54 protein-coding genes and 1 pseudogene (1 of these 55 running past the window's edge) are annotated in these 56,330 nt (G+C 64.7%); 28 read left to right on the plus strand and 27 right to left on the minus strand.

The window, feature by feature from the left end; all coding sequences use genetic code 11:
* Positions 1–188 precede the first annotated feature (188 nt).
* The 3 genes from M3I54_RS28235 (at position 189) to M3I54_RS28245 (ending at position 3,677) form a co-directional block, all read left to right on the plus strand.
* Positions 189–1,346, plus strand: a complete 1,158-nt coding sequence (locus tag M3I54_RS28235) for an HPP family protein (RefSeq protein WP_254341958.1) — start codon at positions 189–191, stop codon at positions 1,344–1,346.
* Between the two features lie 109 nt (positions 1,347–1,455).
* Positions 1,456–1,869 carry a MarR family winged helix-turn-helix transcriptional regulator gene (locus tag M3I54_RS28240; protein WP_254341959.1) on the plus strand — a complete coding sequence of 138 codons (414 nt, stop codon included), beginning with the start codon at positions 1,456–1,458 and terminating at the stop codon, positions 1,867–1,869.
* Positions 1,870–1,874: 5 nt separating this feature from the next.
* Positions 1,875–3,677, plus strand: a complete 1,803-nt coding sequence (locus tag M3I54_RS28245) for a chloride channel protein (RefSeq protein WP_254341960.1) — start codon at positions 1,875–1,877, stop codon at positions 3,675–3,677.
* Positions 3,678–3,699: 22 nt separating this feature from the next.
* On the opposite strand, the gene M3I54_RS28250 is transcribed toward M3I54_RS28245, so the two are convergent.
* From M3I54_RS28250 to M3I54_RS28265, 4 genes are all read right to left on the minus strand, one after another.
* Entirely contained in the window at positions 3,700–4,107 is a 408-nt protein-coding gene (locus M3I54_RS28250) for a DUF2000 domain-containing protein (protein WP_254341961.1), read from the minus strand.
* 94 nt (positions 4,108–4,201) lie between these two features.
* Positions 4,202–5,059, minus strand: a complete 858-nt coding sequence (locus M3I54_RS28255; protein WP_254341962.1) for a sigma-70 family RNA polymerase sigma factor — start codon at positions 5,057–5,059, stop codon at positions 4,202–4,204.
* Entirely contained in the window at positions 5,056–5,532 is a 477-nt protein-coding gene (locus M3I54_RS28260) for a carboxymuconolactone decarboxylase family protein (RefSeq protein WP_254341963.1), read from the minus strand. The genes M3I54_RS28255 and M3I54_RS28260 overlap by 4 nt, the downstream gene beginning before the upstream one ends.
* 141 nt (positions 5,533–5,673) lie before the next feature.
* Entirely contained in the window at positions 5,674–6,444 is a 771-nt protein-coding gene (locus M3I54_RS28265) for an alpha/beta hydrolase (RefSeq protein WP_254341964.1), read from the minus strand.
* Positions 6,445–6,612: 168 nt separating this feature from the next.
* Here M3I54_RS28265 and M3I54_RS28270 point away from each other — a divergent pair, with 168 nt between their 5' ends.
* Entirely contained in the window at positions 6,613–7,224 is a 612-nt protein-coding gene (locus tag M3I54_RS28270) for a TetR/AcrR family transcriptional regulator (RefSeq protein WP_254341965.1), read from the plus strand.
* Here M3I54_RS28270 and M3I54_RS28275 read toward each other — a convergent pair.
* Positions 7,209–7,985: an SDR family NAD(P)-dependent oxidoreductase gene (locus M3I54_RS28275; RefSeq protein WP_254341966.1), complete on the minus strand. Its 777-nt coding sequence runs from the start codon at positions 7,983–7,985 to the stop codon at positions 7,209–7,211. The genes M3I54_RS28270 and M3I54_RS28275 overlap by 16 nt on opposite strands.
* A 189-nt stretch (positions 7,986–8,174) precedes the next feature.
* On the opposite strand from M3I54_RS28275, the gene M3I54_RS28280 reads away from it, so the two are divergent.
* Positions 8,175–9,074 (plus strand): LysR family transcriptional regulator, encoded by a 900-nt coding sequence (locus M3I54_RS28280; protein WP_254341967.1) that lies wholly within the window; start codon positions 8,175–8,177, stop codon positions 9,072–9,074.
* Positions 9,075–9,134: 60 nt separating this feature from the next.
* Here the strand turns inward: M3I54_RS28280 and M3I54_RS28285 are convergent, their stop codons facing one another.
* The 5 genes from M3I54_RS28285 to M3I54_RS28305 form a co-directional block, all read right to left on the minus strand.
* Entirely contained in the window at positions 9,135–9,767 is a 633-nt protein-coding gene (locus tag M3I54_RS28285) for a LysE family translocator (RefSeq protein WP_254341968.1), read from the minus strand.
* Positions 9,768–9,795: 28 nt separating this feature from the next.
* The gene (locus tag M3I54_RS28290) at positions 9,796–10,197 is read right to left on the minus strand and encodes an MBL fold metallo-hydrolase (protein ID WP_254341969.1); all 402 of its coding nucleotides are present in this window, start codon (positions 10,195–10,197) and stop codon (positions 9,796–9,798) included.
* Entirely contained in the window at positions 10,194–10,763 is a 570-nt protein-coding gene (locus tag M3I54_RS28295; protein ID WP_254341970.1) for an MBL fold metallo-hydrolase, read from the minus strand. Before M3I54_RS28295 ends, M3I54_RS28290 begins: the two co-directional genes overlap by 4 nt.
* A gap of 21 nt (positions 10,764–10,784) precedes the next feature.
* Entirely contained in the window at positions 10,785–11,045 is a 261-nt protein-coding gene (locus M3I54_RS28300) for a glutathione binding-like protein (protein ID WP_254341971.1), read from the minus strand.
* A 93-nt stretch (positions 11,046–11,138) separates the two neighbouring features.
* Entirely contained in the window at positions 11,139–11,540 is a 402-nt protein-coding gene (locus M3I54_RS28305) for a hypothetical protein (protein ID WP_254341972.1), read from the minus strand.
* Between the two features lie 108 nt (positions 11,541–11,648).
* Between M3I54_RS28305 and M3I54_RS28310 the strand changes: the two genes are divergently transcribed.
* Positions 11,649–12,617, plus strand: coding sequence for a LysR family transcriptional regulator (locus M3I54_RS28310; protein WP_254341973.1), 969 nt, complete (start codon positions 11,649–11,651; stop codon positions 12,615–12,617).
* A 146-nt stretch (positions 12,618–12,763) separates the two neighbouring features.
* Positions 12,764–13,783 carry an alcohol dehydrogenase gene (locus tag M3I54_RS28315; RefSeq protein WP_254341974.1) on the plus strand — a complete coding sequence of 340 codons (1,020 nt, stop codon included), beginning with the start codon at positions 12,764–12,766 and terminating at the stop codon, positions 13,781–13,783.
* 54 nt (positions 13,784–13,837) lie between these two features.
* On the opposite strand, the gene M3I54_RS28320 is transcribed toward M3I54_RS28315, so the two are convergent.
* The gene (locus M3I54_RS28320) at positions 13,838–15,604 is read right to left on the minus strand and encodes a SulP family inorganic anion transporter (RefSeq protein ID WP_254341975.1); all 1,767 of its coding nucleotides are present in this window, start codon (positions 15,602–15,604) and stop codon (positions 13,838–13,840) included.
* A 408-nt stretch (positions 15,605–16,012) separates the two neighbouring features.
* Between M3I54_RS28320 and M3I54_RS28325 the strand changes: the two genes are divergently transcribed.
* Positions 16,013–16,597, plus strand: a complete 585-nt coding sequence (locus M3I54_RS28325) for an ANTAR domain-containing response regulator (protein ID WP_254341976.1) — start codon at positions 16,013–16,015, stop codon at positions 16,595–16,597.
* Positions 16,594–17,739, plus strand: coding sequence for a CmpA/NrtA family ABC transporter substrate-binding protein (locus M3I54_RS28330; protein ID WP_254341977.1), 1,146 nt, complete (start codon positions 16,594–16,596; stop codon positions 17,737–17,739). Before M3I54_RS28325 ends, M3I54_RS28330 begins: the two co-directional genes overlap by 4 nt.
* 24 nt (positions 17,740–17,763) lie before the next feature.
* Here the strand turns inward: M3I54_RS28330 and M3I54_RS28335 are convergent, their stop codons facing one another.
* From M3I54_RS28335 to M3I54_RS28355, 5 genes are all read right to left on the minus strand, one after another.
* On the minus strand, positions 17,764–18,057 hold the full coding sequence (locus tag M3I54_RS28335) for an antibiotic biosynthesis monooxygenase (protein ID WP_254341978.1): 294 nt from the start codon (positions 18,055–18,057) through the stop codon (positions 17,764–17,766).
* Positions 18,058–18,096: 39 nt separating this feature from the next.
* Positions 18,097–19,206, minus strand: coding sequence for an NAD(P)/FAD-dependent oxidoreductase (locus M3I54_RS28340; RefSeq protein ID WP_254341979.1), 1,110 nt, complete (start codon positions 19,204–19,206; stop codon positions 18,097–18,099).
* Positions 19,207–19,367: 161 nt separating this feature from the next.
* Positions 19,368–20,483: a porin gene (locus M3I54_RS28345; RefSeq protein ID WP_375542221.1), complete on the minus strand. Its 1,116-nt coding sequence runs from the start codon at positions 20,481–20,483 to the stop codon at positions 19,368–19,370.
* 193 nt (positions 20,484–20,676) lie between these two features.
* Positions 20,677–21,036 (minus strand): protocatechuate 3,4-dioxygenase, encoded by a 360-nt coding sequence (locus M3I54_RS28350; protein WP_254341980.1) that lies wholly within the window; start codon positions 21,034–21,036, stop codon positions 20,677–20,679.
* Positions 21,033–21,878, minus strand: a complete 846-nt coding sequence (locus M3I54_RS28355) for a gallate dioxygenase (RefSeq protein WP_254341981.1) — start codon at positions 21,876–21,878, stop codon at positions 21,033–21,035. Before M3I54_RS28355 ends, M3I54_RS28350 begins: the two co-directional genes overlap by 4 nt.
* Positions 21,879–22,251: 373 nt before the next feature.
* Here M3I54_RS28355 and M3I54_RS28360 point away from each other — a divergent pair, with 373 nt between their 5' ends.
* The gene (locus M3I54_RS28360) at positions 22,252–22,992 is read left to right on the plus strand and encodes a GntR family transcriptional regulator (RefSeq protein WP_254341982.1); all 741 of its coding nucleotides are present in this window, start codon (positions 22,252–22,254) and stop codon (positions 22,990–22,992) included.
* A gap of 40 nt (positions 22,993–23,032) precedes the next feature.
* Complete coding sequence (locus M3I54_RS28365) at positions 23,033–24,292, plus strand: LysR family transcriptional regulator (RefSeq protein ID WP_254341983.1); 1,260 nt, start codon at positions 23,033–23,035, stop codon at positions 24,290–24,292.
* 838 nt (positions 24,293–25,130) lie between these two features.
* Here the strand turns inward: M3I54_RS28365 and M3I54_RS28370 are convergent.
* Positions 25,131–25,724, minus strand: a complete 594-nt coding sequence (locus M3I54_RS28370; RefSeq protein ID WP_254341984.1) for an NADPH-dependent F420 reductase — start codon at positions 25,722–25,724, stop codon at positions 25,131–25,133.
* A gap of 65 nt (positions 25,725–25,789) precedes the next feature.
* Positions 25,790–26,530, minus strand: coding sequence for an SDR family NAD(P)-dependent oxidoreductase (locus tag M3I54_RS28375; RefSeq protein WP_254342015.1), 741 nt, complete (start codon positions 26,528–26,530; stop codon positions 25,790–25,792).
* Between the two features lie 122 nt (positions 26,531–26,652).
* On the opposite strand from M3I54_RS28375, the gene M3I54_RS28380 reads away from it, so the two are divergent.
* A complete protein-coding gene (locus M3I54_RS28380) occupies positions 26,653–27,543 on the plus strand; it encodes a LysR family transcriptional regulator (RefSeq protein ID WP_309249647.1) in 891 nt (296 codons plus the stop codon).
* A gap of 27 nt (positions 27,544–27,570) precedes the next feature.
* On the opposite strand, the gene M3I54_RS28385 is transcribed toward M3I54_RS28380, so the two are convergent.
* Entirely contained in the window at positions 27,571–28,461 is an 891-nt protein-coding gene (locus tag M3I54_RS28385; protein WP_254341986.1) for a LysR substrate-binding domain-containing protein, read from the minus strand.
* A 101-nt stretch (positions 28,462–28,562) separates the two neighbouring features.
* Between M3I54_RS28385 and M3I54_RS28390 the strand changes: the two genes are divergently transcribed.
* A complete protein-coding gene (locus M3I54_RS28390; RefSeq protein WP_254341987.1) occupies positions 28,563–29,153 on the plus strand; it encodes a LysE family translocator in 591 nt (196 codons plus the stop codon).
* A gap of 2 nt (positions 29,154–29,155) precedes the next feature.
* The gene (locus tag M3I54_RS28395; RefSeq protein ID WP_254341988.1) at positions 29,156–29,548 is read left to right on the plus strand and encodes a cupin domain-containing protein; all 393 of its coding nucleotides are present in this window, start codon (positions 29,156–29,158) and stop codon (positions 29,546–29,548) included.
* A 35-nt stretch (positions 29,549–29,583) separates the two neighbouring features.
* Here the strand turns inward: M3I54_RS28395 and M3I54_RS28400 are convergent, their stop codons facing one another.
* The gene (locus M3I54_RS28400) at positions 29,584–29,817 is read right to left on the minus strand and encodes a hypothetical protein (RefSeq protein ID WP_375542222.1); all 234 of its coding nucleotides are present in this window, start codon (positions 29,815–29,817) and stop codon (positions 29,584–29,586) included.
* Between the two features lie 93 nt (positions 29,818–29,910).
* Here M3I54_RS28400 and M3I54_RS28405 point away from each other — a divergent pair, with 93 nt between their 5' ends.
* Positions 29,911–30,120 carry a hypothetical protein gene (locus tag M3I54_RS28405; RefSeq protein ID WP_254341989.1) on the plus strand — a complete coding sequence of 70 codons (210 nt, stop codon included), beginning with the start codon at positions 29,911–29,913 and terminating at the stop codon, positions 30,118–30,120.
* A 75-nt stretch (positions 30,121–30,195) separates the two neighbouring features.
* Here the strand turns inward: M3I54_RS28405 and M3I54_RS28410 are convergent, their stop codons facing one another.
* The 4 genes from M3I54_RS28410 to M3I54_RS28425 form a co-directional block, all read right to left on the minus strand.
* A complete protein-coding gene (locus tag M3I54_RS28410; protein ID WP_254341990.1) occupies positions 30,196–31,266 on the minus strand; it encodes a porin in 1,071 nt (356 codons plus the stop codon).
* A 97-nt stretch (positions 31,267–31,363) separates the two neighbouring features.
* Positions 31,364–32,431, minus strand: coding sequence for an ABC transporter ATP-binding protein (locus M3I54_RS28415; RefSeq protein WP_254341991.1), 1,068 nt, complete (start codon positions 32,429–32,431; stop codon positions 31,364–31,366).
* The gene (locus M3I54_RS28420; RefSeq protein WP_375542223.1) at positions 32,424–34,172 is read right to left on the minus strand and encodes an ABC transporter permease; all 1,749 of its coding nucleotides are present in this window, start codon (positions 34,170–34,172) and stop codon (positions 32,424–32,426) included. The genes M3I54_RS28415 and M3I54_RS28420 overlap by 8 nt, the downstream gene beginning before the upstream one ends.
* A 124-nt stretch (positions 34,173–34,296) precedes the next feature.
* Complete coding sequence (locus tag M3I54_RS28425) at positions 34,297–35,391, minus strand: ABC transporter substrate-binding protein (protein ID WP_254342017.1); 1,095 nt, start codon at positions 35,389–35,391, stop codon at positions 34,297–34,299.
* Between the two features lie 139 nt (positions 35,392–35,530).
* Here M3I54_RS28425 and M3I54_RS28430 point away from each other — a divergent pair, with 139 nt between their 5' ends.
* From M3I54_RS28430 to M3I54_RS28440, 3 genes are all read left to right on the plus strand, one after another.
* On the plus strand, positions 35,531–36,214 hold the full coding sequence (locus M3I54_RS28430; RefSeq protein ID WP_254341992.1) for a response regulator: 684 nt from the start codon (positions 35,531–35,533) through the stop codon (positions 36,212–36,214).
* Positions 36,211–37,683, plus strand: coding sequence for a sensor histidine kinase (locus tag M3I54_RS28435; RefSeq protein ID WP_254342018.1), 1,473 nt, complete (start codon positions 36,211–36,213; stop codon positions 37,681–37,683). Before M3I54_RS28430 ends, M3I54_RS28435 begins: the two co-directional genes overlap by 4 nt.
* A 209-nt stretch (positions 37,684–37,892) precedes the next feature.
* Positions 37,893–39,020: an aminotransferase class V-fold PLP-dependent enzyme gene (locus M3I54_RS28440; protein ID WP_254341993.1), complete on the plus strand. Its 1,128-nt coding sequence runs from the start codon at positions 37,893–37,895 to the stop codon at positions 39,018–39,020.
* A gap of 127 nt (positions 39,021–39,147) precedes the next feature.
* Here the strand turns inward: M3I54_RS28440 and M3I54_RS28445 are convergent, their stop codons facing one another.
* The gene (locus M3I54_RS28445; protein WP_254341994.1) at positions 39,148–39,843 is read right to left on the minus strand and encodes a 4-carboxy-4-hydroxy-2-oxoadipate aldolase/oxaloacetate decarboxylase; all 696 of its coding nucleotides are present in this window, start codon (positions 39,841–39,843) and stop codon (positions 39,148–39,150) included.
* A complete protein-coding gene (locus M3I54_RS28450; protein WP_254341995.1) occupies positions 39,840–40,571 on the minus strand; it encodes a PIG-L deacetylase family protein in 732 nt (243 codons plus the stop codon). The genes M3I54_RS28445 and M3I54_RS28450 overlap by 4 nt, the downstream gene beginning before the upstream one ends.
* Positions 40,572–41,078: 507 nt before the next feature.
* Between M3I54_RS28450 and M3I54_RS28455 the strand changes: the two genes are divergently transcribed.
* A complete protein-coding gene (locus tag M3I54_RS28455; protein ID WP_254342019.1) occupies positions 41,079–41,450 on the plus strand; it encodes a hypothetical protein in 372 nt (123 codons plus the stop codon).
* 50 nt (positions 41,451–41,500) lie between these two features.
* Positions 41,501–41,710, plus strand: a pseudogene (locus M3I54_RS28460) (TonB-dependent siderophore receptor); the annotation flags it as partial.
* A 99-nt stretch (positions 41,711–41,809) separates the two neighbouring features.
* On the opposite strand, the gene M3I54_RS28465 reads toward M3I54_RS28460, so the two are convergent.
* Positions 41,810–42,490, minus strand: coding sequence for an O-methyltransferase (locus tag M3I54_RS28465; RefSeq protein WP_254341996.1), 681 nt, complete (start codon positions 42,488–42,490; stop codon positions 41,810–41,812).
* A 468-nt stretch (positions 42,491–42,958) separates the two neighbouring features.
* On the opposite strand from M3I54_RS28465, the gene bcsB reads away from it, so the two are divergent.
* The 8 genes from bcsB to bcsG all read left to right on the plus strand — a co-directional run.
* Positions 42,959–45,280, plus strand: coding sequence for a cellulose biosynthesis cyclic di-GMP-binding regulatory protein BcsB (bcsB, locus tag M3I54_RS28470; RefSeq protein WP_254341997.1), 2,322 nt, complete (start codon positions 42,959–42,961; stop codon positions 45,278–45,280).
* A gap of 2 nt (positions 45,281–45,282) precedes the next feature.
* Positions 45,283–46,623, plus strand: coding sequence for a cellulose synthase complex periplasmic endoglucanase BcsZ (gene bcsZ, locus M3I54_RS28475; RefSeq protein WP_254341998.1), 1,341 nt, complete (start codon positions 45,283–45,285; stop codon positions 46,621–46,623).
* Entirely contained in the window at positions 46,605–50,696 is a 4,092-nt protein-coding gene (locus tag M3I54_RS28480; RefSeq protein ID WP_254341999.1) for a cellulose synthase subunit BcsC-related outer membrane protein, read from the plus strand. The genes bcsZ and M3I54_RS28480 overlap by 19 nt, the downstream gene beginning before the upstream one ends.
* 72 nt (positions 50,697–50,768) lie before the next feature.
* The gene (gene bcsE / locus M3I54_RS28485; protein WP_254342000.1) at positions 50,769–52,604 is read left to right on the plus strand and encodes a cellulose biosynthesis protein BcsE; all 1,836 of its coding nucleotides are present in this window, start codon (positions 50,769–50,771) and stop codon (positions 52,602–52,604) included.
* A gap of 9 nt (positions 52,605–52,613) precedes the next feature.
* The gene (locus M3I54_RS28490; protein WP_254342001.1) at positions 52,614–52,817 is read left to right on the plus strand and encodes a hypothetical protein; all 204 of its coding nucleotides are present in this window, start codon (positions 52,614–52,616) and stop codon (positions 52,815–52,817) included.
* Positions 52,814–53,647, plus strand: a complete 834-nt coding sequence (gene bcsQ / locus M3I54_RS28495) for a cellulose biosynthesis protein BcsQ (RefSeq protein ID WP_254342002.1) — start codon at positions 52,814–52,816, stop codon at positions 53,645–53,647. The genes M3I54_RS28490 and bcsQ overlap by 4 nt, the downstream gene beginning before the upstream one ends.
* Complete coding sequence (gene bcsA, locus M3I54_RS28500) at positions 53,644–56,238, plus strand: UDP-forming cellulose synthase catalytic subunit (RefSeq protein ID WP_254342003.1); 2,595 nt, start codon at positions 53,644–53,646, stop codon at positions 56,236–56,238. The genes bcsQ and bcsA overlap by 4 nt, the downstream gene beginning before the upstream one ends.
* A 37-nt stretch (positions 56,239–56,275) precedes the next feature.
* Positions 56,276–56,330, plus strand: the start of a protein-coding gene (bcsG, locus tag M3I54_RS28505; RefSeq protein ID WP_254342004.1) for a cellulose biosynthesis protein BcsG. 1,532 nt of this gene lie beyond the right edge of the window; only the first 55 of its 1,587 coding nucleotides appear in the window; it begins with the start codon at positions 56,276–56,278; its stop codon lies beyond the right edge, outside the window.

The raw sequence follows: 56,330 nt of genomic DNA on the forward strand, positions 1-56,330 counted from the left end.
TCCCTCCCCTGCCACCACCCGCTGCACGGTTACAGTTGCGGCCCCAAAATTCCCGCCTGAAGCGCATCCTCGGTACAACGCCGCCGCGACGAAGTGTCGCGATATATATCACATCGCGATATAATTCCTCTTCTTTGGGCGGCGCCGAGCCGTCTGCGCTCCCCATCTGTTCCAAACCGTTCCGAATCGTGTCACGCTTCAAAGTCCTTCGCTGGCTCACCCGCTTCACCCCCTCCAGGGTCACCATCACATGGCGCGAGCGCGTGCGCTCGGGCGGCGGCGCGCTCGTCGGCATCGCACTGACGGGCGCGCTCGCGCACCGGCTGCTCGGCGGCGATCCGAGCATCCCGTACCTGATCGCCCCGATGGGCGCCTCCGCCGTGCTGCTCTTCGGCGTGCCCGCCAGCCCGCTCGCGCAGCCCTGGTCGATCATCGGCGGCAACCTCGTTTCCGCCACCGTGGGCGTAACCGCGGCGATGTGGATACATGACCCCGTGCCAGCCGCCGCCGTGGCCATCGCCGCGGCCATCGTCGCGATGTTTACGCTGCGCTGCGTGCATCCGCCTTCCGGCGCGGTCGCGCTGACCGCTGTGCTGGGCGGCCCGGCCGTGCATGCGCTCGGCTATGAATTCGTGTTCGTGCCCGTCGCGCTGCAGTCGTTCCTGCTGCTCGGCGGCGCGCTCGTCTATCACGCCGCCACGGGGCATCGCTACCCGCACACCGCTCGACGCCCGAGCGTGGCCGGCCCCGTACCCGCGCAAGCCGGTTTCACGCGCGCCGACCTCGAAGCCGTGCTGCGCGAGCGCGACGAAATGCTCGACATCGACACCGACGACCTCGAAGCCGTGCTCCAGGACGCCGAAATCCGCGCCTACGCGCGCAGCTTCGGCGAACTGACCTGCGCGGACGTCATGTCGGCCAATGTGGTAAGCATCACGCCCGCTACGACCGTGGGCGAAGCGCGCTCGCTGCTCAAACGCCACGACGTGAAGGCGCTGCCCGTGGTGGACGCGCATCGTCAGGTGAAGGGCATCGTCACGCGCGCCGACCTCGCCGACGACGGGCGCGAACGGCATCCGCTGCGTCTCATGCTCCATGCGATCGCGCGCATGTTCCGGCCGCACGCCGAGTCCGGCCAGAGCGTCGGCACGCTGATGACCACGCATGTGCTCACCGTCGCGAACACGGCGCCGATCGTCGAACTCGTGCGTATTTTCGCGGGCCGCGGGCACCATCATGTGCCGGTGGTCGATCACGAACGCAGGCTCGCGGGCATCATCACGCAGGCCGATTTGATCTCGGGGCTCTATCACCAGGCGAAGACGCCGCAGCAGGCGCCGGCCTGAGCCGACTAGCGGCCATACACCTGGCCGCGATGCTTATGTGACGGGCGTTTTCGGGCATAAATATCATGTCGTGATATATTAGGAGCCTAAACCGTTCCATGGACTCCCGATGAAAAAAAGCGCGCGCGACCTCGACAAGGTCGACTTTGAGCAGCTGTCCGAATTTCGCTACCAGATGCGCCGCTTCGAGCGCTTCTCGGAGCAGGCCGCGCAGGCCGAGGGCATTACGCCGCTGCAATACCTGCTGCTGCTGCATGTGAAGGGCTACCCCGGCCGCACGTGGGCGACCATCGGCGAGCTGGCCGAGCGTTTGCAGGCGCAGCATCACGGCGTGGTTGCGCTCGTCTCGCGCTGCGAGGCGATCGAGCTCGTCGAGCGCCGCGTGAGCGAGCGCGACCGCCGCCAGGTGGAAGTGCATCTGCTCACCGCTGGCGAAAAACTGCTCGCGCGCCTCGCCGAACTGCATCGCGCCGAGTTGAGATCGCTCGACGGCGCATTCACCATTCCGCATATCGATCTTTAAAGACCATGCACTCCGACGATTCCCACAAGCGCGACTTTTCGGCGAACGCACGGCTGCCCGGCATCAGCGTGCTGGCCGCCGTGATCGGCGCACTGGCCACGCTCGCGGCGTTCGTGCTGCTGAGCCTGATCCACTGGTTCACGAACCTGTTCTTCTTCGGCCAGTTCTCGTTCGCCGACCGCTCGCCGGCGCTCAACACGCTGGGGCCGTGGGTCATCGTCGTGCCGGTGATAGGCGGGCTGATTGTCGGGATAATGGCGCGCTTCGGCTCCGAGAAAATTCGCGGCCACGGCATTCCCGAAGCCATCGAAGCCATTCTCTTCGGCAAGAGCAAGATGTCGCCGAAGGTGGCCGTGCTCAAGCCGCTCTCGTCGGGCATCGTGATCGGCAGCGGCGGCCCTTTCGGCGCGGAAGGCCCGATCATCATGACGGGCGGCGCGCTCGGGTCGCTGCTCGCGCAGTGTGTACGTGTCACGTCCGCCGAGCGCAAGACGTTGCTCGTGGCAGGCGCGGCCGCGGGCATGACCGCCGTATTCGGCACGCCGGTCGCAGCCGTGCTGCTCGCCGTGGAACTGCTGCTGTTCGAATGGCGCCCGCGCAGCTTCCTGCCCGTGGCGCTTGCGTGCGCGGTGGCCGGATTCGCGCGCTCCGTGTTCTTCGGTACGGCGCCGCTCTTCCCCATGCAGACCCTGCCGCCGCACGCCGTGGCGCTCTTTTCATGCATCATCGCCGGGTTGCTGGCGGGCGCGCTCGCGTCCGGGCTTTCGGCGGCGCTCTACAAGGTCGAGGACCTGTTCGGCCATCTGCCGCTGCACTGGTCGTGGTGGCCGGCCATCGGCGGGCTCGTGGTAGGCATTGGCGGCTTCATCGAGCCGCGCGCGCTCGGCGTGGGCTACGACGTGATCGGCGATCTGCTGCATCAGCACATCATTCTTCAGGTCGCCATTGCGATTCTGGTGGTGAAAGCCGTGATCTGGGTCGTGGCGCTCGGCTCCGGCACCTCGGGCGGCGTACTCGCCCCGCTGCTCATGCTCGGCGCGGGGCTCGGCTCGGTGCTGAGCCACGTGCTGCCCGGCAGCGACCCGGCGCTGTGGCCGCTCGTGTGCATGGCGGCGACGCTCGGCGCCACGCTCGGCGCCCCCCTCACGGCCATCGTGTTCGCGTTCGGCCTCACGCACGACACCAATGCGCTGCTGCCGCTTCTCACGGCCACGCTGGTCGCGCACGGCTTCGCGACGGTCGTCATGAAGCGCTCGATCATGACCGAAAAGATCGCGCGCCGCGGTTATCACATCTATCGCGAGTACGGCGTCGATCCGCTCGAGCGCCATTACGTCGATGAAGTGATGACGCGCAATGTCGATACGATCGACGCGAACGTCACCGTGCGCCAAGCCCTCGACCGCTATTTTGGCTCGACTCAGCAGCGCCGCGCATTCCCGGTGCTGCGCGACGGCGCGGTGCTCGGTGTGGTGGATCGCGCGATGCTCGACGCCGTGCGCGCGAGCGCCGCGACCGAAGAACTCGACACGCCGCTCGGCTCGTTGCTCGCGCAACGTTCCCCCGACATGGCGCTGCCCGCGGAGACCTGCCGGCAGATTGCCACGCGTCTCGCGATTCACGGGCTCGAACGCCTGCCCGTGGTGGCCGACCGCGAATCGCGGCGGCTCGTGGGCATCGTCTCGCGCAGCGACCTCGTCAAGCTCTCACTCTCGCACTTCGAGGAAGAGCACAAGAAGGAGCGCTTCCGCCGCATTCCCATGGGCACTAGCAAGCGGCGCTTTCCGCCGGTGCGCAAGGCTGGGTGATGGAAAGGAGACGGCGCCCCGTCTACTGATGCAGCGCCAACCCCTTCACGGCCTTATCCACCGCGTTCTTCGGGCCGTATAGCGCGATTCCCACCAGATCGGGATTCTCCGGGTCCTCGGCGCGAAATACCTCGCGGTTCGCCGCGTCGTGCCCCGTCGAAAACATGGCGCGCACGTAAGGCACGATCGTGAGTTCACGCGACACGCCGCGCCGCAGCGCCGCCTGCAACCCCCCGACATCCGCGCCATAGATCATCATCGGCTGGCCCAGCATCCTGCCGTAACGTTGCCCGCGCGCGTCTTCGTAGGGCTCGCCAAGCGCTTCGGGCACCGCCGCCGCAATGCCCGTTGCGAGAAACGCGGTCACATTGAGCTTCTGCCAGACCGCGAGGGTTTCCCGCACGACCAGCGCGACTTTCGTATCGAACATGCTGCCTCCTTTTTCGAGGCAGTCATGATCTGCGAGACGCGGCTGCAAGTCTGGAACGTTTGTGCACGGCGGCGGCGGCCGGAAACCGCACGCCTCAGTGCAGATGCCGCAGCTTGTCCGGATTGCGCATCACGTAAATGGCCGTGACCTTGCCACCTTCGATCTCCAGCGCGGTGGTTTGCAACTCGCCATCCGCCTCGCGCGTGACGAAACCGGGCAGCCCGTTGATGAAACCCGCACGCACGAAAGTCGAGCCATTCTTGCGAAACAGGTCGGCTAGCTGAGCGTGCAGCTTCATCACACTCTCGAAGCCGAACACCGGGTGGCCAATCGCCGGGCGCTTGCCGCCACCGTCCGCATGCAGGCTCACGTCGTCGGCGAGCATCGCGCCCAGCGCGCTCATGTCGCCGCTGCGCGACGCCGCGAAGAACGCCTGCGCCAGTTCGAGGCCGCGCGCTTTCTCCACATGAAAACGCGGGCGCGCTTCTCTCACGTGAGCACGGGCGCGCGCCGCGAGCTGGCGGCATGCGGCGCTCTCGCGCCCGATCGTGGCCGCGACTTCGTCGAACTCCAGCCCGAACACGTCGTGCAGCAGGAACGCCGCGCGCTCCAGCGGCGAAAGGCGTTCGAGCGCGAGCATGAGCGGCAGCGTGACGTCCTCCTGCTCGTCCTCTTCGACGACCGGGTCGGGCAGCCACGGACCGACATACGTTTCGCGCTGATGCCGCGCCGACTTGAGCTGGTCGAGGCACATGCGCATCACCATGCGGCGCAGGAAGGCCTCCGGCACGCGCACGTCGTCGCGCTCCACGTCCGCCCAGCGGATGAACGCGTCCTGCACGATGTCCTCGGCGTCGGCAACCGAGCCGAGCATGCGGTACGCCACGCGGATCAGCTTGCGTCGCAGCGGATCGAAACTCGCCGCGGCGTCCCTCAGGCCCGGGTCCGTCATGCGGCGACCATCTTTTTGGCCATGGCTTTGGCCGCCGCCGGATCGACCCACAGGCCGAAGCCGACCGCAAGGCGGTTCCAGCCGTTGATCACATTGATCATCAGCGTGAGCTTCACCTGCTCCTCCTCGGTAAAGTGGCCGGTGAGCGCCGCGCGCGCCGCTTCCAGCGCATGACCTTCGGAAAGGCGCGTGAGGGCCTCGGTCCAGCCGAGCGCCGCGCGTTCGCGGTCGGTGTAGCACGGGGCTTCTTTCCACGCGGAAAGCAGATAGAGACGCTGTTCGGTCTCGCCTTCCTCGCGTGCGTGGGCGGTATGCATGTTAAGACAATTCGCGCAGCCGTTGATTTGCGACGCGCGCACCTCCACTAGCGCAATGAGGCTCGGCTCGAGGCTCCCGGACACGGCGAGCGAGGCGGCCATCCAGGACTTCATCAGGGTCGGGGCGGCGGCGAACAGGTCGAGCTTGGCAGTCATGGTTTCATCTCCTTTCGGTTGGGTTGCCATGACATGACGAGACAGCCTGGGCCGCGTGTGACATTGGGTCGAAAAAAGTCTGGCCGCGGATTTGGGCCGCCTCGACCGGTATCACGGCCGGAGGCGGCGAATCACGCTGCATCACTCTTTGCCGGACTGCGCTGCGGCTTGCTCGATCAGCTTCGCAACTTCCGCCGGATGCGACATGTAGACCACGTGGCTCGAGTGGATCTCGACCGTCTTGCTGCCAGCGCGCTGCGTCATGAAGCGTTCCAGATCAGGATTGATCGCGCGGTCCGCAGTCGCCACGACGGCCCAGCTCGGCTTCGTTCTCCACGCGGCGTGAGTGATCGGAACGCCGAACGATTGCGCGGCGGGCGTCACCTGCGAGATGGCCATGAAGCGGGCCTCCGAGGCGGGCAAGTCGGCGGCGAAATCCTCGTGGAAATTAGCCGGATCAATGTACAGGTGGCCGTCGGCAGTGGCCTTGATCGCCTGGGTGGCCGGCGGCGTCTTTTTAGCCAGTTCGAGCGGCGATTCTCCCGTGTCTGGCTGGAACGCGGCCACGTAGACGAGACCCGCGACCTTGTCGTCGTTGCCTGCCTCGGTCACGACCGCGCCACCGTAGCTGTGGCCGACGAGGATGCTCGGGCCGTCCTGTGCATCGATAACACGGGTCGTCGCCTTCACGTCGTCGTCGAACGAAGTTTCCGGCTCTTGCACCACGGAGACTTTGTAGCCGTCGCGCGCGAGGATCTTCGACACGGCCTGCCAGCCCGATCCATCGGCGAAGTATCCGTGCACGAGCACGATGTTTTTGACCGGCGCGGCCGTGGCGGCCTGCGCGCCGAGCGCGGCGGCGGAAAGGGCAACGGCGGCGGCAATGCGGGTTACGTATGAGGAAATCTTCATTTTGATGCTCCGGGGAGTGGGTGACTGGGAACTCGACAGGATCTGGCCTGTTCGATGTAGCCATCCTACTAGTAGGATGGCTAAGGTGCAAGAAAAATTTCGTGGCTGGCAATTGCTGCCCACTCCGCATAAACTGACGGACATTCAACCGACTAGATGGTAGGTAACATGACGGTAAGTGGAGAACTGACGGCCGACAGGATCATTGCAGCGGGACGGCAACTCATCATGCGGCGCGGCTACAACGGGTTTAGTTATGCCGACATCGCGGATGCGATCGACATTCGCAAGGCCAGCATTCACCACCATTTCCCCGCCAAGACAGATCTCGTGGTCGCCGTGCTGAACGCGTGGCAGGAAGCGCTCGACGCCGATGTGGCGGCGCTGGAGGCGAGCGGCGCTGACGCCATCGCACAACTGCGCGCCTACATCGGCCATTGGGAGCGCTGCATTGCGGACGACACGGCTCCGTTCTGTGTCGCGGGCATGCTGGGCGCCGAGCTCCCTTCGCTGCCCGAAGAAGTGGCTCAAGGGGTGAAGACGTTCTTCGATCACCTGACTGCGTGGCTTGAACGGGTGCTCGAGTCCGGCGTGAAGGGCGACCTCATCAAACTGGATTCGTCGGTTCACGCCGAAGCGGCCACGCTCGTCTCGCTGGTCTACGGCGCCATGCTCGCTGCGCGGGCGTATGCGAACGTCGAACTGTTCAAGCAGGTGACCGGGGGCGCGGTCGAAAGACTGGTGAAGCCTCGCAAACGCACGCGTCAGGCGATCGAGTAGCCGCCGTCGGCGACCAGAGCGTGGCCCGAAACGTAGCTCGAGTCGTCGGACGCGAGGAACGCCACGATCGTCGCCATCTCCTGCGCCGAGCCCCAGCGGCCGGCCGGCGTGCCGGCGGCGAACTGCTGCTGCACTTCGGCCGATGGCCAGATGCCGCGATGATGGAACGGCGTCTCGATCAATCCCGGGCACAGTGCGTTCACGCGGATGCCTTTGCGGAACCATTCGATCGACGCCGTTTTGGTCATGCCGACTACCGCGTGCTTGCTGGCGATATACACCGACGCGTTCCCGAAGCCGATCAGCCCGCCCATTGAGGCGTTGTTGATGATGCTGCCCGCCCCTTGCTCGAGCATGACCTGCGCTTCGTATTTCATCGAGTTCAGCACGCCGCGCACGTTCAGCTCGAAGACCATGTCGAACCTTTCGGAGTCCTGTTCGATGAGCGGTGCAAATACGCCCTCGGTTCCCGCATTGTTGAAGGCGATGTCAAGGCGCCCATAGGTCTGCACCGTGTAGTCGACGAGACGCTTGATGTCGGCTTCTTTCGAAACGTCCGCCGCGAAGGCCGACGCTTCACCACCCTCGGCCGAAATTTGCTGCGCGAGCTGGTCGAGTTCGTCCTTGCGGCGAGCCGCCACGACGACCTTTACGCCGCGCCGGGCGAGTTCGACAGCCGAAGCGCGGCCGATACCGGAGCTTGCGCCGGTCACGAGCGCAATCTTGCCTTCGATCTGCCGCTGTGTATTGATCATGTTCATGATGTCGTCCTTTGTTCCAGTGGATATTGCGCAGGGTCTGGCGCGCTGTTCACGGCTACCTTGCCTCACGCCTGGAACGAAGTATGGATATTCGGCGCTCGAAGATGAATGGAATAATCGCGCATTCACAATTCCTCATTTGGGAATTTTCCACGACAATGACTCATCACTCTCAGTGCAGCAACAATCATGCTCAATCGCCTTGATCTCCTGAGGATCTTCCTGGCCGCCTCGTCGTGTACAAACTTTCGCGAAGCCGCCGCGCGACTCGGCGTTTCGCCGCAAGTGGTCACGCGCGCGGTGCGCGAGCTCGAGGAGCAACTGAGGGAACCCCTGTTCCACCGGAATACGCGACGCGTGCAGATCACGACGTTCGGCCAGGCGTTCGTCGCACGCGCTCAGGCTGCATTAGCCGGCGTCGACGGTCTGTTCGGCCAGGCGACCATGAGCGACGACGCAATGGGCGTTGTGCGCATTACCGCGCCGTCAGCCCTGGGTCGCTACTACGTACAGCCGATCCTGATGGAATTGATGGCCCGTCATCCCGGTCTGATTGGCGACCTCAGACTCTCGGACGCCCCCTCGGCCGTCGTGGACGAGCAGATCGACATAGGCGTGCGTGTGGGCGCAATTGGCGACAACCGGTTTGTCGCACGCGCTATCGGGCCACTGCCGGTATGGACTGTCGCCTCACCTGCATTGATCGAGCGGGTAGGAGAACCAGGGAATCTGAAGGACCTCGAAGCGCTGCCTGTGACGTGCCTGATCGACCCCGCAAGCGGTCGTCCGTGGCCATGGATGTTCCGCGGAGAACGTCACTTCCAGCCTGCTGCGCCCGCATTCGTAACCAATGACACTTCTGTGGAAGTCGAAGCGGCGTGCGCGGGAATTGGCTTCAGCCAATGTACCGAATATCTGATTCGGCCTTACGTTCAGCGAGGTCAACTCGTCCGGCTTCTGCCCCGCCTCGATCCCGAGCCCTGGAAGCTCTACGTTTATCGTCCCCAACGCGGCCCGGTATCGAGGCGAATTCGTGTCGTATTCGACGAGCTGGTCGCCAGACTTCCCGTGGCAACGTTGCGTGAGTAGCTGGCGCGCGCTCTGAAGAGCGAACGTCGGTTCAACACGAAAGCGAATACTGAAACCAGACTAGACATGCGTCGCCAGCAGTCTGATCCCGGCGATCCCGAACACGACGGCCAGGCATCCTTCCAGCGCGCGACGGGTCCGCACGTACATCCTGCGAGCCGAATCCGTCGAAAAGAGAACGGCATAACCGCCGAACACCAGGCATCCGATGGCCGCACAGCCTGCGATTACGGCACCATGGGCAGATCCCGTGCCGTTCGACGAAAGCGCGACAATGGAAACCCACACGAGGATCGCTTTTGGATTGGTGAGATGGAGCGTCGCGCCGCGGACGTAGACGCTCGTCAATGTCGGTGCTCGTTCCACCTTCTCGACCGAGGCGGCGGCGGTCGAAAGCGCATTGCGTCCGGATTTGAAGGCGAGCCACAAGAGATATAGACCACCAAAGATCTTGATTGCGATGATGAACTGGGACCAGGCGATCAGGGCAGCCGACACGCCTAGCGTGGCCACCGTCGCCCAAAACATCGATCCCGAGATGACACCGAGTGCGAACATCATCGCCGCTTTACGGCCGTGACTGGCCGCGATGGACAAGATTGCAAGGTTGCTCGGCCCGGGACTCGCGGTGCCGACGAAATACGCTGCATAGGCAAGCAGCAGGTTGGTCGAGAAGAACGCGCTTCCAGTCATGATGGGAAGAGGTTGAATAGATCGCTAGTCAAAGAACGAAGCGCTTGCCTACCGCCGACGGTGCGACTCGATCCTTGAACCGTGTCGCCAGTACGCCGATTGCCCGCCAGCCGGTGCAATGCGCGGGGGTGATCAGTGCAAGATTGAACGGTTCCAGCGCTTCGACAGTGTCCGGAATAATGCTTTCCGTTGCACCTGACAAATGGAAGCCGCCCAGCACCCCGTAGATCGGCACGTCAGGGAAGCGATTGCCCGCATGAGTCAATACGTTGATGAGACCTGCGTGTGAACAGGCTGTAAACACAAACAAACCCTTATTAGCGATATGCACGGCAACATATCGTTCATCCACGAGCGTTTCGTCCAATTCCCGTTCACCGTCAGCGCCAAGCCTGTGCTGGCCGGGCATGCCGCGCTCGAAGCTTGTCACACGCGGGATTTCTCCGCTGACGTAGAAGGATTTCGACAGAACCGATGCTCAACTCTCGTGATCACGAGTTCTGCACCGTTACCGGCAAGCACCTGCTGGCCCGGAATGTCCTCCATCGGCATCACGCGGCCCTGTGGATTCCTGACCGCTCGCGATGCGAACATCTCTGGATGCATATAGGTTGGGACAGGCTTTCCACCGTTTGCCAGCGTAATCATCTGCAATGCCCGTGGCATTGCAGCGGCGTGATCCCAATGCCCATGTGAAAGCACCATCGCGCCGACCTTGCCGAGGTCGAGGCCGAGCCTGACGACGTTACGTTCGAATACCCACTCGTCGGGCCCCGTGTCGAACAGAAGCGAGCGCGAGGTGTCGCCAGTTCGGGCGGTAATCAAACAGGACAAGCCGTGAGCGGCGCAACAAAGACATCCTCTACGAAGCCATTTCATCCCGCGCCGCCAGGCTCCGGCAACCTCCGTTTCCACGTACGGTGGATTCGATGAAATGATGTCGGTAACGTTATCGACGATGACCGTAATCTCCAGGCTGTCGATTGACTCAATCATCTCTGCACTCCTTAGTGCTGGTCAGTCCCGCAGCAAACCTTCCGCCAGCAGTGCTTCCCTGACCTGCGGGCGACTAGCCGCGCGTTGCTGAAACGCGGTAATAGCGGGCAGCCGCGATAAATCCACGCCCACGTGCCTTGCCCAGTTTGTCACTGTGAAAAGATAGGCGTCGGCTACCGAGAATTGCTCTCCCAGCAACCATGGCTGGTGCGTCAGGGATTGCTCCACTACTGCATAATATTTGAAGCCTCGCGTGCAACGATATGCGACGCAAGCGAGCATGCTCCCGGCGAGTAATAAAGCTTCATGTTCGATCCTGACAACGAGTTAAAACAATAACCGACGGCGCTGCAGCCGAGCACGCTCTAGCGCGTTCTACTCGGGGGAAGGCGGATTCAAAAGCTTGCTCAACGGCTTCAGTGGGCCTATTGGGAAGAGCGAGAATGTCATTAAGTGCACTTTCCCCAAGGGAAGTGCCTCAAGCATTTCATGCGCTTGATTGACATCCGTAACGTTCAGGATGAACGCCACTCCGGCCCGGTCTTGCAGTGAATACCACTGGTCGATCTTGCCCTCGAGGTAGAGCTGCGCCGTCTCGCGAACTTCGGTCGGAAGAGTGTGTTGAACAAGTTGCATGTCCGTGCCCGGCGGAAAAGTGCCAATCGCCAAAATCTTCGTGGTTGGCGTGGTTGGCATCGGAGTGGTTTGCGACATGGAAACTCCAGCAAAAGCGACCAGCACAGCGGCTATGGTCAAATTAAGAAGAAGGCGTTTCATTCAGCGTCCCGTTACGGTGGTGTGAGCCGCTGATGCTCCGGCCCAATGGCTGGTGCCAAGGTATCATCGCTAGTCGCAAGCGGCTATTCATCACATTGTTGACGGGCCATGAAGCAGAACTTCACAGTCAGACAAGGCGCGCTGGACGGCGTGGAGGTGTTCCTGCGCGTTGCCCAGCATCGCAGTTTTCGCAAGGCGGCCGCGGAGCTCGGTGTGACGCCCTCGGCTATCAGCCAGACGGTGCGTGTACTCGAAGCGCGCATTGGCGCGGCGCTCTTCATCCGCAACTCGCGCAGTGTCGGCTTGACCGAAGCCGGCGAAAAGTTTTTCGTGCGCGCCAAGCCCGCCTTCGAGGAACTGGTCGCCGCCAGTGAGGTGGCGCGTGGACTCGGCCAGCGGCCGGCTGGATTGCTGCGTCTCTCGGCGCCACGCGCGGTGATCCCCACTCTGCTGGAGCTGGTCACATCGTTCTGCCGGGCTTATCCCGAGGTCGAGGTGGAGCTTGCTGCGAGCAAGGAGGTGACCGACCTTGCGGCCGAAGGATTCGATGCCGCTGTCCGGCAGGGGCATCTCGTTGCTCCCGATATGGTCGCGGTGCCGATGACGCCGCCATTTCGTCTCATCGTCGTCGGCAGCCCTGCCTACTTCGCCGGGTTAAGCCCGCCCACTCACCCGAACGACCTGCGCCAGCATGCATGCTTGCGATGGCGGCGGTCCAACGGCGCGCTCGCGCTATGGTCATTCAACGACAGCGACCAAGCGATCGAGATCGCCGTATCCGGCCCCCTCATCGCCAGTGACTTTCCCACCGTGCTTGGCGCTGCGATAGAAGGCCTGGGTCTCGCCCAGGTACCAGAGCCTCTGGCCGCTGTTGGATTGAGATCGGGTGAACTGATCGAGGTGCTGGACGCCTACGCGCAGGTAAGGCCGGGGGTGTTTCTCTGCTATCCAGGCCGCCGGCAGATCATGCCGAAACTGCGCGCGTTCATCGATCATATGAAGAGCCGCACGGCGAGCGATGGAAAAGTCCGCGTCCAGGCTGACGCGAAACGCGCAGGGTCGCGAAAAGGAGGCTGATACCCCCAACGCTAACAAACATCCCCCCGCCAAAGCCCCCCACGCCGCACAGCACGAAGCCCCCGCACCATCGTCCTACAATGTCGCAGTCGCCACACGTCGCCACGACATCACCGGCGCAAACCTCACTTTCCCAGGAGCAGACGATGCCAAAGATGCACGTAGTGCAGGTAGCAAAACCGGGCGCCCCTCTCGAACTGGTCGAGCGCGATATTCCCGAGCCGCCCGAGGGACACGTCCTCGTCAAGGTGCAGGCCTGCGGAATCTGCCATAGCGATTCGCTCACGAAAGAAGGCCAGTGGCCCGGCCTGCAGTTTCCTCGCGTCCCCGGCCACGAGATCGCAGGCGTGATCGAAAAGCTTGGCGCGCGCGTCGACGAATGGAAGGTCGGGCAGCGCATCGGCGTGGGCTGGCACGGCGGCCACTGCGGCCATTGCGAACACTGCCGCCATGGCGACTTCGTGCTCTGCAAGAACGGCCAGATTCCCGGCATCAGCTACGACGGCGGCTATGCCGATTACATGGTGGCGCCGCAGGAAGCGCTCGCGCGCATGCCCGACGACCTCTCCGACGTCGACGCCGCGCCGCTCCTGTGCGCCGGCATCACGACCTTCAACGCGCTGCGCCACAGCGGCGCACACGCGGGCGATGTCGTGGCGATTCTCGGCATTGGCGGTCTCGGCCATCTAGGCGTGCAGTACGCCCGCAAAATGGGCTTCGTCACCGTGGCCATCGCGCGCGGGCAGGACAAGGCGCCGCTCGCGAAGCAGCTCGGCGCGCATCACTACATCGACAGCGCCTCGCAGGACGTTGCGCAAGCCTTGCTCGCGCTGGGCGGCGCGCGCGTGATCCTCGCCACGGCCACGAGCGGAAAAGCCATGAGCGCTGCGCTGGGCGGCCTTGGGCTGAACGGCAAGCTGATCATGATCGGCGTGTCGCAGGAGCCCGTGGAAGTGCCGATCACGCAGTTCATCATGGGCCGCCACTCGTTGCAGGGCTGGCCCTCGGGCACCGCCGCGGATTCTCAGGAGACCCTGGCATTCAGCGCGCTCTCGGGCGTGAAGCCGATGATCGAGGAATATCCGCTGTCGCGCGCGGCTGAAGCCTATGAGCGGATGATGAGCGGCAAAGCGCGCTTTCGCGTCGTGCTCAAGCCTGGCGCCTGACGGGCATCGAGGCGAAGTGCGGTGCTGCGAGGGCGGCACCGCATCGGCTTGGCGCTACTGTCCCGCCTGCGGCCCGGCTTCGTCCTTCGCGAGGCCGGTCTCGTCGACATAGCGATCGACAGCACTGCTTACGGTCGGATCGAAGCGGTCGGCGCCGATATCATCGAGCAAATCGAAGCGCTTGAGCTTGTCGCGCACCGGGTCCTTCATCTCCGCGAAATGCAGCGCGATGCCGCGCTCGCGCAACGCGTGGGTCAGTTCGCGCAGCATGTCGGCGGACGTGACGTCCACACTCGTCACGGGCTCCGCCGCCACAACGACCCGGCGTACCGTCGTGGGCGACGCTTCCACCGCCTCCATCAGGCGCTGCTGAAACAGTTCGGCATTCGCGAAGAACAACGGCGCGTCCCAGCGAAACAGCACGAGTCCCGGCGTGCGCACGGCTGCGGGATAGCGCTCGATGTCGTGATAGCCGCGCGACCCTTCCACGCGGCCGAGCACCGCGAAATGGGGCCGCCAGCCGTCCCAGAGGAATTCGATCACGGCGATCAAGACGGCGAGGCCGATGCCGGGAATCGCCCCGAAGACCGCGACTGCCGCGAAGCAACCGATCGAAAGCCAGAACTCCCACTGCTGAATACGGTAGATGCGTTTGAGATCCGCGATTTCGAACAGTCCGAGCGCGGCGGCGATCACCACGGCGGCGAGTGCGCTATTGGGCAAATAGCGCAACAAATTGGGCGCGACCATGAGCAGCGCCGCCACGGCGAGCGCACCCACTACGCCGGTTAGCTGCGTGCGGGCGCCCGCGGCTTCGGCAACCGGCGTGCGCGAGGCGCTGCTGCTGATCGGAAAGCCCTGGAACAAGCCGGCCGCGAAGTTCGCCACGCCGAGGCCCACCATCTCCTGGTTCGGGTCGACGCGCGCATGAAAGCGCGCCGCATAGGTGCGCGAGAGCACGCTCGTATCGGCGAAGGCGATCAACGCGACGGCCGCACCGCCGAGGACGATCTTGACCAGGTCCGCGTTGGCGACCCACGGCAGCGAAAGGCCAGGCAACCCCTGGGGAATCGTGCCCAGCACTTTCACGCCCATGCTGTCGAGATGGAAGAGACTGACCGAGACCGTGGCCACGATCACGGCGATCAGGATGCCGGGCACTTTATCGAAGCGCTTGAGCACCAGGATCAGTGCGAGGCTTCCTGCGCCCACGGCAAAGCTGTACCAGTTGGCCTGGCCGTGCGCGACAGCCTGAACGAGGCTAAGCAGGTCTCTCATCGGGCCCTGCTCGTCGATGGAGATGGCGAAGAGCTTCGGCAACTGGCTAACGAGCACGGCTAGCGCAATGCCGTTCATGTAGCCGTATCGAATGGGCTTGGACAGAAGCTCCGTGATGAAGCCGAGGCGCAACAGCCCCATGACGACGCAGACGAGACCGGAAACGATCGCCATCATGCTCGCCACGCCGATGGCGCGTACGGGGTCGCCGCCCGCTACCTCCACCACCACGGCGAGTATGGGCGCGGCAAGCGCGGAGTCGGGGCCAAGCACGAGAATGCGGCTGGGCCCGAAAATGGCGTAGGCCAGCAGCGGAATGATCGTGGCATACAGACCATAGACACCGGGCACGCCGGACGCCGCCGCGTAGGCAATGCCGACCGGCACGAGCATGGTGGTCAGCACCAGTCCCGCAGCGAGATCGTTGAGCAACCAGGCGCTTTGATAAGTCTTGAACAACGTGACCCCAGGCAGCCAGCGCAGCCAACGCCGGCTTGCGGTTGCACTGGCGGGCTGTGCGTGGGGGGAGGCAGGTCTTTCCATTTCCATTGGCCGGTTAATTGTCGTGAGAATGCTGGCGCTGGGAATCGCGGAGCCGGCGGTGTGCGCTAAAAAGAATAGTTGAAACATGCGTGTCACAAAAGGCGCGCTCGACTGTCTTGACGTTGGAATGCAGAGCGCAGATTCGGGCCGGCCTCCCGCACTTTTTCGGGCATCGCCCCCAACCGCTGCGCCAACTGAGTGCGCCGTGTCGCCCCCCGCACTGCTGCGGTGCACAATGCGTTGTGCGCCGCGTTTCTGCACGGCGCGCCCCAAACCCCATCCGGCACGGCTTTGCGGCCAACGGACAAACTGGCACGCACCTTGCTGAACACTCATGCGTGCCCAGCGATGGCGCGCAATGCACCGATTAACCGTCGAAGACATCATGCCGACGACCACCGAATCCCCATGCTGCGCGTATTGCTCGTAACCGATACCGACAAACCTATTGGCGACCTGCGCGACGCGCTCGCCAAGCTCGGCTATGACATGCTCGCCGAGCCCGCGACGCCGCAGGCGCTGCATCGCGTCGTCGAGCGCGAGCGGCCCGACGTCATCATCATCGACACCGAGTCGCCCTCGCGCGACACGCTCGAACAGCTCGCGGTGATGAACGCCACCGCGCCGCGCCCGGTGCTGATGTTCAGCCACGACGCCAACCAGCAGCTCATCCGCTCGGCCGTGAACGCGGGTGTGACCGCCTATCTCGTGGAAGGGCTCGCAAGCGAGCGCCTTGCGCCGATCCTCGAAGTCGCGCTCGCGCGCTTTGCACAGGAAGCGCAGTTGCGCGAGCGTCTTACGCAGGCCGAGAACGAACTCGCAGAGCGCAAGCTGATCGACCGCGCGAAGCGCGTTCTGATGGAGCAACAGAAGCTGACCGAACCCGCCGCCTACGCGGCACTGCGCAAGCGCGCGATGAACCAGAGCGTGAAGCTCGCCGAGGTCGCCCGCCAGATCGTCGCGCTCGCGCAAGCGCAGGAACGACACGAATGAGCAGGAACGATGCGCCGCCCATGAACGCCACCACCACCCTCGCCGCGCCCGAGAAAACCCATCTGAAGATCGGCTTCGTGCCGCTCGCCGACGCCGCGCCGCTCGTCGCTGCGAAGCTGCTGGAGTTCGGCCACGCGCACGGCCTCACGCTCGAACTCTCGCGCCAGCCCTCGTGGGCCGCGCTGCGCGACAAGCTGCTCTCCGGCGAACTCGACGCCGCGCATTCGCTTTACGGGCTGGTGTATGGCGTGCAGCTCGGCCTGGGCGGCCCGCAGACCGACATGGCCGTGCTCATGGTGCTCAACCGCAACGGCCAGGCAATCTCGCTTTCGAACCGTCTCGCGGATGCGCTCGCCGAACACGGGTCGCTGCCGCGCGCGCTCGCGACGCTTGCGCGCAAGCCCGTGTTCGCGCAGACCTTTCCCACGGGCACGCACGCGATGTGGCTGTACTACTGGCTCGCTTCGCAAGGCGTACATCCGCTGCGCGACATCGAGAGCGTGGTGATACCGCCGCCGCAGATGGTGGCCGCGCTCGCAGAAGATCGCCTCGACGGCCTGTGCGTGGGCGAGCCGTGGCCAGGGCTCGCGCAGCAGCGCGGCGTGGGACGCACGATCATCGCGAGCGGGGCGATCTGGCCGGATCATCCCGAGAAGGTGCTCGCCTGCCGGCACGATTTCGTGGCGCGCCATCCGAACACCGCGCGCGCGCTCGTGCAGACGATGCTCGAAGCGTGCCGCTGGCTGGACGGCGAAGGCAATCGGCGAGAGATTGCGCAGTGGCTCGCGCGCCCGGAGATGCTGGGTGTGGACGCCGCGCTGATCGCGGCGCGGCTCGAAGCGGACACGGCATCACGCGCGCCGGGCATGAAGTTCTTCGAGGAAGGTCGCGTGAACTATCCGCACGAATCCGAGGGCGTGTGGTTTCTTACGCAGTTCGAACGATGGGGCATGCTCGCACGCCGAAGCGACTATCGCGAGATCGCGGGCGGCTTGAACCAGACGGCGCTGTATGGGCAAGCGGCGGAGGCTATGGGAATTGCGCTGCCGGGTGAGACGGCCACCGCGCCGTTCGTCGATGGACGCGTTTGGGACGGAGAAGACGCGGTGGGGTATGTGGAGGGGTTCGGTATCAAGGCGTAAGCGCGGCTGGCCGCGCTCAGCCTTTTACTTCACGACGACCTGCGTATGCCCCACGACAGGCGGCTTCTCGAAGTACGGGCCGACGAGGCGCCGCCATTCCTGAAAGTCATCCGACTCGCGAAAGTGCACCATGTGATCCTCGACGGTATCCCACTGCACGACGAGCACATACTGGTTCGGCTCTTCCACGCCGCGCTGCAATTCCACGCTGCGGCAGCCGCGCGCGCGGTGAAAGAGCGGCAGCGCCTGCGCCACGCTTGCCTCGAATTCGGCGTTCTTGCCTGCGCTCACCGTGATATGCGCCATCTCGTAGACCATCCTGTTCTCCTTGTGAATTGCGTTGATTCGCTACTGCAGTCAGTGTGTGTTCAGGCGTGCGATCACTTCGTCCGCGATCGCGAGCGATGCCGTCAGCCCCGGCGACTCGATGCCGTAGAGGTTCACGAGCCCGCTCACACCGTGCTCGCGCGCGTCCTGGATCACGAAGTCGCCGCCGTGCTTGCCCTCGGCCAGTTTCGGGCGAATGCCAGCATAACCCGGTTGCAGCGCGTCGTCAGGCAGCGCGGGCCAGTATGTGCGAATCGCCTCGTAGAATTTCGCCGCGCGGCCCGGATCGACGGTGTAGTCGATCGTGTGGATCCACTCCACGTCGGGACCGAAGCGCGCCTGGCGGCCAAGGTCGATCGTCAGATGGACGCCCAGGCCCCCTTCCTCCGGCACCGGATAGATGAGCCGCGAAAACGGCGCCGCGCCCGTAAGCGAGTAGTAGTTGCCCTTCGCGTAGCGCCCCGGCGGGATCGATTGCGCCGGCAGGCCTTCGATGCAAGCCGCTACCTGCTGCGCGTAAAGGCCCGCGCTGTTCACCACGCGCGTGGCGAGCAATTCCATCGGCTCGTCGCCGCCCACCTTGAGGAGCATCGGCTGGCCCGGCCGCACCAGGCCGCCTGTGACCGGCGAGCAAAACGCGAGCATGCCGGCCGCCGCTTCGAAGTCGCCCTGCAGCGCGAGCATCAAACCGTGGCTGTCGACAATGCCCGTGGAGGGTGATTCGAGCGCCGCCACGCAATCGAGCGCGGGTTCCCGTGCACGCGCCTCGCTGCGGTCGAGCCAGCGCAGGTCGTCCACGCCATTGGCGGCTGCCGCCGCGCGAATCGCGCGCAACGCGTCGAGTTGTCCTTCGTGCGTCGCGACGATGAACTTGCCGCAACGGCTGTACTCCACGCCCTTCTCTTCGCAATATGCGTAGAGCTTGTGCTTGCCGTGCACACACAACCGCGCCTTGAGCGAGCCTTGCGGGTAATAAATGCCCGCATGTATCACTTCGCTGTTGCGCGAGCTGGTGCCCGTGCCGATGGCGTTCTGAGCCTCGACGACGACGGTTTCCCAGCCCTGCTGCGCGCACGCGCGCGCAATCGCGAGACCGACCACGCCCGCGCCGATCACGACGCAATCCACCGTATCCGTCATGAAACTTCCTTTCTCGTCACGCGAGTGCTGTTTCGACTCACGCTATTTTGCCCAATTCGCTCGCCTTTCGTGAAAGGACGCACACCATGAAAAAAACGCCGCCCGATCAGTCGATCGGGCGGCGTCAAACAACTGCCGGAGATGATCAAGCTAGAGGTGCATTAGAAGTGCGTATGCAGGCCCACACGCGCAACCGCCTGGCTCTGACCGCTCGAAGCGCCATCCGAGGAGTTCATACCATTGATCTGCGCAAGACCGCCCGAACTGGCGCGCTGGTACACGCCCAGCACGTAGACGCTGGTGCGCTTGGAAAGCGCGTAATCGACGATCGCCGCGACCTGGTGCGCGTGATTGTTGTCGACCACTTCGTTGCCCTTCATGTACATGTACGACGCGCCAGCGCTGAGTGCAGGCGTGAAGTAGTAGTGCGCGCCCACCGAGCCCTGATACACCGAGCCGCCGTTGGCCGAGTTATGCACCGTGGTAAAGAGGGCGTTCGTGATCCAGCCGCCGAGACGGTAGTGGGCGCCGATGCCCCAGTTACGCACGCTCACGTCGCCTTCGCCCGTCACGACAGTCTTGAGGTTCGTATAGGCCGCGTTCACGCCGAAATCATGCGCCGAGTAGTTCAGTGCGAAGCTCGTGCCGTTGCCCGTGCCGATCGAACCGGCCACGCCACCGAAGCTGTACATCGCGCCCGCGCTGAAACCGCCGAACGTTGGCGACAGATACTTCACGGAGTTGTTGACGGTCTCGCCAGCCATGCGGTCCCAGTCGAACGCACCGGTCGGGTTGTTCGGCAGCGCGAGCTTCTGGAACGGACCCGCGCGGAAATCGTAGAAGTGGCCCGAGAGCTCCGCCGGATCGTCGCCGGCGAAATACAGCGAGTCCGTCATGAAGTCATACTGATTGCCGAGCGTGAGCTTACCCAGCTTGTCGTTGCTCAGACCCAGGATCGATGTACGGCTGAAGAGGCTCTTGTTCGGCATGAACGCGCCGTTGTCCACCTGGAACTGGTTGACGAGCTGGAAAAAGGCCTTCGTGCCGCCGCCCAGGTCTTCCGTACCGATCATGCCCCAGAGGTTCGGGCCATTCACGCCGTCGTCCATCTTGACGTTGTGCTTGCCGCCCTGGTTGCTCACGTAGGTAATGCCCGTGTCCATCATGCCGTAGAGCGTGACACTGCTTTGCGCGAACGCCGGCGCAGCGCATGCCATCGCGCCGATGGCCCCCGTAATCGCCAATGCAATCTTTTTGTACTGCTTATGATTCTGCATTCTCCAAGTCTCCTGTTTTGAACAAACCTGTTTATTCGAGCATCGAAGGTTAGCGCTCTCGCCGCCCCGAGATCCGGCGAGCCGCAAGCAAGCGCGCGGCATGTGGGGCCACGCGGGTCAAACACGCTCGAGTGGGCGAAGCGCCCGCTCGAACGCAAAAGCGATTCAGGAAATCAAGCGTCCACGCAAACGCTCAGACCGCGTCGGGCACCTTGCGCGTCTTCAGGAACGCTTCGAGGGTTTCGCCACGCATGCTCGCGTACATGCCGAGATTCGTGATCTTCACTACGCGCGCGAACTTCTCGAGCACGAAGAAGCACACGCCGTATTGAATGAGGCCGAGCCAGTCCGTTGCGTCGACGAGCGCGCGCTCCTCGATGGTGAGCGCGGCTGCGTCGTAGGCGGCCTTGCGGTCACTCAGCCACAGTTCGCGCGCTTGTTGCAGGCGCATTTCCCAGAAGAAACGATTCAGGCGCATGGCCTTCATGCTCTGGCGAATGTCGAAGGGGTAGGTGCCCGTCAGTTCCTCGATGCCAACCAGTTGCGGATTCATTGCTGGCCCTCTTCTTCGTACACCGTGACCGCCATCGCCGTGCTGGTCGCGAGATAGTAATTGCGATGGACTTCGCGGATCTTGCCGCCCAGCGCCCCGCGCATGGCGAGCCACATGATCGTCTCCACGCTTTCCGCGCCGCCAAGGCGCACGTAGTCCACGTGCTTCATGCGTGCCAGGCGTTCCGGATCGTTCACGATCAGGTCGAGGAACTCCATGTCCCATTCGGTGTTGTTGTAGCCGCTGCGCTCGCCGTGCACCTGGTGCGAAAGCCCGCCCGTGCCGACCACCACCACATCGAGATCTTGCTCGAACGATTCGATCGCACGGCGCAGCGCCTGGCCGATCCGGTAGCAGCGGTTAGCCGTGGGCAGCGGATACTGGAGCACGTTCACCTGGATCGGCACCAGCGCCGCGGGCCAACCGCCTTCGTGCGGCAGCATGAGCGAAAGCGGCGAGTTGCAGCCGTGGTCGAGCGGTTTGTCCTGGAAGATCGTGAGATCGAACTCGTCGTTTACGAGTTGCTCGGCAATATGGATCGCGAGATCGGGGTGGCCCGCGATGTCCGGCAGCGCCCGCTTGCCCGCGCCTTCGTCGGCGAACTCGTGATTGGCGGAAACGCCCAGCGCGAACGTCGGGTAGCAGTCGAAGAAGAAGCTGTTGGCGTGGTCGTTGTAGAACATCACCAGCGCGTCCGGCTTGCGCTCGGCAAGCCACCGCGCCACCGGTTCGTACCCCTGGAAGAGCGGCGCCCACGCGGGTTCGTTCTGCTTGCCCTTGTCGTATGCCATGCCGATTGTCGGCACGTGCGATGTGCCGATGCCGCCCACTATTCTTGCCATGATCTTGCCCTCTGCTGCTGTTCATGCGGCGCACTCGTGCCGCGCTGGACCGGATACGTCGGCAGATGCCTTCGGTCCATCAATTGGGATACGAAATTACAAAAACGCCGCCCAAACCGTAAGCAAGGGTTAACCACGATTTTTTCCATTTCCCTCATAAATTCAGGGCTTCTGAGCGCTTTCGCACACTCGGTCGATCGCGCAAACCCGCGCGCCGCAACGGTTTTTGGTATCCTGAAACACCGTTGCAGGAAGTGCGGCAGATCCGCCCCGGCAACCCCCTCATAAACGAAACAGATATCAAAAGAACGAACTCGCAAGGGCCGCGCGCGCCATCCGCCGCGCGCCTCGCCAGTTGCGATTCACGCATGACATGAACGGGACGACCCAGCAAACCATCGTGCAGGCGCTGCGCACGCGCATCCTCTCCGGCGAACTCGAACCCGGCGAGCGGCTCGTCGAGGCCCAGCTCGCCGAGCGACTCGGCATTTCGCGCACGCCGCTGCGCTATGCGCTGAGTGTGCTCGCCACCGAAGGCCTCGTCGAGCGCTCCGGCGCGCGCGGCTATACCGTGCGGCGCTTTTCGGTGACCGACGTGCTCAACGCCATCGACGTGCGCGGCGTGCTCGAAGGGCTCGCCGCACGAACGGTCGCCGAGCGCGGCGTGGACGCGGCGCTCGCGCGCGCGCTCGAAGACTGCCTGCGCGAAGGCGACGCGATTTTCGCGGCCGGCGTGCTCGATAGCGAAGCGGAAACGCGCTACGCCGCGATGAACGGCCGCTTCCACGCACTGATTGTGGAAGCGGCGCACAATCTCGCGGTGAGCGCAGCGCTCGGGCTCAACGACAAGATTCCATTTGTCTCGCCGGGCACGGTGGTGTTCGACAAGGCGGCTCAGCAGCGCCAGTTCATGATGCTCTCGTATGCACACCGCCAGCATCACGCCATTGTCGGCGCGCTCGTGAACGGCGAAGGCGCACGCGTCGAGGCGCTGATGAAAGAGCACACGCATATTTCGAAGGAGAGCCTCAATCTCTCGGTCGACCGGCTGCATCTGAGCGCGGTCGGCGACGCCGCCGCCGCAGTTGCCACGATTGCCACGGCTGCCGCATGAGACACGGTACGTATCCCACCCAAAACGACATGATCGAGCCGTGAGCCAGCCAGAACTCCTGAACCTTGCGCATCTGCGCGCTTTTCGCCTCGTTGCCGACACGGGCAGCGCGACGCGTGCCGCTTCGGCCCTCTATCGCGCGCAATCGGCCGTCACGCGTTCGGTGCAGGAACTGGAGACGGCGCTGGGCGCGCCGCTCTTCGAGCGCAAGCCTTCGGGCATGCTGCCCACGGCCGTGGGCCGCGTAGTGCTCGAGCGCTGCGCGCGCATTTTTTGCGAACTGGAAGAACTCGCGCAGTGGTGCGCCGCGCGCCAGGCGCGCCGGCGCGCGTTGAGCGAAGGCACACTGCCCGCGTATCTGCTCAACACGCGGCGGCTGCAGCTATTCGTCGCCCTGGCGCGGCACCGCCATATGCCGAGCACGGCCAATGCATTCGGCATCAGCCAGCCCGCTGTGAGCAGCGCCATGCGCGTGCTCGAAAGCGGCTCGGGCGTCACGCTCTTCCATCGAGGGCCGCGCGGCGTGCTGCTCACGGCCGAGGGCGAGACCTTCCTGTTGCACGTGCGGCGCGCGCTCAACGAACTGCGCCACGTGCCCGACGATATCGCGGCGCTGCACGGCAATATCCAGGGCGCGGTGACGGTGGGCGCGCTGCCTTTGGGCCGCACGCTGATTCTGCCGGCCGCCATCGCGCGCCTTTCCGCGCAGCATCCGGGCGTGCGCGTGGTGACCGACGAAAGCGCTTATGAACTGCTCGTGGCAGGCCTGCGCGCAGGCGACGTGGACTTCGTGCTCGGCGCGCTGCGCGAGAACGACGCGGCAAGCGGCCTTGGCAACGAACGATTGATGTCGGAGGACATGGTCGTGCTCGCGCGGCGTGACCATCCGCTCGCGAAAAAGCACGGCCTCGCGCTGAACGATCTGCGTGACGCACAGTGGATTCTTTCGCGCACGCATTCGCCCTCGCGCGGACTGCTCGAAGCGCAGTTCCGCCGCGTGAAGCTCAAGCCGCCCCTGCCCACAGTCGAGACCGCCGATCTCGCCGTGATTCGCGGGCTGCTGCTCGGCACGGACATGATCACTGCGCTCTCGGCGCAGCAGCTGCACTACGAAATCGAGTCTGGCCAGTTGGTGATTCTCGACGTGCCGCTGCAGCACACGCGCCGCGATATCGGGCTTACGCTGCGCGCGCAGGGCTCACCCTCGCCCGCGGCACGCGCGCTGATCGACGCGATCCGGCTCGCAGTGATGGATGTTGCGCCCGCAACGCGCGTGGTGGAGGGACGGCGCGCAGGTTGAGCGTGGTGCGGCCCAATCAGTGCTTCCGAAGAACTGCCGAAGATCGAGTTCTTGCACCGTGAACCCAGATCCGTTGACGTCATTCGGGTCGCGCAGATGCGCGCATCGATTGCGCCACTCGTCGACTCAACACGGACAATGCCAGGGTTTACCTCGATCAATATATGCGAAGCGCAAGCCGTAATACTTGATTCTTACATCGAGGCTGGCCCGTTGGAGATGAAAACGCTAACGTTTGCGCAGAGACTACGGGTAGACGGAAACCACGAACTCACTTTCTGGGGTAATTGCGCTCGCGTCACGCTCGCAGCTTTTGTCGGCATGCTGGCGGGATGCGGAAATCCGGTTTCAGACTCGGATATCCAGTTCGTCACGGCCGCAATGCCAGCGCAGTTCGAGGCGTTCCGCATGTACGGCGCAGTCCCCTTTCGCGACGGCTCACCCGGTTTGTCCGCTCATGCTCCAGCCCGGCTCCAACAGGGCTGCGAGGCGGTCGTTCGTTCGGCAAGAGGCAATTTTCGTGAGTCAGTGGTCCTGGATAGCGAATCGGCTGAGTACTTCGAACTCGATGTCTCTCGTACGCCTGACGGATGGGTTGTGACAACTGACAGCCTTGCCGCACCGAGCGGCAACTCTGTAGGGCTTCGCACCCAGTTCACGAACTGCCTTACTGCAATAAAGGACAAGCTTCGGGCAGAGCCGGAACCGATACGGTGAGCCATGGCGTCCATGTTCTATGTAACGCGCCCCGCATGGCGAACAGGTAGCCTCCGTCCACAAGCAGCGCTATGCCCGTTATGAAAGCGCTATCGTTGGAAGCGAGATAGCGCGCGGCCGATCAGTCGAACTTGACCAGATCCTGGAAAATAAGCCGGGCCCACTCGTCGCCCCGTGCCTGAACGAGGAGGCCGCCCTCGCCGAGCTTCCCGAGTTCGACCGGCGCGAACCCGAGCCGGTCGACGAGGGCCGACACGGAGGCGCTAGCCGCGTCGTCGTCGCTAGAGACGAACACGACCCGCCGGCCGCCATGCGGCGTCGTTGGCCCCTGCGCCAGAGTGGCTGCGGGGAGGTGGTTGAAGGCCTTCACCAGCTTCGCGCCCGGAAACGCCTTTGCAACGGCCGCGCTCGAAGGCAACCCGTCCAACTCCCTCACAGGGACGCTGTACGCGTTCATTGCGTCGATCACGATCTTCCCCTGCCAGCTTTCGGCGGCCCGTGCGACGTCCTCGTGATTACCGAAGGGCACAGCCAGGATGACAACGTCAGCCTTGATCGCGTCCTCGATCCGCTGCGGAACGAGCGACCGCCCAATCTGCGCTGCGAGCGCATCGACCGGCCGCCTGCCCGCCACGGCTACTTTGATGCCCTGATGGGCGAATGCCTGCGCGATGGCCGTGCCGATCTTGCCAAGCCCGATGATTGCGTAGCTCATTGAACTCTCCATTAGTCATCCTCAATAAGAGAAAAGTCAGTTTGGCGGACGGTGTGCCTCAGGCCTCAGACCTGGCCGATGCCACCGTCATTCATCAAATCCGCGCCCGTCATATAGGAACTCTGCCCGGAGGCGAGAAAGAGCGCCGCGCTCGCCATCTCCTCGGCCCGGGCGAGTCGACCGAGCGGGACCATGCTCTGGTACATGCTCACCAGATCCTCGCGCGTCACCGACTGGGCGTCGAGAATCGGCGTGTCGGTGACGCCAGGGCTGAGCATGTTGACGCGAATGCCGCGATCCTTGAATTCGGCGGCCCAGGTGCGGGCATAGGAACGCAGCGCGGCCTTGGTCGCCGCGTAGGCGGTGTGCCCTGGAATGCCCATCACGTGAATGGCCGAAGAAACCAGGACGATCGATCCTCCCGCTGTCATCATCGGTAGCAGCTTCTGCACCAGAAATACGGGGCCGCGCGCCATGAGGTTGAAGGCCTTGTCGAAATGCGCTGGCGTGATGGTCTCGATCGTAGCCTGCTCGGTAAAGCCCGCGTTCGAGACGATGATATCGACGACACGCTTTTCGTCCCTGACTGCCGCAGCGACGCGGTCGAGGTCATCGAGATCCGCGGCGTCGGCCTGGATAGCGGTGACGTTGCGTCCGATCAGTTTGACGGCCTCGTCAAGCTGACCTTGCCGACGGCCGAAGATAAAGACGTGAGCGCCTTCGGCGACGAAGCGCTGCGCGATCGCCAGGCCGATACCCGTCGTTCCGCCGCTAATAACGGCAATCTTGCCTGAGAGAGTGGACATTGAAACCTCCTGCCTGCGGGTGAACGGAATTGACATCGTAATTGCCGCCCCCGCGAATGATAATCAGCGGAGTTATCATGAGATCTATTCTTCGAGAGAATGGGTCTCACGAGAGACATGCAATGGATCGGTTTCACGAATTGAACGCCTTCATCGCCGTTGTCGAAGCGGGCGGCTTTTCCGCCGCGGCGCGTAGAACCGGCGATTCACAGTCCGCCATCAGCAAGGCGATCGGCGCGCTGGAAAAGCGCCTGGGCGTGCTGCTATTGAACCGAAGCACACGCAGCGTCACCCTGACGGATCAGGGGCAGAAGTACTACGAGCGGACCAAGCCGTTGCTGGACGAGTTCGAGGTAGCCGACAGCGAACTGAGCAGCAGCACGCTGGATGTCTCGGGCCTTGTCCGGATCGCCTGCGCCTCTACGTTTGGCCGTCTGCACGTTCTCCCGCTCATTCCCGAACTGCTGTCGCGCCATCCTGGTCTTCGGGTCGATCTCGTGTTGTCGGATTTCGTACGCGATATGGTGGAGGATCGAATCGATCTCGCGATTCGAGTGGGCACCGTCAACGATCCGGATTCGGTCGTGAGGCGAATCGCCAGCACCCCGCTGGTCTGCGTCGGATCGCGCCGCTATTTCGAGCAACACGGCATACCGAAGGATCCTGCGGAACTCGCCAATCACAATTGCCTGGTCTACGGCGGTCTGATGGAATCGGCGAACTGGCCGTTTCGCGGGCCGCAAGGCCGGTTCAACGTGCCTGTGCGAGGCAACCTGTCGTCCAATAGCGTCGAGACAATACGATCGGCCGTGCTCGCGGGTGTGGGAATCGGCCTCTTCTCGAAGCTCTCGCTCACCGACGAACTCACGCATCCCGACATCGTGACCGTGCTGGACGACTTCATTCAAGACGCCCGTGATGTCAGTATCGTCTGGCCGAGGCGTCGTTTCGTGCCTGCGCGCGTTCGCCGGATCACCGATTTTTTTGCGGCTGCGCTGCCGCAGCGCTTGTAGAATCGCGACGGCTTCAAACGCAATACGTCACGCAATGTTCGCAAGCTGCGCGTGTCGAGTGCCTGCGTCGTTCGACATCGATTCGCGTACATGGCGTGCGAATTCCTGCGCCGCGGGCTGAACCGTCGCGGGCAATCGCAGGCAGATCGCGAACGGCGGCAGCGCGGGCAAGCCGGTTGCTTGAGGCGTGAGCGTCTCCAGGTCGGCCGGCACCGTGGAGGCGAGCCAGGTCGTGATCGCGAGGCCCGCACGCACCGTCGCAGCGGTCGCCTCGATGTTGCCGCTCTCGAATACTGTGCGCCACGCAATGTCCTCGTCCGCGAGCGCGCCGAGCACGACCGCGCGGAAGGCACATCGCTCGTCCACCATCGACAGCGGCAACGGCCGCTTCTGCCAGGCATCGCTGCCGCGCCCCTTGACCCACACCAACGGCTCGATGCGGACCACTTCGCCTTCGGCTTCGCTCGCGACATATTCGACCAGCGAGACGTCCACACGACCGCTATTCACCGCTTCGCTTAACTCCGGCGACGCCGCACACACAAGCGAAATCTCCACTTGCGGATGCGCTTCCGCGAACGTCTTCATCGCGGGCGCGAGGGGGGTCACGAGATCGTACGGCACGCCCATGCGCAGGCTGCCGCGCAGTGATCGACCGGTCATGTCGGCCCAGATTTCGTCGTTCAGCCGCAGCAGCTGGCGCGCCTTCACGAGAAATTGCTCGCCATGGCGCGACAACTCCAGCTTGCGCGTCTTGCGCACGAACAGCAGGCAATCCAGCACGTCTTCGAGGCGCTTCACCTGCTGGCTCACGGCGCCTTGCGTCATGTGCAGCAGATTCGCGGCGACGGTCATGCTGCCGCTATCGGCGACGGCAACGAAGGTGCGGATCAGATCGAGGTCGAGGTTTCGGCTCATTGATGCATTATGCCGCGTAATGGATCACATCATAATTATTGCCTTTAATAATGCGTCGGTGGTCCGTACAGTGCAAGTCTCATTCTCCCGGATCTGCACCGATGACCTCGATCCTGCCGCTTCTCCTGTTTGTCGTCATTGCGACCGTGACGCCCGGCGGCGCAACCACACTCGCCACCGCTTCGGGCGCGCGCTTCGGCTTCGCGCGTTCGATTCCACTAATGCTCGGTATCGCGATGGGCCTGGCGATGCTCGCCGCCGTCGCCGGGCTCGGGCTTGGTGGCCTGTTGCTCGCGCTTCCGTCGCTGCAAACAGCCGTCAAGGCGCTCGGCTCCGCGTATCTACTGTGGCTCGCGTGGCGCATTGCGCGCAGCGGGCCGCCGAACGCTGACAAAGGGCCCGCGCGCCCGGTTACGCTCGTCAACGGTTTCCTGCTGCTCTGGCTCAACCCGAAAAGCTGGGCGATGACGGTCGGCGCGGCGGCGTCGTTCGCGCTGCTCGCGGGCAGTCCGAACCGACTCGCGCTGCTGCTCGGCGCTGCGTTCGGCGTGGCCGCGTGCGTCTCGCTCGCGCTGTGGTGCGCGCTCGGCGTGCTGCTCGCCCGGCTCTTTCGGACGCCGCGCCATTGGCGCATCCTTAATCTCGCGATGGGCGTGCTGCTCGCCGCATCCGTCATTCCAGCATGGAGATAGCGATGCCTTGCCATCCGTTTGCCGAATCGTTCGATCTTGAAGCCGCGTTCGCCGACGTATCCGATTACTGGTCGCCGAAAGTTGTCGCGCAGGTCAACGATCAGTACGTGAAAGTCGCGAAAGTGCGCGGGCAGCTCGTCTGGCACGACCACGAGCACGAGGACGAACTGTTCTTCGTTGTGCGTGGCCATCTGAAGATCGAGTATGAAGGCGGCCGTGTCGTCGATCTGCCAGCGGGCTCGATGCATGTGGTGCCGCGCGGCACGCTCCACAATCCAGTCGCAGAGGACGAATGCTGGATCGTGCTGATCGAGCCCGTGCAGACACAGCATACGGGGCGCGTGGAGTCGCCATTGACGAGGACGATCGAAGAGCAGTTGGGCAGCTCACACTGAGACGGCCCGGCCCCCCGGACATCGACAAGACGGATTCAACCGAACACCTTTGGCAGCCGGCTGGGTTGAGCGCGAAGATACTGCTTCGGCGCCCTGACCTGAGCCCCGAAGTGAGCGGCAGCGTGCCAGGGCCAGCGCGGGTCGAAGAGCACGGCCCGGGCCAGCGCAATCAGATCGGCCTCTCCCGTGCTGAGGATGGATTCGGCTTGCTCGAACTCGGTGATCATGCCGACGGCGATGACAGGGAGCGTCGTCGCCTGCTTAGGCATGCATGGCAGAAACGTCGCAATTCCAGGTCCGCATCACCGTCGCCCGAGTTGGCCGATGCGCTGCGAGCAAGCAGTCCCTATGAGGGGCGCGACTTGCTCGAAGCCGTATTGCGCGAGTACAACGCCGCTTTGAAGTGCCAGTTCGACGCGTTCGCCGATTATGTCAAAGAGGCGGAGTGTGCCGGGCTGGACCGCTATCCGTTGTATCAATGGACGAAAGACACGATCGTCAATCCCGGGAAAAAGGCGAAGTACCTGAAGTCGTTTGCGGTGTACGTGCGCGGTGAAGAGGTGCGCAAGTGAGACAGACACCGGTTCTGCCGCATCGCATCATCGTCTTGGGCTACCCAGGGGCTTCGTACTTGCGCCAGGTAGCACTCAGAACCGATGCTGAACGCCAGCCGTCATCCCTGTTTGCGTGTCGGCCGCACCGACGAGGTCGCGCGACAAGCCCACCTTCTGACCGTGCTGAGCCATCGCATATCCGCCGGAGACATAGAGCAGCGTCCGTTTGGAAAGCGAGTATTGCCCGCGCAGCGAGAACAGCGTCGGATCGGCGTCGCTCGCTCCTTTGATGTTCTGATGATAGATCGCGCCGAGCAGCGTGAAGTACGGGTTGAAATCGTACGAGCCGCCGATCCAGTACATATCACTTTGCAGCGTTGCCGCCGCAGTCCTAAATGTCTTGCGATAATTCCGGTAACCGACCATCGCCTTCGCCGCGCCGAAGTCGTATGAAAGACCAGCGTGGATGCCCTGAATGTAGCGGGTCTGATCGACGGGCGTGACGCTGTCCGCCGCGCCGTTTTGTCGATCGTAGGTGACCACGGCAGCGAACGGACCGCCGGCGTAGCCGAGCGCGAAGTCGTATTTCGAACTCGTCTTCATGCTCCCCGGCACATTGCCGAACCCATACAGCGCGCCCAGCTTGATGCCGGAGAATTCGCCGTCGTAGCGCACGGCGTTGGCCGAGCGGGTGAACAGACCGTCTTTGCGGCCGCCCGTCGCGCTCGATGATGTCGCCCATGAATAGTTCGGCGCATAGCCCATCGGATCGAACGGCAGCATGTAATCGTACGTCACCGTGAAGGTGCGCCCGAGCGTCAACTGCCCGAAACGATTTTTCAGCCCGACTGTAGCGCGCCGGTCGAAGATTGCACCGGGGCCGTCGTCGAAGGTGCCGTTCGCGATGTTGATGCCGCTTTCGAGCTGGAATACCGCCTTCAGCCCGCCGCCCAGGTCCTCGACGCCGCGCAGACCCCAGCGCGACGTATTCTTGCCGCCCGAAACGAGCCGTGCAGAACCACCGTTTGCGCTGGTGTGATTCGCGTATTCGACGCCCGCATCGACGATCCCGTAGAGGGTGACCGTTGATTGCGCCTGCGCGACGGCGGCGATGCCCGCGCATGATAGACCCAACATGGTTGTTCTTGTGATATGCGACTTCATTGTCTACTCCCAGTTTCTGCGTTGGATTCCGGTGGCGGCATGCGCCAACCCACGGTTACTGCAGCTGCAAACAAGCTTGAATGGCACGAGCCCCTTGTCAGCACGCCTGGGCAAAGGCCCAGCAGTCGTTCGCCGGCAGTTCGAGCCAGTGCTCGCCGGCGGCGCGTGGCTGCACGCCGAAGGCACGCAAGCGCAGTTCGCCGCAATGAAACAGGTATTCCCAGCGATCGCCGAGAAACATCGACGTGACGAGTTCGGCGCGCAGGCGGTTCTGCCCGGGACCATCGACGACCTGAAGACGCTCGAGCCGGATCACCGCTTCGACTGCCTGACCGGGCGTAAGCGCTTCGCGCGCGGATGCCCGCAACGTCCAGCCCGCGCCGCTCAATACAACATGGCCCGGTTCGACAGCGCAGACGCGTCCTTCGAAGCGATTGTTGCTACCCATGAAATCGGCGGCGTACAGCGTGCGGGGCGAATCGTAGAGGTCTGCCGGCGAGTCTTCCTGTTCGATGCGACCGTTGCGTAGCAGCAGGATGCGATCGGACATCGCCATTGCTTCGGTTTGGTCGTGGGTCACGCATAGCGCCGAGAGGCCGAGCGTGACGATCAGCTCGCGCAGCCATGCGCGAGCTTCCTCACGAAGCTTCGCGTCGAGGTTCGAAAGCGGTTCGTCGAGCAGAATCACCGGCGGGTTGTACACGAGCGCCCTCGCGATGGCGACGCGCTGCTGCTGCCCACCCGACAGCTGATGGGGATAACGCGCGGCGAGAGCACCGAGGCCGAGTTGATCGAGCGCGGCCTGAACCCGACGCTTGTGCTCCGGGGCCGACACGCGACGCAGCTTGAGCCCGTAGCCGACGTTTTCGGCTACGGTGCGGTGCGGCCACAGAGCGTAGGACTGGAACACGAGACCGAGCGAGCGCTGCTCGACGGGCAGATCGATGCGGGCTGCGCCGTCGAAGAAGACGCGTTCGTCCAGCTGGATGCGACCTGATGAGGGCTGTTCGAGACCGGCCACCGCACGCAGCAGCGTGGTTTTGCCGCTGCCCGATGCGCCGAGCAGACATACGACTTCACCCGCCTTCAGTTCGAACGAGACGCCCTCCAGGATCGGATGCGCGCCGTAACTCAGATGGAGGTCGTTGACCGAGAGCTTATCCATGCAATTTCACTCCGAAGCGCAAGGCCACGGCGAGACCGGCGCCGACCATTGCGATGTTGATGACGGAAAGGGCGGCGACTTGATCGACTGACCCTGCTGCCCACAGTGAGACGAGCAGCGCGCCGATGACCTCGGTGCCGGGGGAAAGCAGGTAGACGGCGGTCGAATACTCGCGCTCGAAGATCATGAAAATGAGTAGCCACGCGGCGAGCAGCCCGAAGCGCACAAGCGGCAGCGTGACGTCGAGGCTGACGCGCGCACGTGTGCCGCCGACGCTGCGTCCGGCCTCTTCGAGCTCGGGGCCGACCTGCAGCAGCGCGCTCTGGATCAGACGCATGCCGTAGGCGAGCCACACAACGGTGTAGGCCACCCAGATGCTCCACATCGAGTTCTTGAGTTCCTTGAGGCCGGGGACGAAGAGGAAGACCCACAGGAACGCCAGTCCGGCGAGCAGGCCTGGCACGGCGCGCGGCAGCAGCACGATGTAATCGAGCAGGCGGGTTGCCCAGTCATGCTGGCGATGGCCCGCGAAGGCAACCAGCGTGTAGAACCCGACCGCGAGCGCGCCGCCCAGCACGCCGATGCCGAAGGTGTTGAAAATGGCCCGCACCAGATTGCTGTGCTCGAACAGTTCGGAGAAGTTCGCGAGAGTCAACGTCTCGACGAGGTCCACGCCTTCGCCCCAGTGAGTGACGAATGCTCGCAGCACGATGCCGGAAAGCGGCACGAAGATCGTGAGCAGCAACCAGAGCGCGACGACGGCGAGCGCGACCCAACGCCATGTACCGAGTGCCAACACGGTCTGCCGCGTGGCTTTGCCCTTGAGAGCGACGAAGCGATTGGCGCTCTTGAGCAGATGCCGTTGCAGCAGCACGAGCGGAAAGGTCACCGCGATGATGCACACGGCGACCGCGGCCATCAGGTGATACGAGGGCACGCCGAGCTTGTTGGTGAGCTTGTAAAGGTAAGTGGCCAGCACGAGATGCCCTTCGGGGTCACCGAGGACGAGTGGCAGACCGAACACCTCGAAGCCGAGGAAAAACACCAGTACGCCGGCAAAGAGCAGCGCGGGCATGCTCATGGGGAGGCTCACGTCGAGGGCCACGCGCAGCGGCCGGGCGCCCGATACGCGCGCGGACTCCTCGACGTCGGAGCCAAGGTTGCGCAAGGCCGCCGCGGCATAAAGATAGACATGCGGCACATGCGTCAACCCGACGATCACGGTGATCGCGAAGACCGAATACACGTTCCAGGGTGTGCCCTCCATGCCGGTCAACTGCTTCCACCAGATCGAGTAGAAGCCGGCTGGGCCTGCGGCGATCACGTAACCGAAGGCGAGCACCATCGGCGAAACGAAGATGGGCGTGAGCAGGACCGGTTCGAGCCAGCGGCGTCCTGCCAGATCGGTGCGCACCATCAGGAAAGCCAGGATGCCGCCGAGCGGAATGGAGATGAACAGCATGCCGCTCGCGATCGTGAAGGAGTTGCCCGCGGCCGACCAGAAATCAGGGTCGGTAAAGATGAAGGCGAAGCCGGCCAGGCCGAAGGTGCGGCTCGCGTCAAAGAACGGGGCGCTCAACAGACTCTGGAACACGATGAGCGCAACCGGTAGCGCGACAGCGACGGTCAGTACCGCGATGACGAGCCAGCGTAGCAAGCCAGCCAGGGGGCGCAGCGGCCCCTCGGGCAGCGCCGGAATATCGCTTTTCTCCCTGGCATGGAGCGGCACCGCGGCCGGGATGGGCGCGCGTCGTGAAAGCATGAGGGTCCTCCTGCGGCACGCGGCCGCATATCGAAAAGGGAAACAGGGAGAGCGCACCGTGAAGCGCCCGGCGCTTCACGGCGTTCGTCGTGTCAGGCGTGCGCTAGCGCTTGATCGACTGTTGCCATTGCCTGAGAAATTCGAGGCGTTTGGCCTGGTCGAGATAGACGAGCAAGCCGGAACCGACCGGAATCGGCTTAAGCGAATCTCCGAGCTGTTCGGTCAAGCCGGCCATCGAAGTCTCGCCGGTCACGTCGGCGCGGATCGAGAAGAGGTTCGCTTCGTTCGCGATCAACGTTTGACCGCGTTTCGAGAGCACGTAGTCGACCCACAAACGCGCTGCATTGGGGTTCTGGGCCTTCTTCGAAATGGTGAGCAGGCGGCTAACCACCTGCGTGTAATCCTTCGGGTAGACATAGCCGATGGTTGGATCTTTTTTGGCCTTGCTATACGCATAGGATCCCAAAATATTGTAGCCAAGCAAATTTTCGCCGGATGAGATTCGCTCCATCATGGCGCCGGTACTGGACTGCAGCTTCGGACCTGTCGCGCCGATTGCCCGCACGAGTGCCCACGTGACCTGAGGGTTCACGCGTGCATCCTGGGTCAGATAGTTGAAGCCGGTACCCGACTTCTCGATGTCATACGTGGTGACCTTGCCCTGGTAGCGTGCCGACTGGGTCTGTAACAGCTTGATCAGGTCGGCGCGCGTCTGCGGTACCTCGCCTGCCGGCATCAGGCGTTTGTTGTAGACGATCGCGAGGGGCTCGAAGGTCGTGCCCCAGGCCTGCTTCTGATATTGCGACCACGCCGGCAGATGCGGGGTCTCGGGCGACTCGTAGGTCGCCATCAGACCGTCGTTGACGAGCTTGATCTGCAGGTCCATGGCCGAGCTCCAGAGCACGTCGGCGCTCGTGCTGTTCGCGGCGTTCTCGCTGATGAAGCGGTTGTAGAGCTCGGTGCTGTTCATGTCGTTGTATTCGATTTTCACGCCATACAGGCTTTCGAAATCCTTGATGAGGGGCTTCGCGATGGCGGCATCCGTCGCGGCGTAGATGATCAGTTTTCCTTCTTTTTTTGCGGCTTCCACCGAGGCTTGATAGTGGCTCGGGTATCCGGCAGGAACCTGCGCCCAGACCGGGCTGACGGTGAGTGCAAGAGCGAGCGTAGCGGCACAGCGTTTGGATGAAATCGGCATGTCTTCCTCCAGGTCAAGACGGGCTTTTATCTTGTGTTGGCGAATGGTAAGGTTTCGATGCTTTCTGTACGCTTTCATCCATGGCGAAAACTGGAAGGAAAACGAATGATTTCTCTCATGGATTTCCCTGGGGGCGGCGATGCGTGTTTTGCTTGTTGAAGACAACCCGATCCTGTCCCGTTCACTGACCGATGCGCTCTCCAGCGCGCATCTGACGGTCGACTGCATGCATGACGGCGAGTCCGCCGATCACGTGCTGCGCACCCAGGACTACGCACTCGTGATCCTCGACCTCGGGTTGCCCAAGCTCGACGGTCTGGAAGTGCTGCGCCGTCTGCGCGCGCGCCGCAACACGGTACCGGTGCTGATACTGACCGCGCACGGATCGGTGGAGGATCGCGTGAGGGGACTCGACTTCGGCGCCGACGACTATCTGGCCAAGCCCTTCGAGCTGAGCGAACTGGAGGCACGTACGCGTGCGTTGATACGACGCAGCCAGGGGCAGGACTGTCTGCGCGTGGCCTGCGCAACACTCGTCTACGACGCCGCCGACCGCGGCTTCAGCCTCGAAGGCGAGCCGCTCCCTCTCACGCCGCGCGAGCGCGCGGTGCTCGAAGTGTTGATCCTGCGCAATGGCCGGGCAATCAACAAGGAGACGCTCTCGGAGAAGATCTTCGGCATTGACGAATCGGTGAATGCCGAGGCAATCGAAATCTATGTGCATCGGCTGAGAAAAAAGCTCGAAGGCAGTGCCGTGGCGATCGTGACGCTGCGCGGGCTCGGCTATCTGCTCGAAACGAGGCAGGCATGCAGGCCCGTCTGAGGGCACCCGATCTGCGTATGCGGATGTCGCTGTGGCTGCTGCTGCCGCTGCTTGGCCTGCTCGCGCTGGATGCGTGGCTCACCTATCAGCGCGCAATGCAGTCGGCCCATGCCGCGTTCGACCGCACGCTCGAGTTTTCGCTGCGTTCGATCCGCGAGGGGGTGCACCTGCGCGAGGGGCGGGTCCATGTCGATCTGCCTTATCTCGCGCTGGAGATGTTCGAATCCAGCAACGACAGCAAGATCTACTACCTGATTCGCGAAGAGGCGGGTCAGGACGCACGGCCTGTAACCGGCTACGCAGACTTGCCGCAGCCTGTGGGGCACCGTCTCGATCCTTTCGCTACACGCTTCTACGACACGATCTATCGGGGCGTGCCCTTGCGCATGGCCTTACTGCGTTTGCCCATTCACGACGTGCCCGCCGCGCAGACGCGCATGGTCCAGATCATGGTTGGCGAAACCATCGAACCACGTCAGGCGCTGGCGCAGCAGATCCTGATCGGTTCGATGCTTCAGGAGGGGCTGCTGGTCGTGCTCGCGCTCGGCATCGTCTGGCTCGGCGTCGGGCGAGGCCTGCGTCCGCTCAACCGCCTTTCGGCAAAGGTCGCGGCGCGCAGCGAGGACGACGGCGCGCCACTGGCGGCTTCGGGCCTGCCACGCGAGGTCATGCCGCTTGTCGAGGCGATCAATCAGTACATCTCGCGCTTGCGGCGCATGCAGGAATCGCGTCGGCGGTTTTTTGCCGATGCTGCGCATCAGCTGAAGACCCCGTTGGCGGTGATTCAGGCGGAAGCGGAACTGGCTCAGCGCGGCAACCTCGACGCCATCACCGGCCTGCATCTGCGGCGCCTGAACCGGGCGGTACGCCAGGCGGTGCGGGCGGTGCAGCAGTTGCTTTCGCTCTCGCGGCTCGATGCCGGCTGCGATCAGGCGGCGAAGCGGGCACCGATGCTGCTGCACAAAATCGCGCGCAGCGTTACGCTCGACTGGTCACCGGTGGCGCGATCACGCGGCATCGATCTCGGTTTCGACCAGCAGGACGCGGTCGAATTGGTGGGTCACGGGGACCTGTTGAAGGAGCTGATCGGCAACCTGATCGACAATGCGATCCGTTATTCGGGCGACAGCGCGGTCATCACGGTGCGAGTGGGGCGGCGCCATACCTGCGCCGTGCTCGAGGTCACCGACAACGGGCCGGGCATCGCCCGGCACGAGCGCGAAGTCGTGTTCGAACGCTTCTACCGCTGCGAATCGACGCAGAACGTAGAAGGCAACGGGCTGGGACTCGCGATCGTCGCGGAGATCGCGCGCGTGCACGAGGCACGCGTTACACTCGACGAAGCCCCCGGCGGAGGTCTCGCAGTCAGTGTCGCGTTCCCGGCTAGAGCGCCAATTGCACCGGGCACGACCGCGAGCGCGACCACTGCCGCGCCCGCACAGCGGGCACCCAGGCAGGGAGTTTCATGAAACAGGCGATTCAACATGGCGGCGCCTGCGCCAGTCGATATTTGCTGCTCCGCAAAAATGAGTGAGCGCGCTAACATTGCCGCGAACGGGTAATGAGCGTGATCTAATACCCGTGCAACATTGCGAACAGCCTTGTCGCCGCAATTGCAGACGGCTTTGGTTAGAATCGGTTGTCAATTCGACTATTCATTTTCTTTTCGGAGGCGAGCGTGCCAGGTTTACTTCCCAATGTCGACCGCGAGGGACTCCTCGAATATTCAGTGGTTTACACCGACCGCTCGATCAATCACATGTCGCAGCTCTTTCAGGGCGTCATGCGAGATATCTCCAGCTCCCTGAAAAAAGTCTACAACGCGAAGTCGGTCGTTGTCGTCCCAGGCAGCGGGACCTTCGGCATGGAAGCCGTTGCTCGGCAGTTCGCGACGAACAAGAAGTGCCTCGTCATTCGCAACGGCTGGTTCAGTTTCCGCTGGTCGCAAATTTTCGACATGGGCAGCATTCCTTCTGAATCGATCGTGTTGAAGGCGCGTCCGGTCGAACAAGGCAGGCAGGCCGCCTATGCACCGCCGCCGATCGAAGAAGTCGTCGCGGCGATCAAGGAGAACAAGCCCGATCTGGTCTTTGCGCCGCATGTCGAAACCGCATCCGGAATGATGCTGCCCGATGCGTATTTGCGCGCGGTGTCCGACGCTGTACATGCTGTTGGCGGCATGTTCGTACTCGATTGCATCGCCTCCGGTACGGTCTGGGTCGACATGGAGGCCAGCGGCGTCGATATCCTGATCAGCGCACCGCAAAAGGGGTGGAGCGCGTCACCCTGCTGCGCGCTCGTCATGCTCAACCTGCTCGCCCGCGAAAGAATCGACGCAACGACCAGCACCAGCTTCGCCTGCGATCTTCGCAAGTGGCTGCAGATCATGGAAGCCTACGAGAACGGTGGATTCGCTTACCACGCAACCATGCCTACGGACAGTCTCGCGACGCTGCGCGACGTGATCAAGGAAACCGGGGCATACGGCTTCGACAAGGTGATGGCGGAGCAACTCGAACTCGGCAAGCGCATTCGCTCGCTCCTGGTTAGCAAGGGTTTCAGAAGCGTCGCAGCCGAAGGTTTCGAGGCGCCGGGCGTCGTGGTCAGCTACTCGGACGACGACGGCATACGATCCGGCAAGAAGTTCGCCGATGCCGGCCTGCAGATCGCGGCCGGCGTTCCCCTGCAATGCGACGAGCCTGAAGACTTCAAGACCTTCCGCATTGGCTTGTTCGGCCTCGAAAAACTGCATGACATCGAAGGCGCGGTCGCAAGGTTCGCGAAGGCGTTGGACCGGATCCTTTAACCCGCTTTTCCTCGAGGCGCACGACGCGCTTCCTTAGGTCATCGCGAAACAAAACGAGTGCCCTTGCGGCGCTCGTTTTCGTTCTTGCTGCGGTGCGACTCGTGTAAAGCCATCGAACGTTGCCGACTCAAGCGTCTGCCGGCGTGTCGACGTACCGCAGACCCTTTTCGGCAAGGCGCTCGCGCATGCCGTAATAGTCGAGGCCGAGCGTGCCGCCCGCGAGCACCGCGCGCGTTTTTTCTTCCTTGGCGAGGCGCGCCTGGGTCGCTTCCACGACCTTCGCAACCGTGGCGAACGGCACCACGACCACGCCGTCGTCGTCGGCCACGATGACGTCGCCCGGATGCACGATCTGCTGCGCGCACACCACCGGCACGTTCACCGAACCGAGCGTTTCCTTCACCGTGCCTTGCGCTGAAACGGCCTTCGACCACACCGGGAAGTCCATCGCCTTCAGTGCGCGCACGTCGCGGCAACCCGCGTCGATGATGAGCCCGCGCACGCCGCGCGCCGCGAGCGAGGTGGCGAGCAGTTCGCCGAAGTAGCCATCTTCGCAGGGCGATGTGGGCGCGGCCACGACTACGTCGCCTTCGCGACACTGCTCCACGGCCACGTGCAGCATCCAGTTGTCCGAGGGCGGCATGAGCACGGTCACGGCCGAGCCCGCAATCGCGGCGCCCGAATAAATCGGCCGCAGATACGTGGCGAGCAGGCCGAGGCGGCTTTGCGCCTCGTGCACGGTAGCCGTGCCGGCCTCCTTGAGGATGTCGATGTGGCGCGCGTCGGCGCGCGGAATCTGGGTAACGACGACACCGCGTTTCATGACAGATCTCCCACCACTGCGGGCGTCAGGCGCATATAGCCTTCCGCGTATTGAATGTCGCGCTTCGCCGTAATGCCGATATTGCGCTTGGCCTGCACGCCGCGCTGTTGCGCGACACGCGTGTAGTACTCCCAAAGGTGTTCCTGGCCCGCCATGCATTCAATGGCGCGGCGCTTCACGTCCCACACTTCGGTGATGTCGAGGAAGGTGTCCGGAATCCACTCGCACTGCTCGGTCTGGTGCGGTTCGAACGCGTAGACGGGCGGCGCGCCGACGATCTTCTGCCCCGGATTGTGGCCTTCGGCCTGGGCGATGATGCGCGCTTCCTGTGCCACGTGCATGGCGAGCGGATGATCGAAGTTGTACGGGTCTTTCTGCGAATGGCTCAGCACGAACGCGGGCTGCACGTCGCGATAGATATCGACGAGGCGCAGGAGCGCTTCATCGGAAACACGCAGCGGATAGTCGCCCAGATCGAAGAACTCGCATTCCGCGCCGAGAATCTCGGCGGCGGCGAGTGCCTCCTCGCGGCGCGCGGCTTTCACTTTCTCGATGGTCATGTCGGGGCCCTTGCGCCAGAGCTTCGCAGACTCGCCGCGCTCGCCAAACGAGAGGCACACCACCTTCACGCGATAGCCGTTCTTCTTGTGCAGGGCAATCGCGCCGCCCGCGCGCCATACGAAATCCGCGCTGTGCGCGCTCACCACGAGCATCGATTTTTCAGTCATTTCCGGTTCACCAGACGTCGATCATCACGAAGCCCCATTGTAGGTTTGGGCACGCCTCGCGAACCAACGAAAGGACTGCCGAATGGCATCGAATCTACTTATCGGCGCCGCATGGATTGCGCCTCGAAAACGGGCCAGGCCGCGTCTCGCCCATGCGGCGGCAAACGCCGTGCGGCGCATTGGTTGCGCGCGCAACGTTGGACGAAGCAGTGCGCTCACACGGCGCACTCCAGTCTTGTGGCCCGAATTTTCCAACCTTTCGTTGCGCCCACAACGAATGCCCGAAGCTGAAATTGTTGCGTAAACGTTGAATACACCTATTGACAGTAATATTTAAATAACAAGCATTCTCATTTTCAATACAATCCGCATACTTTTCCGGGCCGCTCATAGGGCCAGCTCTGCGAGCCCTGTCTGACCGGCAAAGCATAACCATTCGCCCGGAGCCTGAGCGCAGCACCAAGGCATCACGGAGCGACAGCGCTACCTTCGCTACGAACCCTTTTTATGTCCGCATCCCGTTTGCACACGCCTTTCAATTTGCCTTCGCGTCTCCCCGCTTCCCGCGTCACGATCCTCGCCGCCATCGCCGTTGCCTTCAGCCTGCCGACCGCAGCGTTCGCGCAAACCGCCGAGGCGGCCACCGTGGCGAGCGGCGCCGCTGCGACCGGTAACGCCGGCAACGCCACGCTGCCCACCGTGAAAGTGCAGGCGTCCCAGGAAACGCTGCCGGGCGACCTGCAGCCGACCTTTGGCGGCGGCCACGTGGCGCGCGGCGGCGACTTCGGCGTGCTCGGTTCGCAGAAGAACATCGACGTGCCGTGTTGGCCGCATCGAAATACTGCGGACCCGTATGGGTCCAGCGCGCCGAAAGCGTGAGGCCCTGCACCCACGGCACGTCGTATTCGGCGCCCAGGTTGAGCAGGAAGCTCGGCACGCCGACCACCATGTCGATCAAGGCGTGGGACACGGTGGATCTGGGTGCGCGCTATGCGACGAACGTGTTCGGGCGCCCGACTACGTTCCGCGCCAATGTTTTTAACCTTGCCAACAAGGCGTACTGGTCGTCGACCAACGGCGGTTATCTGACGATGGGCGGGCCGCGTACCGTGTTGTTCTCGATGACGACGGACTTCTGACCGGCAAACGTCAGCGTAGCGACACGGACAAAGGGCCTGGCGGTTCGTCTGCCAGGCCCCCTTTGTTTTTGGCGTAGGTGTGTGGGCGATCGAGCTTCGTTATCCGCCCACCACCGTAATCGCAAACCCGTCCCAGCCTTTGCTGCCCACCGTCTGCACAGCCGTGGTCTCGAGCCGTTTGTCGTGACCAAGCATGTCGAAGTAGCGACGCAAGCCAACCACCTCGTCCTCGTGATGCGCGGGGTCGGCCACGCGCCCTTCGCGCACCACGTTATCGGCCACGATCACGGTACCGGGACGCGAAAGCTTCAGCACGCGTTCAAGGTAGTTCGGGTTATTGCTCTTGTCCGCGTCGATAAACACGAAGTCGAACGGCGGCACGTCTTGCGCGATGAGCGCATCGAGCGATTCAAGCGCGAGGCCCGTCATGACCGTCACCTTCGCATCGAGCCCCGCCCGCGCGATGTTCGCCCGCGCAACGGCCGCGTTTTCCGGGCTGAATTCAAGCGACACCATCGCGCCGTCGTCGGGCAGCGCGCGCCCGAGCCAGATCGCGCTATAGCCGCCCAGCGCGCCGATTTCGAGTATGCGCCGCGCGCCCTGAATGCGCGCGAGCAGATGCAGAAACTTGCCCTGATTCGGTGCCACGTTGATCGCGCGAAGGCCCGCCTTGGCGCTCGCCGCGAGCGCGCCGTCGAGCGCGCCGTCGAGCGCGTCATCGGGACCGATCAGCCGGTCGCAGAACCAGTCGTCCACTGCTTGCCACGTTTGCTCGTTCATCACCCTGCTCCGCTTTTGGATCAAGCCGCCAAGATTACCGCACCCGCTCGCGGCACTGCACAAGCGCGAGATTGTTGCGCGCCTCAACGATACGGCATCCTGATTAATTGAATGAACCGGAAGGCTGACTTTCGGCACACCACCTCCGGCGCCCGCGTTGCGCAATCGCAACGCCGCCGCGCTTTGTTGCGTGCACAGGAATTGTCAAGCGCTCCAACCCGCCAGCCCAACCCACGCGCTCAACTGTCAAACCGGTCGCCAGGCCCCGCCAGCCCGTCATCTGCGCGCTTTACGCAACGGGCATAAACACGTGCATTCATAGGGCGCGATCCTCGGCTCTCCGCTAAACTGCACCCACACTGACGCCGTTTCGAGATAACGCCTGGCAGCACCGCGCCGCCAGTATCCTTGGTCGCTGTCTTTGCAAGATAAAGACAGCCACTGCGAAGAAAACAAAGGGCTGTTGCGATGCGACTCTCCGTTCAAGTTGGGCTGGGCGCACTCGTCGCCGGATTGCTGCTGGGGGCGAGCCTCTTCGCGGTGGACAAATCGGCTGTCGCGGCCTCTGCCACCGTGACCGGGCCCGTTGTCATCCAGACGGCACCCGGCGCCGTCATTGCGGAGCCTGCCGCGTCGACGCCGCTCGGGCAGCCACGCACGCGCACGTTCACGTTGCGCCAGATGGGTGCGTACGGGCCGATCCCGTTGCGCGGCCTCGATCCCTCCGGCAGCATGAGCGTCGACGTGCGCACCGACGAAGTCGTGACCGGCGCGAAGCTCAAGCTCGTCTACACCTATTCGCCCTCGCTGATCTGGTCGCTTTCGCATCTCAGGGTGTTTGTGAACGGTGAAGTCGTCGCGACGATTCCGCTCGTGAAGGAGACGGCCGGGCAGCTCGTGACGAGCGAGATCGATCTCGACCCGCGCCTTTTCACCGACTACAACCGCATCACCGTGCAGATGATCGCGCACTACACGCTCGATCATTGCGAGGATCCCTATCACTCGAGCCTCTGGGCCGACGTGAGTCCCGACACGTCGCTCACGCTCAACACGGCAGGCATCGTCCTGCCCGACGACCTCGGGCTCTTGCCAGTACCGTTCTTCGACCGCCACGACAACCGCCTCGTGCGCGTACCCTTCGTGCTCGCCGCCAACGCGGGCGTGCCCGTGCTGCATGCGGCGGGCGTCGTCTCATCGTGGCTTGGCGCGCTCGCGAACTATCGCGGTTCGCGCTTCCCGGTCTCGCGCACCGTGCCGCCCGACGCCAATGCCATCGCGCTCGTGCTGCCGGGCCAGGTGCCCGAGGGGCTGAACCTGCCGGAGATCAAGGGCCCCACAGTCTCGGTCATGGCGAACCCGGCCGCCGATCCGCAGTCGGGCCGCAAGCTCCTCGTGCTCGCGGGCCGCACGCCCGAGGAACTCCTGAACGCCGCCTACGCGGTCGCGCTCGGGCAGGCCGGCATGGCCGGCAGCAGCGTGATGGTGAAATCGATCGATCTCGGCCCGGCGCGCGAGCCCTACGACGCGCCGAACTGGGTGCCCACCGACCGCCCTGTGCTGTTCCGCGAGCTGGTGACCGACCCGCAACAGCTCCAGGTGTCGGGCTACAACCCGCCCGCGATCCGCGTGAATCTGCGCGTGCCCGCCGACCTCTATGCGTGGGCGCGGGGCAACGTGCCGCTCGACATCCGCTATCGCTACACAGCGCCTTCCGCGTGGAACGACTCGGTGCTCAACGTGAGCATCAACGATCAGCTCGTGCGCTCGCAGCGGCTGCGGCCCGTCACGCGCGCGTCCGACGAAGCGCGCATCAACGTGCCGCTGCTTTCGGGCTCGGACACCCGCGCCACAACCAATCTGGAGATCCCCGCGTTCCGCGTGGGCAGCGACAACCAGTTCCAGTTCCAGTTTCATATCGATTCGCAGAAAACGGGGCTGTGCACCTCCACCGCCACCGATGTCGCGCGCGCGGCCGTCGATCCCGACTCGGTCATCGACTTCAGTGGCTTCGCGCACTACACGGCGCTGCCCAACCTCGCCTTCTTCGCGAACAGCGGCTTTCCGTTCACGCGCATGGCCGACCTTTCCGACACGGCTCTCGTGATTCCGGACGAACCCGACACGAAGGATCAGGAAGCCGTGCTCACGCTGCTCGGCCACATGGGCCAGTGGACCGGCCTGCCCTCGCTGCGCCTGACGATCGTGCCCGCAAGCCAGGTGGACAGCGTGCGCGACAGTAACCTGCTCGTGATCGGCTCGGGCTCGGGCGCGCAACTGCTAGAGAAGTGGGGCAAGGACCTGCCGCTTCTGATCGAGCGCGGCAGGACAGAAGTGACCACGCGTGACCAGCGCACTGGGTGGCCCGGCTGGCTTGGCGGCACCGAGGACGAGGACCCGACACCGTCGGGCCGCTCGATCGTCACGCTCGGCGGACCGATGGCGGCGCTGATCGGCTTTGAGTCGCCGCTCAAGTCGGGCAGGAGCGTGGTGGCGCTCTCCACCACCTCGTCGGCGCAGCTCGGCGACGTGCTCGATGCGCTCCAGGACGGCGGCAAGATCTCGCATATGCACGGGGATCTCACGCTCGTGCGCGACGGTCAGGTGGAGGGCCTGCGCGTGGGCAACCGCTATTTCGTCGGCGATCTGCCGTGGTATGCGCGCGCCTGGGTGTATATCTCGCGCTACCCGTCGCTGATGGCGCTTGCGGGCATTCTGGCCGGTCTGATCGTTGCGCTCACCGTGTTCTGGGCGCTCGGCCGCATGGCCTCCCGCCGCTCCGGGACCTGACGATGCGCCCGGGTTTGGCTACGCTCGCGCCCGCTCTGGCGCCACGGCTTGCGCCTCGGCTCATGCGCTGGCTCGCGGCCGGGGCGCTCGCCTGCGCGCCGCTCGTGCCGCTCGCACCACTGGCGCTGTTGATGCCGGCTGCGACAGCGCGGGCGGCTGCGCCAGCCGCCAATGCCAACGCCGCAAAATCCGCCAGCCCCGCGGCCTGCGCCTGGCCCGCGTGGATTGCGTTTCGCAGCACGCTGCTGAGCGCCGATGGCCGCGTGATCGACGCGAGCACGCCGCGCCAGGTGACCGTTTCCGAAGGACAGTCCTACGCGCTCTTTTTCGCGCTGGTCGCGAACGACCGCGCGAGCTTCGAGAAGGTCCTCACGTGGACCGAAAACAATCTCGCGCAGGGCGACCTCGCCACGCATCTGCCCGCATGGATCTGGGGGCGGCGCGACATCGGCGAGGACGGCAAGCCGGTTGCGGCGTCGGCAGCCTCGGGCGCTTCGAGCGCCGCGCATGCCGGCGAGCCGCAGTGGGGCGTGATCGACAGCAACCCCGCCAGCGACGCCGACCTCTGGATCGCCTACACGCTGCTCGAAGCCGGGCGCCTCTGGAACGAGCGCCGCTACACCGCGCTCGGCACGGTGATGGCCCGCAACATCGTGCGCGAGGAAACCGCCGTGCTGCCAGGTCTTGGCCGCACGGTGCTGCCGGGACCGGTGGGCTTTACGATCGGCAAGAACGGCTGGCGTCTGAACCCGAGCTACGTGCCGCTGCAGGTCATGCGGCGCTTCATGCTCGCGCTGTCAGAGGCGGGCGAATGGAAGGCGCTGCTCGCCTCGTCGGCGAGACTCGTCAACGAGACCGCGCCCAAGGGCTACTCACCCGACTGGGTGGAATATCACGCGAAAGGCGGCTTCGCCCCCGACGCGCAAACGCACGCCGAAAGCGCCTACAACGCGATCCGCGTGTACCTGTGGGCCGGCATGCTCGCGGGCGACGACCCACTGCGCGCCAGCACGCTCGCCACCTTCAAGCCGCTCGCGGACTTCGTCGGCGCGCATGGTTTCCCCCCCGAGCGCGTCGACACGACCACGGGCACACCGGGGCCGAACGAGGGCAACGGCGGCTTTTCCGCCGCGGTCGCGCCGTATCTGGCGGCGCTCGGCCGCAGCGATCTCGCGAACGCTCAGGCCGACCGCAGCCGCACGCTCGCGCAAAAGTCGCCTCCTGGCTACTACAGCAGCGTGCTGATGTTGTTCGGGCTCGGCTACCTCGACGGGCTCTATCATTTCGACGCGCAAGGCCGCGTTGCCCCAGCATGGACGAGCGCATGCCCCACGCCGCGCTGAACGCCCTCGCGTCTGCCCGCCGCGCTGCCCGCGTGCGCAGCGCGCGCCGCGCGGCTGCGCACCCGTTGCGAGGCGAGGCGGTTTCACGCCCGCCGCAGCGCTTGTTGCCGAACATCGCACCGCGACTCGCACCGAAACTCGCGCCGATCGTCGCGCTGCTCTTCGCGGCCTCGCCGTATCTGGCCTCGGCGCAGGCAGGCCCGCAGCCAGCGGCCAACGCCGCCACGCCGGCCGCCCAGGCCGCGCAGCTGCTCTCGGCCGCGCGCATGTGGGAAGGCAAGAATCGTCCGGATATCGCACGCGGGCTCGTGCAAAAAGCGCTGCTGTTCGACCCGCAGCAGCCCGACGCGCTCGCGTTGCTCGGCGAAATCGAGCTACGCTCGAATCGACCGGCCGAAGCCGCGAAAATCCTCGCGCAGCTCAAGAAGGTCGCGCCGAACGCGAGCGCGACGAAAGAGCTCGACGACGCCTACCGCGTCGCCACGAGCGGCAAGATGGAGATGGCGCAGATCCGCCTGCTCTCGGCCGCCGGCAAGAGCGAGGAAGCCTCGGCGCGCCTGCTCAAGCTCTTTCCGAACGGTGCGCCCGCGGGCGATCTCGCGGGCGACTACTACCGCATCCTCGCCGGCACGACCGCGGGCCGCGCGCAGGCGATCAGCGAATTGCGCACGCGCGTGAAGCAGAACCCGAACGATCCTCGCCTCGCGCTGATCCTCGGCGACTTGCTCACCGACCGCGCCGACACGCGCATGGAGGGCCTCAACCTGATCTACCACGTGTACCAGCGGCAGGACAGCAACCGTGCGTTCGCGCTCGAACTGTGGCGGCGCGCGCTCGCGAGCGCCGGGCACGACGATCCCGCCTATTACGTGTGGTATCTGCGCTATCTGCAGGAAGTGCCCGACGACGCCGACGCGAAGCAGACCGTCGCCGATCTCGGCAAGAAGCTCGGCGCGAAAGGGCAGGTGCAGGCGCAAGCCCTGGCGCGGAACCCATCGGCTGTCATTAGCGCGCCCGCGCCCTCGCGCGCGGCCGGAACGGGAGCCGCTTCGACCCAGGCGCGCCCCCGTCCCGGTCCCGGCGCGGCCGATCGCGCGCGCGGCCTTGCGCAACTCGATCGTGGCGATCTCAAGGACGCCGAAACCTCACTGCAAAGCGCGCAGCGCGCGAACCCCAACGACGGCGAAACCATCGGCGCGCTCGGTCTCGTGCGGCTGCGCGAAGGCCGCCACGACGAGGCGCGCGAGCTGTTCGCGCGCGCCCTCAAGCTCGACCCCGACAACGCCGGCAAGTGGCGCAGCCTCGAAAAGACGGCCACCATCTGGGGCACCATTGCGAAGGCGCGCGAGGCGAATACGCGAGGCTTGCCCGAAGAAGCCGAAACGCTCGCGCGCGAGGCGCTCAAGCTCGATCCGGGCAACACGACCGCCAGCGATATCCTCGGCAACGCGCTCATCGCGCAGAAGAAGTGGCCCGAAGCCGAAGCCGTGCTGCGCCCCCTCGTGAACGCCCCCAAGCCCGACATGGACGCGCTGCGCGGCCTCGTGACGGTGCTGCGCGAGACGGGTCGCGCGAACGAGATCGAGCCGCTGATCGCCGCCACGACGCCCCGCGTGAGCGGTTCGAGCACCGAGCAAAAGCAGCTGCACGCCGAACTGCTCTCGATCCAGGCCGACCAGTTGCTGGCGGACAACCGCAAGAGCCCGGCCATCGCGAAGCTCGAAGAGGCCGTGCGCCTCACGCCCGACGACGCCTGGACGCGCTTCACGCTCGCGCGCCAATACCGCGATCTGGGCCTGCCCGCACTGGGCCGCCAGGTCATGGAAGACGGCCTGAAGGTCTCGCAGGCGCCCGACATGCGCTACGCCACGGCGCTCTATCTGAATTCCGTAGACGACGTCGATGCCGCCGCCGCGCAGCTCGACGCCGTCCCCGCAGCCGAGCGCAGCGAAGGCATGCGCGAACTGATGGGCAATCTCGCCGCGCAGAAGAAGATCGCGCAGGCCCGCCAGCTCATCGCTCAGGGCAAGGAAGACGAGGCGCGCGCGCTGCTCGATTCCGCCGCCGCCGACGCGAATGCGGCCAACGACCCGCAGATGCTCGCCACGGTCGGGCGTGAGTGGATCGCGATAGGCGAGCCGGACCGGGGCCTGAAGCTCGTGCAGGACTGGCTCGCGGCGCACCCCGACGACCCGGCGGCGAACGGCGCGCGCGTACGCTACGGCGAGCTGCTGGCGGCGGCCAACCGCGACGACGCGTGGGCGAACTGGATCGACGCGACGCGCGATCAGCCCGGCATCACCGACGAACAGGAGGCCAGTCTCGACGACCAGGAGCTGCGCCTCGTCGCGCGCGAAACCGACCGTCAGATCGAGGCGGGCGACTTGACGGGCGCTCGCCATACGCTCGACGCCGTGCCCGACCGCCTCAAGACGACCAAGCGCTGGCTGCTCGAAGACGTCGATCTGCGCGAAGCGAAGGGCGACTACAAGGGCGCAATGGCCTCCGCTCAGAAGGTGCTCGTCACGCAGCCCGACGACGCCGATGCACGCCTCGCCGTTGCGCGTATGCTGGAGCGCATGGGCCGAGACCGGGAGGCCGCCGACATGGTGCGCGCAGTGTTGGCCGACACCGCGGAGAACGACATCGACACGCGCCTTGCCGTGGCGCGGCGCTTCACCGCGCTCGGGCTGAACGACGAGGCTTCCGCCGTGGTCGACCCGTTGCGCGAGCAGTATCCGAACAACCCGGACATTACGATCCAGGCGGGGCGCGTGGCGCAGGCGCGCGGCAACTACAACGAAGCGGCCAGCCTCTATCGCACCTCGCGCACGCAGGAACAGGCCGAAGGCACGCAGCCCGACGCCGACGGCACGACGTCGGCAGGCCGTGCGCTGCAAAGCCTGGAAGACCGCAAGCAGGGGCAGGTCGCGACCGGCTGGTATCAGTCGAATCTCTCGGGCGACCCCGGCATTTCCGAGCTGCACGCCACCGAAATCCCGCTGTACGTGCGCATTCCGGACGGCTACACAGGCCACTATTTCTTCCACGCCGACACGGTCTACCTGAACGCCGGCACGCTGCCCGCCAACGATCTCAACACCGCGTACAAGTACGGCAAGATCGCCGCGCTCGGCAACGCCGGGCTCTCGCCCGTCAACGAAACCGCCACCGGCGTCGCGCTCGCGGCGGGCTACGAGTTCAGCGGCGCGAACAATAGCTGGCGCGCCGACATCGGCAGCACACCGGTGGGCTTCCCGATCGAAAGCGTGCTGGGCGGCATTCAGTACCGCCACGACTTCCAGAACAATTCGTCGCTCTCGTTCGACGTCTCGCGGCGGCCTGTGACCGCCAGCCTGGTTTCCTACGCGGGTGGCATCGATCCGGTCACTGGCGAGAAGTGGGGCGGCGTGGTGCGCAACGGCTTCACCGTGCGCGGCGCGCAAGACTTCGGGCCCGGCACGATCTTCACGAGTATTGGCTTCGGGCTTCTGACCGGCACCAACGTGGAGACCAATCAGGAGTTCAAGGTTCGCAGCGGCTACGACTGGTCGGTGTTCAAGCGACCCGACCAGATCGTGTCCAGCGGCCTGATCCTCAACTACTGGAAGTACTCGAAGAACGAGCACAACTACACGTTCGGTAACGGCGGCTACTACAGTCCGCAGAGCTATTTTTCGATCGGCATTCCGCTCGACTGGACCGGGCGCTACAAGAAGCTTTCGTGGGAGATCGACGGTTCGGTGGGCATGTCCTTCACCAACGAGAACCAGTCGCCGTTCTACCCCACGCGGCCCGGCCTGCAGGCTCAGGCGCTCGCGTTCATGAGCGCCAACGATCTCGGCTCGCCCTACTTCGGCGGCGGCTCGGGCGGCGGCTTCAGCTATACGATCGAAGCGGCGCTCGAATATCGCGTGACGGAGCACTTCGTGGTGGGCGGGCGCTTTTCGATCGACCGCTCGCGCGACTACGCGCCGAATGTAGGTGTGCTGTACATGCGCTACTTCTTCTCGCCGCAGAAGGGACCGGTGCCGTTCCCGCCGCGGCCGGTCGTCCCTTATTCGGCCTACTGACGAGGCCACAGAGCGAGCGCGCATGACGACGATGAAACCCGCGACGATGAAATCCGCGAGACGAGCGACACGATGAACGAACCCGCCAGCCTCCCCGCAGCGCCTGCCGCCGCCGGCCGCGATACGCGCCGCTCGCTGTTCTCGCGACTCGCGCGCCGCGAGCCGCTCGCGATCGACGGCCTGCCGGCCTCGCTCGCTTCGCTCGGCGCGGGCCAGGTGCATGTGGTCTACGCGAGCGCCTCGCCCGCGCGCGACGCGCTTTTCTGGCAAACCGCCGCCGCCGCGCTCACGGGGCCCGCCACTGTACTTTCCACACGGGACGGCGCGAGCCTTACGGCCGCGCTGCGCGATCATGGCGTCGATCTCGACAAGAGCGGTTCGACGCATGCGTGGGCAAACGTATGCGCGCTGCGCCCACTCCCAGAGCGCGACGGCGCGCAGGTGCTGATCGAAGCGCTCAACGCGCTCTCCGAACAGTGCGCCGCGCCCGACAGCCAGTTTTTCATCGAAGGCGCGGAGGCGTTCTTCAACTGGCAGGACCCCGCCGCGCTGGCAGGTCAGGGCGCGCAGCTCGCGGGCTGGTGCGCGCAGCATCGTTACGGCGTGCTGATGGTGGCAGCGCCGCCCGGCCTCGGCGACGATCAGGAGCATCCCGAGCTGGCCGCCTTCCAGGCGCGCTTCGCGGGCGCCGCGCAATTGCACCAGGTGCAGGGGCAGTATCACTGGGAAGTCGCGTTCTGGCGCGCGGGCGATAGCGTGCACGGCAGCCGGAGCGTGCCGCTGCGCTTTTCCGCCGCCGATCACCGGCTCACGGTTTCCGGTGGCACCTTCGAAACCGAGATCCGCGAGGCGGGCCTGCTCGCGCCCGACGAAGGCCGCGTGATCGTTTCGCGCGATGCCATGTTGCACGAGCGCGTACTGCCCCAGGCCTGGCAGATCGTCGATAACAACGAGTCCGCGGTGGCCGCCGCGCGCACCTCGGTCGCGGCCACGGTGATTCTCGATTTCAGCGTGAACCGCGACCTCGAAACGCTCGCGGAGCAGGTGCACACGCTGCGCCTGCAGTGCGGCGAAGCGCTCAAGATCATCGTGCGCGAGGACGCCGTGGCCATGCGCTATGAGTCGCTCATGCTCAACCTCGGCGCGAACCGCGTGATCGCGCGGCAGACGCCGCTCGCGCAGGTCGAGGCCATCGTCGACAGCCTGCTGGGCCAGGTGTATTCGCGGCCCATGCCTGCCGATTACCGTGCGGCGCTCGCCGCCGTAGTGCATGGCGAGGAGAGCGGCTACGTGGGCGCGGCGCACTTCGTCGAACTCGTAGGCGCGGCGGTGGAGCGCAGCCGCGTGATCCAGCTGCCGAGCGTGCTGATTCGCCTCGCGCTGATGCCGGAAGTCGCGCATGTGGATGCGCTCAAGGCGTGCCATCTGCGCCGCGCGGGCGACATCGTGACGGCGAGCGGCGACAGCCTTTACGTGTTCTTCTTCGCGTGCCGCATGAGCGACGCCGACGCCGTGTGCCAGCGCGTCTTCCAGCGGCCGCTCGCCGAGCTGTTCCAGGGCGAGGAGCGCTACGGCGACGGCCGCGCGATCACGGAGGCGCTCGCCACGCTCGGCGACGAAATCGACACTACGCCGCCGCCCGACTATTCGGGCTGGCTCGCGCTCAACGAGGGGCAGCCCGCGGCCGTCTCGGTGCACGCCAACGGCCAGACTGTGCCTCCGGGGGCTGCTTCCGCGATCGCGCCGGGCGCAGCCACGACAGAAGCCGCAGCGCCGCAACCCGCAGTGCCAGTCAACATCGCTCCCATAAACGGCGACCTGTTGCCCGCGCTCGACCCCGCCGCGCGCACCGACAACGCGAAACCGCGAGCCGCGCCGCAGCGCGCGCCGCTGCCGCTCAAAGCATAGGAGAGCGACATGAACGTCTTCCTCGGTTACTTCGTCTGGGGCTTGATACTCGCCGTGCCGCTCTACTGGATCGGCTGGCGCCTGCGTCTTGCACGCTTCGTGCCCATGTGGCTGCGCCCCGCGCGCTCGCGCCCGCTCCAGCTCCCGCCGCAGGTCGACGCCCTGCTGATTCGCGGCCAGCGCCGCTTCAGCCAGACGGAGCCGCGCCGATGAAAACCATCGCCATCGTCTCCAGCGTGGGCGGCGCGGGCCGCACCACCCTCACCGCGGCGCTAGCCGGCCTGCTGTCGGCGCGCGAACATGTTGCGCTCGCCGCGGAATGCGACCCGCGCAACGTGCTAGCGCTCCATTTCGGGCTACGCGAGAGCGCGCGCGAAGGGCTCGTCACGCATCTGTCGGGCGGCCCCGGCGCCGACGCCGCCTGGTCGCGGGCCGCGCTGCAAAGCGACGACGGCGTGCTCGTGCTGCCGTGGGGCAGCCTCGCTGACGGCAATGCATCCGATGACCCGCGCGACGACGACGCCAGCGCCCAGCTCGACGCCCGCCCCGGCTGGCTGCGCGAACTGCTCGCCCGCGTGGACCTGCCGGCGCATACGATCGCGCTCGTGGACGCGGGCACGTGGCCATCGGCGCACGCGCGCCAGGCGATCGACGCCGCCGACCTCGTGCTCGGCGTCCTCACGCCCTGCGCCACCGCGTGCGCAACGCTGCCACGCCTGATCGCCGCGCTCGTGCGCGCGCGCAAGCGCAGCGTGTTCGTCGCCAATGCGGTCGTGCCAGCGCGCCAGTTACACATGGACGTCGTTTCGCTGCTGCGCGCGCGCCTCGGCGCCGCCATGCTCCCGTATCTCGTGCATGCGGACACCGGCGTGCCCGCCGCGCTCGCCGCCGGCGAAAACTTCTGCCTGAGCGCGCCCAGCTCGCAGGCCGCGCACGACCTTCACGGCATCGCCTCGTGGCTCTCGCACTGGAGCACGGGCGCGAGCTTCGACGCACCCGACGAACTCCTCGCGCAACACGTTGCGCGCGGGAGCACGCCATGATCCGCGAGCGCATCGTTGCCCTGTGGACGGCGTTCTGGGCCTCACTGCGCCGCCTGAGCGCGCCCGAGTTCAATCTCGCGCCCGACGCGCCGGGTGGCCAGTGGCTGCTGCGCGCCTTCTTCCGGCCGCCGCGCGAAGGCCAGCGCGACGTGCCCGCGCTCGCCTTCGCGCGGCTCGGCAAGGACATCCGCCAGCGGCTGAACATGGGCCGCGACCGCACCGTCGGCGCGTGGCTCTTGCGGATCTTCCTGCGCCCGCGCCGCGCGCGTCAGCGTCTCGCCGCCGATCTGCGCAAGCTTCACAAGGCGCCGCAAGGGCATCATCGCTTCGCGCTGCGCGCGTGGCTCGACAGGCGGCTCGAACCCATCTATCGCCGTGCCTCGCGAGCGAGCGCGGCAGTCGGCGCCCGCCTGCCCGACGTGCCCTGGGAAGGCATCGAGCAGCAGCTCGAGAAGCTCTCGGCGGCGCTCGACAGCGTGCCCTTCCTGCGCCAGGGCCTCTTGTGGCTCGCGTTCGTCGCGGCTGTCGCCGTGTGCACGACGCCGCTGCCGTTCGCAGGCCAGGTGCTGCTGTTCCTGCTCGTGTACGTCGTGGTGATGATCGCGCGCCGCCTGCCGGGGCGCCTCGCCACCATGCTCATGGTGATGCTCTCGATCCTCATGACGGGCCGCTACGTCTGGTGGCGAAGCACGCAAACGCTGCATCTTTCGAGCCCCGCCGAGGCCATCGTCGGCTACATCCTTTACGCGGCCGAGCTTTATACGTGGATCGTGCTGATCTTCGGGTACGTGCAGACCGCCTGGCCGCTGCGCCGCAAGCCGCAGCCGTTGCCCGACGACCCGGCCGACTGGCCGACCGTCGACATCTACATTCCGACCTACAACGAATCGCTTTCGGTAGTGCGGCCAACCGTGTTCGCGGCAAGCTCGATCGACTGGCCGCGCGACAAGCTGCGCGTCTACATTCTCGACGACGGCGACCGCGACGAATTCCGCGACTTCGCGCGCGAGGCGGGCGTGGGCTACCTGCGCCGCGACGAACACACGCATGCGAAGGCCGGCAACATCAATCACGCGATGCCGCTCACGCAGGGCGAGTACATCGCGATTTTCGACTGCGACCACATACCCACGCGCTCCTTTCTGCAAACGACCGTGGGCGTCTTTCTCGCCGATAAAAAATGCGCGATGGTGCAGACGCCGCACCACTTCTTCTCGCCCGATCCGTTCGAGCGCAACTTCGACACGTTCCACCGCGTGCCCAACGAAGGCAGCCTCTTCTACGGGCTGATCCAGGACGGCAACGACTTCTGGGACGCCACGTTCTTCTGCGGCTCGTGCGCGGTCATCAAGCGCACGGCGCTCGAGCACATTGGCGGGATCGCGACCGAGACCGTGACCGAAGACGCCCACACCTCGCTGCGACTGCACCGCCACGGCTATACGTCGGCCTATCTGCGCACCGTGCAGGCAGCGGGCCTCGCCACCGATAGCCTCGCCGACCACATCGGCCAGCGCATTCGCTGGGCTCGCGGCATGACGCAGATCTTCCGCATCGACAATCCATGGATCGGCAAGGGGCTCTCGTTCTTCCAGCGCATGTGCTACAGCAACGCCATGCTGCACTTCTTCTACGGCTTCCCGCGGCTCATCTTCCTCGTGATGCCGGGCGCGTACCTGTATTTCGGACTGCACGTGATCAACACGCCCGCCCCCGTGATCCTCGCCTACGTGGTGCCGTATCTGGTGATTGCTGCGATCGCCAACTCGCGCATCCAGGGGCGCTACCGGCATTCGTTCTGGGCCGAGGCCTACGAGTCGGTGCTCGCGTGGTACATCGTGCTGCCCACCACCATGGCCTTCATCAACCCGAAGCTCGGCAAGTTCAACGTGACCTCGAAGGGCGGCCATATCGAGCACGAGTATCTCGACTGGACGATCTCCAAGCCCTATCTCGTGCTGCTCGCGATCAACGCGTTCTCCGTGCTTGCCGGCATCGGACGCCTTACGATCTGGAGCACCGATGAGCCCGCCACCGTGTTCATGAACCTTTTCTGGGCCGCCGTGAATCTCACCGTGCTCGGTCTCGCACTGGGCGTGGCCAAAGAGGCGAAGCAGGTACGCGTGGCGCACCGCATTCCGCTGCGCGTGCCCGCCATGCTCACGCTGCCCGACGGCCGCACGCTCGCCTGCAAGACCGAGAACTATTCGATGGGCGGCCTCGGCCTCATGCTGCCCGCCGACGCCGTAGCGAAGCTCGAGCCCGGCGAGCGCATCAACGTGACGCTCGCGCGCGGCGTGCTGGAGCATGACTTCCCCGCCGTGGTCGCGCGTCTCGCCGACCGTCGCCTCGGCGTGCGCTTCGTCGGCATGACGGTCGAGACGGAGCGCAAGCTCGTGGAATGCACGTTCGGCCGCGCCGATGCCTGGCTCGAGTGGGAGGACGTGCCGCCCTCCGACGCGCCGCTGCACGGCCTCATTCAGTTGATCGAGTTGAGCTGGCAGGGCTACATGCGCCTCTTCGACGCGTTCTTCGACGCGCTGGAAAACCTCTTCACGCGACGCCGGGCCGGCCAGGCCCGCCAACCCTGATAACCGGAACAGCCGCCACCCTGGAACGCGAAACACTATGGGTCTCTGGAATCTCTACTTCCTCGCCAAGCTGTACCTCTACTCGATCGGCA

This window comes from Paraburkholderia sp. CNPSo 3274 (assembly GCF_024206475.1).
Classification (GTDB): domain Bacteria; phylum Pseudomonadota; class Gammaproteobacteria; order Burkholderiales; family Burkholderiaceae; genus Paraburkholderia.

Excerpts from the sequence above, each read along its gene's own strand:
- M3I54_RS28240 (WP_254341959.1), top strand. The coding sequence starts at position 1,456 with ATGAAAAAAAGCGCGCGCGACCTCGACAAGGTCGACTTTGAGCAGCTG.
- M3I54_RS28245 (WP_254341960.1), top strand. The coding sequence starts at position 1,875 with ATGCACTCCGACGATTCCCACAAGCGCGACTTTTCGGCGAACGCACGG.
- M3I54_RS28250 (WP_254341961.1), bottom strand. The coding sequence starts at position 4,107 with ATGTTCGATACGAAAGTCGCGCTGGTCGTGCGGGAAACCCTCGCGGTC.
- M3I54_RS28255 (WP_254341962.1), bottom strand. The coding sequence starts at position 5,059 with ATGACGGACCCGGGCCTGAGGGACGCCGCGGCGAGTTTCGATCCGCTG.
- M3I54_RS28260 (WP_254341963.1), bottom strand. The coding sequence starts at position 5,532 with ATGACTGCCAAGCTCGACCTGTTCGCCGCCGCCCCGACCCTGATGAAG.
- M3I54_RS28265 (WP_254341964.1), bottom strand. The coding sequence starts at position 6,444 with ATGAAGATTTCCTCATACGTAACCCGCATTGCCGCCGCCGTTGCCCTT.
- M3I54_RS28270 (WP_254341965.1), top strand. The coding sequence starts at position 6,613 with ATGACGGTAAGTGGAGAACTGACGGCCGACAGGATCATTGCAGCGGGA.
- M3I54_RS28275 (WP_254341966.1), bottom strand. The coding sequence starts at position 7,985 with ATGAACATGATCAATACACAGCGGCAGATCGAAGGCAAGATTGCGCTC.
- M3I54_RS28280 (WP_254341967.1), top strand. The coding sequence starts at position 8,175 with ATGCTCAATCGCCTTGATCTCCTGAGGATCTTCCTGGCCGCCTCGTCG.
- M3I54_RS28285 (WP_254341968.1), bottom strand. The coding sequence starts at position 9,767 with ATGACTGGAAGCGCGTTCTTCTCGACCAACCTGCTGCTTGCCTATGCA.
- M3I54_RS28295 (WP_254341970.1), bottom strand. The coding sequence starts at position 10,763 with ATGATTGAGTCAATCGACAGCCTGGAGATTACGGTCATCGTCGATAAC.
- M3I54_RS28300 (WP_254341971.1), bottom strand. The coding sequence starts at position 11,045 with ATGCTCGCTTGCGTCGCATATCGTTGCACGCGAGGCTTCAAATATTAT.
- M3I54_RS28305 (WP_254341972.1), bottom strand. The coding sequence starts at position 11,540 with ATGAAACGCCTTCTTCTTAATTTGACCATAGCCGCTGTGCTGGTCGCT.
- M3I54_RS28310 (WP_254341973.1), top strand. The coding sequence starts at position 11,649 with ATGAAGCAGAACTTCACAGTCAGACAAGGCGCGCTGGACGGCGTGGAG.
- M3I54_RS28315 (WP_254341974.1), top strand. The coding sequence starts at position 12,764 with ATGCCAAAGATGCACGTAGTGCAGGTAGCAAAACCGGGCGCCCCTCTC.
- M3I54_RS28320 (WP_254341975.1), bottom strand. The coding sequence starts at position 15,604 with ATGGAAAGACCTGCCTCCCCCCACGCACAGCCCGCCAGTGCAACCGCA.
- M3I54_RS28325 (WP_254341976.1), top strand. The coding sequence starts at position 16,013 with ATGCTGCGCGTATTGCTCGTAACCGATACCGACAAACCTATTGGCGAC.
- M3I54_RS28330 (WP_254341977.1), top strand. The coding sequence starts at position 16,594 with ATGAGCAGGAACGATGCGCCGCCCATGAACGCCACCACCACCCTCGCC.
- M3I54_RS28335 (WP_254341978.1), bottom strand. The coding sequence starts at position 18,057 with ATGGTCTACGAGATGGCGCATATCACGGTGAGCGCAGGCAAGAACGCC.
- M3I54_RS28340 (WP_254341979.1), bottom strand. The coding sequence starts at position 19,206 with ATGACGGATACGGTGGATTGCGTCGTGATCGGCGCGGGCGTGGTCGGT.
- M3I54_RS28345 (WP_375542221.1), bottom strand. The coding sequence starts at position 20,483 with ATGCAGAATCATAAGCAGTACAAAAAGATTGCATTGGCGATTACGGGG.
- M3I54_RS28350 (WP_254341980.1), bottom strand. The coding sequence starts at position 21,036 with ATGAATCCGCAACTGGTTGGCATCGAGGAACTGACGGGCACCTACCCC.
- M3I54_RS28355 (WP_254341981.1), bottom strand. The coding sequence starts at position 21,878 with ATGGCAAGAATAGTGGGCGGCATCGGCACATCGCACGTGCCGACAATC.
- M3I54_RS28360 (WP_254341982.1), top strand. The coding sequence starts at position 22,252 with ATGAACGGGACGACCCAGCAAACCATCGTGCAGGCGCTGCGCACGCGC.
- M3I54_RS28370 (WP_254341984.1), bottom strand. The coding sequence starts at position 25,724 with ATGAGCTACGCAATCATCGGGCTTGGCAAGATCGGCACGGCCATCGCG.
- M3I54_RS28375 (WP_254342015.1), bottom strand. The coding sequence starts at position 26,530 with ATGTCCACTCTCTCAGGCAAGATTGCCGTTATTAGCGGCGGAACGACG.
- M3I54_RS28380 (WP_309249647.1), top strand. The coding sequence starts at position 26,653 with ATGGATCGGTTTCACGAATTGAACGCCTTCATCGCCGTTGTCGAAGCG.
- M3I54_RS28385 (WP_254341986.1), bottom strand. The coding sequence starts at position 28,461 with ATGAGCCGAAACCTCGACCTCGATCTGATCCGCACCTTCGTTGCCGTC.
- M3I54_RS28390 (WP_254341987.1), top strand. The coding sequence starts at position 28,563 with ATGACCTCGATCCTGCCGCTTCTCCTGTTTGTCGTCATTGCGACCGTG.
- M3I54_RS28395 (WP_254341988.1), top strand. The coding sequence starts at position 29,156 with ATGCCTTGCCATCCGTTTGCCGAATCGTTCGATCTTGAAGCCGCGTTC.
- M3I54_RS28400 (WP_375542222.1), bottom strand. The coding sequence starts at position 29,817 with ATGCCTAAGCAGGCGACGACGCTCCCTGTCATCGCCGTCGGCATGATC.
- M3I54_RS28410 (WP_254341990.1), bottom strand. The coding sequence starts at position 31,266 with ATGAAGTCGCATATCACAAGAACAACCATGTTGGGTCTATCATGCGCG.
- M3I54_RS28415 (WP_254341991.1), bottom strand. The coding sequence starts at position 32,431 with ATGGATAAGCTCTCGGTCAACGACCTCCATCTGAGTTACGGCGCGCAT.
- M3I54_RS28425 (WP_254342017.1), bottom strand. The coding sequence starts at position 35,391 with ATGCCGATTTCATCCAAACGCTGTGCCGCTACGCTCGCTCTTGCACTC.
- M3I54_RS28430 (WP_254341992.1), top strand. The coding sequence starts at position 35,531 with ATGCGTGTTTTGCTTGTTGAAGACAACCCGATCCTGTCCCGTTCACTG.
- M3I54_RS28445 (WP_254341994.1), bottom strand. The coding sequence starts at position 39,843 with ATGAAACGCGGTGTCGTCGTTACCCAGATTCCGCGCGCCGACGCGCGC.
- M3I54_RS28450 (WP_254341995.1), bottom strand. The coding sequence starts at position 40,571 with ATGACTGAAAAATCGATGCTCGTGGTGAGCGCGCACAGCGCGGATTTC.
- M3I54_RS28455 (WP_254342019.1), top strand. The coding sequence starts at position 41,079 with ATGTCCGCATCCCGTTTGCACACGCCTTTCAATTTGCCTTCGCGTCTC.
- M3I54_RS28465 (WP_254341996.1), bottom strand. The coding sequence starts at position 42,490 with ATGAACGAGCAAACGTGGCAAGCAGTGGACGACTGGTTCTGCGACCGG.
- bcsB (WP_254341997.1), top strand. The coding sequence starts at position 42,959 with ATGCGACTCTCCGTTCAAGTTGGGCTGGGCGCACTCGTCGCCGGATTG.
- bcsZ (WP_254341998.1), top strand. The coding sequence starts at position 45,283 with ATGCGCCCGGGTTTGGCTACGCTCGCGCCCGCTCTGGCGCCACGGCTT.
- M3I54_RS28480 (WP_254341999.1), top strand. The coding sequence starts at position 46,605 with ATGCCCCACGCCGCGCTGAACGCCCTCGCGTCTGCCCGCCGCGCTGCC.
- bcsE (WP_254342000.1), top strand. The coding sequence starts at position 50,769 with ATGAACGAACCCGCCAGCCTCCCCGCAGCGCCTGCCGCCGCCGGCCGC.
- M3I54_RS28490 (WP_254342001.1), top strand. The coding sequence starts at position 52,614 with ATGAACGTCTTCCTCGGTTACTTCGTCTGGGGCTTGATACTCGCCGTG.
- bcsQ (WP_254342002.1), top strand. The coding sequence starts at position 52,814 with ATGAAAACCATCGCCATCGTCTCCAGCGTGGGCGGCGCGGGCCGCACC.
- bcsA (WP_254342003.1), top strand. The coding sequence starts at position 53,644 with ATGATCCGCGAGCGCATCGTTGCCCTGTGGACGGCGTTCTGGGCCTCA.